Annotated in this window: 54 protein-coding genes and 1 CRISPR repeat array (1 of these 55 running past the window's edge); of the genes, 39 read left to right on the plus strand and 15 right to left on the minus strand. The window is 40.7% G+C overall.

From position 1 onward, the window contains the following. Positions 1–156: 156 nt before the first annotated feature. Positions 157–2,400: a zinc-dependent metalloprotease gene (locus POV26_RS12100; RefSeq protein ID WP_272856734.1), complete on the minus strand. Its 2,244-nt coding sequence runs from the start codon at positions 2,398–2,400 to the stop codon at positions 157–159. 181 nt (positions 2,401–2,581) lie between these two features. Here POV26_RS12100 and lipB point away from each other — a divergent pair, with 181 nt between their 5' ends. After that, positions 2,582–3,307: a lipoyl(octanoyl) transferase LipB gene (lipB, locus tag POV26_RS12105; RefSeq protein ID WP_272856735.1), complete on the plus strand. Its 726-nt coding sequence runs from the start codon at positions 2,582–2,584 to the stop codon at positions 3,305–3,307. Positions 3,308–3,405: 98 nt separating this feature from the next. Here the strand turns inward: lipB and POV26_RS12110 are convergent, their stop codons facing one another. Next, positions 3,406–4,116: a hypothetical protein gene (locus tag POV26_RS12110; RefSeq protein WP_272856736.1), complete on the minus strand. Its 711-nt coding sequence runs from the start codon at positions 4,114–4,116 to the stop codon at positions 3,406–3,408. A gap of 359 nt (positions 4,117–4,475) precedes the next feature. On the opposite strand from POV26_RS12110, the gene POV26_RS12115 reads away from it, so the two are divergent. From POV26_RS12115 to cas2, 9 genes are all read left to right on the plus strand, one after another. Continuing rightward, on the plus strand, positions 4,476–4,637 hold the full coding sequence (locus tag POV26_RS12115) for a hypothetical protein (protein WP_272856737.1): 162 nt from the start codon (positions 4,476–4,478) through the stop codon (positions 4,635–4,637). A 31-nt stretch (positions 4,638–4,668) separates the two neighbouring features. Continuing rightward, positions 4,669–6,321, plus strand: coding sequence for a tetratricopeptide repeat-containing sensor histidine kinase (locus tag POV26_RS12120; protein WP_272856738.1), 1,653 nt, complete (start codon positions 4,669–4,671; stop codon positions 6,319–6,321). 3 nt (positions 6,322–6,324) lie between these two features. Continuing rightward, positions 6,325–6,990 carry a response regulator transcription factor gene (locus POV26_RS12125; RefSeq protein ID WP_272856739.1) on the plus strand — a complete coding sequence of 222 codons (666 nt, stop codon included), beginning with the start codon at positions 6,325–6,327 and terminating at the stop codon, positions 6,988–6,990. Positions 6,991–7,476: 486 nt separating this feature from the next. Then, entirely contained in the window at positions 7,477–7,710 is a 234-nt protein-coding gene (locus tag POV26_RS12130) for a hypothetical protein (RefSeq protein ID WP_272856740.1), read from the plus strand. Next, on the plus strand, positions 7,707–7,985 hold the full coding sequence (gene yidD / locus POV26_RS12135; RefSeq protein ID WP_272856741.1) for a membrane protein insertion efficiency factor YidD: 279 nt from the start codon (positions 7,707–7,709) through the stop codon (positions 7,983–7,985). Before POV26_RS12130 ends, yidD begins: the two co-directional genes overlap by 4 nt. Before the next feature lie 90 nt (positions 7,986–8,075). Continuing rightward, complete coding sequence (locus POV26_RS12140) at positions 8,076–9,125, plus strand: type I restriction endonuclease (protein WP_272856742.1); 1,050 nt, start codon at positions 8,076–8,078, stop codon at positions 9,123–9,125. 74 nt (positions 9,126–9,199) lie between these two features. Continuing rightward, positions 9,200–9,574, plus strand: coding sequence for a hypothetical protein (locus POV26_RS12145; protein ID WP_272856743.1), 375 nt, complete (start codon positions 9,200–9,202; stop codon positions 9,572–9,574). A gap of 365 nt (positions 9,575–9,939) precedes the next feature. After that, positions 9,940–10,824, plus strand: coding sequence for a type II CRISPR-associated endonuclease Cas1 (gene cas1 / locus POV26_RS12150; RefSeq protein ID WP_272856744.1), 885 nt, complete (start codon positions 9,940–9,942; stop codon positions 10,822–10,824). Positions 10,825–10,838: 14 nt separating this feature from the next. Continuing rightward, positions 10,839–11,144 carry a CRISPR-associated endonuclease Cas2 gene (gene cas2 / locus POV26_RS12155; RefSeq protein WP_272856745.1) on the plus strand — a complete coding sequence of 102 codons (306 nt, stop codon included), beginning with the start codon at positions 10,839–10,841 and terminating at the stop codon, positions 11,142–11,144. 105 nt (positions 11,145–11,249) lie between these two features. After that, positions 11,250–14,115: direct repeats of the CRISPR family, unit length 36 nt; unit sequence AATATCGTGAATCCTAATCTTTAATCAAACCACAAC. 339 nt (positions 14,116–14,454) lie between these two features. Here cas2 and POV26_RS12160 read toward each other — a convergent pair. The 6 genes from POV26_RS12160 to POV26_RS12185 all read right to left on the minus strand — a co-directional run bounded on the left by POV26_RS12160 (position 14,455) and on the right by POV26_RS12185 (position 23,354). Continuing rightward, complete coding sequence (locus tag POV26_RS12160) at positions 14,455–14,778, minus strand: GIY-YIG nuclease family protein (protein WP_272856746.1); 324 nt, start codon at positions 14,776–14,778, stop codon at positions 14,455–14,457. Positions 14,779–14,854: 76 nt separating this feature from the next. Next, positions 14,855–18,238, minus strand: coding sequence for a type II CRISPR RNA-guided endonuclease Cas9 (cas9, locus tag POV26_RS12165; protein ID WP_272856747.1), 3,384 nt, complete (start codon positions 18,236–18,238; stop codon positions 14,855–14,857). Between the two features lie 222 nt (positions 18,239–18,460). After that, on the minus strand, positions 18,461–19,297 hold the full coding sequence (locus tag POV26_RS12170; RefSeq protein ID WP_272856748.1) for a hypothetical protein: 837 nt from the start codon (positions 19,295–19,297) through the stop codon (positions 18,461–18,463). 42 nt (positions 19,298–19,339) lie between these two features. Next, positions 19,340–21,832, minus strand: coding sequence for a DUF5686 family protein (locus POV26_RS12175; RefSeq protein ID WP_272856749.1), 2,493 nt, complete (start codon positions 21,830–21,832; stop codon positions 19,340–19,342). A gap of 99 nt (positions 21,833–21,931) precedes the next feature. Beyond that, complete coding sequence (locus POV26_RS12180) at positions 21,932–22,246, minus strand: four helix bundle protein (RefSeq protein ID WP_272856750.1); 315 nt, start codon at positions 22,244–22,246, stop codon at positions 21,932–21,934. 130 nt (positions 22,247–22,376) lie between these two features. Continuing rightward, positions 22,377–23,354, minus strand: coding sequence for a pyruvate dehydrogenase complex E1 component subunit beta (locus POV26_RS12185; RefSeq protein WP_272856751.1), 978 nt, complete (start codon positions 23,352–23,354; stop codon positions 22,377–22,379). 395 nt (positions 23,355–23,749) lie between these two features. Between POV26_RS12185 and POV26_RS12190 the strand changes: the two genes are divergently transcribed. The 20 genes from POV26_RS12190 (at position 23,750) to POV26_RS12285 (ending at position 45,505) form a co-directional block, all read left to right on the plus strand. Then, a complete protein-coding gene (locus POV26_RS12190) occupies positions 23,750–25,753 on the plus strand; it encodes a tetratricopeptide repeat-containing sensor histidine kinase (RefSeq protein WP_272856752.1) in 2,004 nt (667 codons plus the stop codon). A gap of 1 nt (position 25,754) precedes the next feature. Next, complete coding sequence (locus POV26_RS12195) at positions 25,755–26,420, plus strand: helix-turn-helix domain-containing protein (protein ID WP_272856753.1); 666 nt, start codon at positions 25,755–25,757, stop codon at positions 26,418–26,420. A 202-nt stretch (positions 26,421–26,622) separates the two neighbouring features. Then, positions 26,623–26,766, plus strand: a complete 144-nt coding sequence (locus POV26_RS12200; protein ID WP_272856754.1) for a hypothetical protein — start codon at positions 26,623–26,625, stop codon at positions 26,764–26,766. 61 nt (positions 26,767–26,827) lie between these two features. Then, positions 26,828–28,690, plus strand: a complete 1,863-nt coding sequence (locus POV26_RS12205) for a tetratricopeptide repeat-containing sensor histidine kinase (RefSeq protein WP_272856755.1) — start codon at positions 26,828–26,830, stop codon at positions 28,688–28,690. Positions 28,691–28,833: 143 nt separating this feature from the next. Then, positions 28,834–29,670, plus strand: coding sequence for a response regulator transcription factor (locus POV26_RS12210; RefSeq protein ID WP_272856756.1), 837 nt, complete (start codon positions 28,834–28,836; stop codon positions 29,668–29,670). Positions 29,671–29,793: 123 nt separating this feature from the next. Then, positions 29,794–30,423, plus strand: coding sequence for a hypothetical protein (locus POV26_RS12215; RefSeq protein ID WP_272856757.1), 630 nt, complete (start codon positions 29,794–29,796; stop codon positions 30,421–30,423). 99 nt (positions 30,424–30,522) lie between these two features. Continuing rightward, complete coding sequence (locus POV26_RS12220; RefSeq protein ID WP_272856758.1) at positions 30,523–31,083, plus strand: hypothetical protein; 561 nt, start codon at positions 30,523–30,525, stop codon at positions 31,081–31,083. A 47-nt stretch (positions 31,084–31,130) separates the two neighbouring features. Continuing rightward, positions 31,131–33,068 (plus strand): T9SS type A sorting domain-containing protein, encoded by a 1,938-nt coding sequence (locus tag POV26_RS12225; protein WP_272856759.1) that lies wholly within the window; start codon positions 31,131–31,133, stop codon positions 33,066–33,068. A 28-nt stretch (positions 33,069–33,096) separates the two neighbouring features. After that, the gene (locus POV26_RS12230) at positions 33,097–34,101 is read left to right on the plus strand and encodes a T9SS type A sorting domain-containing protein (protein ID WP_272856760.1); all 1,005 of its coding nucleotides are present in this window, start codon (positions 33,097–33,099) and stop codon (positions 34,099–34,101) included. Between the two features lie 18 nt (positions 34,102–34,119). After that, positions 34,120–35,130: a T9SS type A sorting domain-containing protein gene (locus POV26_RS12235; protein ID WP_272856761.1), complete on the plus strand. Its 1,011-nt coding sequence runs from the start codon at positions 34,120–34,122 to the stop codon at positions 35,128–35,130. A 17-nt stretch (positions 35,131–35,147) separates the two neighbouring features. Then, on the plus strand, positions 35,148–36,677 hold the full coding sequence (locus tag POV26_RS12240; RefSeq protein WP_272856762.1) for a T9SS type A sorting domain-containing protein: 1,530 nt from the start codon (positions 35,148–35,150) through the stop codon (positions 36,675–36,677). Positions 36,678–36,890: 213 nt separating this feature from the next. Then, complete coding sequence (locus tag POV26_RS12245) at positions 36,891–37,631, plus strand: electron transfer flavoprotein subunit beta/FixA family protein (protein WP_272856763.1); 741 nt, start codon at positions 36,891–36,893, stop codon at positions 37,629–37,631. Positions 37,632–37,754: 123 nt separating this feature from the next. Continuing rightward, positions 37,755–38,723 carry an electron transfer flavoprotein subunit alpha/FixB family protein gene (locus tag POV26_RS12250; RefSeq protein ID WP_272856764.1) on the plus strand — a complete coding sequence of 323 codons (969 nt, stop codon included), beginning with the start codon at positions 37,755–37,757 and terminating at the stop codon, positions 38,721–38,723. A gap of 154 nt (positions 38,724–38,877) precedes the next feature. After that, the gene (locus tag POV26_RS12255) at positions 38,878–39,501 is read left to right on the plus strand and encodes a bifunctional nuclease family protein (protein ID WP_272856765.1); all 624 of its coding nucleotides are present in this window, start codon (positions 38,878–38,880) and stop codon (positions 39,499–39,501) included. A 74-nt stretch (positions 39,502–39,575) separates the two neighbouring features. After that, entirely contained in the window at positions 39,576–41,330 is a 1,755-nt protein-coding gene (locus POV26_RS12260) for a NupC/NupG family nucleoside CNT transporter (protein ID WP_272856766.1), read from the plus strand. 101 nt (positions 41,331–41,431) lie between these two features. Then, positions 41,432–42,283 (plus strand): thymidylate synthase, encoded by an 852-nt coding sequence (locus tag POV26_RS12265; protein WP_272856767.1) that lies wholly within the window; start codon positions 41,432–41,434, stop codon positions 42,281–42,283. Positions 42,284–42,304: 21 nt separating this feature from the next. Continuing rightward, positions 42,305–42,739, plus strand: a complete 435-nt coding sequence (locus POV26_RS12270; protein WP_272856768.1) for an energy transducer TonB — start codon at positions 42,305–42,307, stop codon at positions 42,737–42,739. Then, entirely contained in the window at positions 42,736–43,242 is a 507-nt protein-coding gene (locus tag POV26_RS12275) for an energy transducer TonB (RefSeq protein WP_272856769.1), read from the plus strand. Before POV26_RS12270 ends, POV26_RS12275 begins: the two co-directional genes overlap by 4 nt. A 114-nt stretch (positions 43,243–43,356) precedes the next feature. Then, positions 43,357–44,520: an ergothioneine biosynthesis protein EgtB gene (gene egtB / locus POV26_RS12280; protein WP_272856770.1), complete on the plus strand. Its 1,164-nt coding sequence runs from the start codon at positions 43,357–43,359 to the stop codon at positions 44,518–44,520. A gap of 16 nt (positions 44,521–44,536) precedes the next feature. Beyond that, complete coding sequence (locus tag POV26_RS12285) at positions 44,537–45,505, plus strand: L-histidine N(alpha)-methyltransferase (RefSeq protein WP_272856771.1); 969 nt, start codon at positions 44,537–44,539, stop codon at positions 45,503–45,505. 59 nt (positions 45,506–45,564) lie between these two features. Here POV26_RS12285 and POV26_RS12290 read toward each other — a convergent pair whose 3' ends face one another. After that, positions 45,565–46,653 carry an aminotransferase class V-fold PLP-dependent enzyme gene (locus POV26_RS12290; RefSeq protein WP_272856772.1) on the minus strand — a complete coding sequence of 363 codons (1,089 nt, stop codon included), beginning with the start codon at positions 46,651–46,653 and terminating at the stop codon, positions 45,565–45,567. A gap of 75 nt (positions 46,654–46,728) precedes the next feature. Here POV26_RS12290 and POV26_RS12295 point away from each other — a divergent pair, with 75 nt between their 5' ends. From POV26_RS12295 to fabD, 4 genes are all read left to right on the plus strand, one after another. Then, positions 46,729–47,166: a 2TM domain-containing protein gene (locus POV26_RS12295; protein WP_272856773.1), complete on the plus strand. Its 438-nt coding sequence runs from the start codon at positions 46,729–46,731 to the stop codon at positions 47,164–47,166. After that, positions 47,163–47,648 (plus strand): dihydrofolate reductase, encoded by a 486-nt coding sequence (locus POV26_RS12300; RefSeq protein WP_272856774.1) that lies wholly within the window; start codon positions 47,163–47,165, stop codon positions 47,646–47,648. The genes POV26_RS12295 and POV26_RS12300 overlap by 4 nt, the downstream gene beginning before the upstream one ends. Before the next feature lie 61 nt (positions 47,649–47,709). Further along, positions 47,710–48,555 carry a fructosamine kinase family protein gene (locus POV26_RS12305; protein ID WP_272856775.1) on the plus strand — a complete coding sequence of 282 codons (846 nt, stop codon included), beginning with the start codon at positions 47,710–47,712 and terminating at the stop codon, positions 48,553–48,555. A gap of 37 nt (positions 48,556–48,592) precedes the next feature. Next, positions 48,593–49,474 (plus strand): ACP S-malonyltransferase, encoded by an 882-nt coding sequence (gene fabD / locus POV26_RS12310; protein ID WP_272856776.1) that lies wholly within the window; start codon positions 48,593–48,595, stop codon positions 49,472–49,474. Positions 49,475–49,576: 102 nt separating this feature from the next. Here the strand turns inward: fabD and POV26_RS12315 are convergent, their stop codons facing one another. Together POV26_RS12315 and POV26_RS12320 are read right to left on the minus strand one after the other, a co-directional pair. Next, the gene (locus POV26_RS12315; protein ID WP_272856777.1) at positions 49,577–50,905 is read right to left on the minus strand and encodes a D-serine ammonia-lyase; all 1,329 of its coding nucleotides are present in this window, start codon (positions 50,903–50,905) and stop codon (positions 49,577–49,579) included. 77 nt (positions 50,906–50,982) lie between these two features. Continuing rightward, entirely contained in the window at positions 50,983–51,327 is a 345-nt protein-coding gene (locus tag POV26_RS12320; protein ID WP_272856778.1) for a cupin domain-containing protein, read from the minus strand. A 173-nt stretch (positions 51,328–51,500) separates the two neighbouring features. Here POV26_RS12320 and POV26_RS12325 point away from each other — a divergent pair, with 173 nt between their 5' ends. Then, the gene (locus POV26_RS12325) at positions 51,501–51,977 is read left to right on the plus strand and encodes a hemerythrin domain-containing protein (protein WP_272856779.1); all 477 of its coding nucleotides are present in this window, start codon (positions 51,501–51,503) and stop codon (positions 51,975–51,977) included. An 86-nt stretch (positions 51,978–52,063) separates the two neighbouring features. Here POV26_RS12325 and POV26_RS12330 read toward each other — a convergent pair whose 3' ends face one another. The 3 genes from POV26_RS12330 to POV26_RS12340 form a co-directional block, all read right to left on the minus strand. Then, the gene (locus POV26_RS12330; protein ID WP_045081214.1) at positions 52,064–52,255 is read right to left on the minus strand and encodes a hypothetical protein; all 192 of its coding nucleotides are present in this window, start codon (positions 52,253–52,255) and stop codon (positions 52,064–52,066) included. Between the two features lie 103 nt (positions 52,256–52,358). Continuing rightward, positions 52,359–53,378: a UDP-glucose 4-epimerase GalE gene (galE, locus tag POV26_RS12335; protein WP_272856780.1), complete on the minus strand. Its 1,020-nt coding sequence runs from the start codon at positions 53,376–53,378 to the stop codon at positions 52,359–52,361. Positions 53,379–53,410: 32 nt separating this feature from the next. Next, the gene (locus POV26_RS12340; protein ID WP_272856781.1) at positions 53,411–54,571 is read right to left on the minus strand and encodes a DegT/DnrJ/EryC1/StrS family aminotransferase; all 1,161 of its coding nucleotides are present in this window, start codon (positions 54,569–54,571) and stop codon (positions 53,411–53,413) included. 189 nt (positions 54,572–54,760) lie between these two features. On the opposite strand from POV26_RS12340, the gene POV26_RS12345 reads away from it, so the two are divergent. From POV26_RS12345 to POV26_RS12355, 3 genes are all read left to right on the plus strand, one after another. Then, the gene (locus tag POV26_RS12345) at positions 54,761–55,996 is read left to right on the plus strand and encodes a 3-deoxy-D-manno-octulosonic acid transferase (RefSeq protein WP_272856782.1); all 1,236 of its coding nucleotides are present in this window, start codon (positions 54,761–54,763) and stop codon (positions 55,994–55,996) included. 148 nt (positions 55,997–56,144) lie between these two features. After that, a complete protein-coding gene (locus tag POV26_RS12350) occupies positions 56,145–56,360 on the plus strand; it encodes a hypothetical protein (RefSeq protein WP_272856783.1) in 216 nt (71 codons plus the stop codon). Positions 56,361–56,394: 34 nt separating this feature from the next. After that, entirely contained in the window at positions 56,395–56,631 is a 237-nt protein-coding gene (locus POV26_RS12355) for a hypothetical protein (protein WP_272856784.1), read from the plus strand. Between the two features lie 53 nt (positions 56,632–56,684). On the opposite strand, the gene POV26_RS12360 is transcribed toward POV26_RS12355, so the two are convergent. Continuing rightward, the gene (locus POV26_RS12360; RefSeq protein ID WP_272856785.1) at positions 56,685–57,452 is read right to left on the minus strand and encodes a LexA family transcriptional regulator; all 768 of its coding nucleotides are present in this window, start codon (positions 57,450–57,452) and stop codon (positions 56,685–56,687) included. A 158-nt stretch (positions 57,453–57,610) separates the two neighbouring features. Between POV26_RS12360 and POV26_RS12365 the strand changes: the two genes are divergently transcribed. Next, positions 57,611–57,671 carry the 5' end (the start) of a hypothetical protein gene (locus POV26_RS12365; RefSeq protein WP_272856786.1) on the plus strand. Its footprint extends 200 nt past the window's final position, so the window shows 61 of its 261 coding nt (coding positions 1–61); it begins with the start codon at positions 57,611–57,613; its stop codon lies beyond the right edge, outside the window.

Raw genomic sequence — 57,671 nt, forward strand, 5'->3', positions numbered from 1 at the left:
TGTTGGTTGTAGGATTGAAAATTGGTATTCATATCTTTGATTGTCAGTACTTAAAGATAAAAAATAACCAATTTTTAAGCAAGCTTTTTAATAGAAAAAGCCGCCCCAGGTTTTGAGACGGCTTCCTCTTTTCTTATAAGCAATTGTTATTAAAACTTAATTCTTAACAACCTTTTTGGTAGTTACTTTATTGCCGTTTTTCACAACAAGGAAGTACATTCCGCTTTCCACATAATTGTAATCCAATTGTTTGCTGAAGGTGTTTGATGCAGAAATATCGTCAAAAATAGATTGACCGATAATTCTTCCCCTTAAGTCGTATAGTGAAACCTCAACGTTATCGTCGGTAGCTGGCTTAAAAGTAAGGTTGAAAGTTCCATTTGAAGGGTTTGGATAAACCGCAAAATTTTCAAAGCTGAATTCTTCCACGCCCACAGTACCTGTTACGGTAATAACGGCATCATTTAGATCATAGAATATGTTGTTTGACGAAATAACCATCAACCTACCCGTTGTAGTGTTAAGGTTTGGTACGTTCACAACGGCACTTCCGTTGTTTGGCACGTTCAAGGCAACTGTTACCGGATACGTTAGTCCACCATCGGTAGAGAACATAATATCTACTTCAGGGCTATTCACTGGAGCTACGTCTGTTCCTGCAACATCCCAAGTAACGGTTTCCGTAGTTTGGGTAGTCCAAGTAGTGGGCGTGTTTTGTGAAGTAACTACAAAGGGGCCTGATGCACCATCAAATGTCAAAATCATATTGTCACTGTCAGAGGATCCTCCACCGGCTACGTTATCACGGACCGTCAGTCTAAAGTTCATATTTCTAGCTACAGAAGGCACAACTTCCCACGTGCTCTGAGTATTTCCTGCCAATACAGTTGCCAATGCTGGCATATATCTGTCTGGCGATGGCATTGGATCAATAGACCTAAATGCTGGACCTATGGTTGAAGTATTTTGTGGAGGCATGGGCGCCGGGTTATTGTTCTGTTGTTCCCAGCAATAGCTTAAAACATCTCCTCCATTGGGATCTACTGCAGATCCTCTAAGTATAAAAGGTGTTGATTTCGGAATAGTATAATCAGGTCCCGCATCTGCATCGGGCGGAAGATTGTTGGTTGGAGTTTGAACAGAGCATTGTCCTCCGCCAAACTTTACAAAGTTCCACATTTCATTAATACTGAAACCATGGAAATAATCGTCACTAGCATTTTGTACGTTAGGGGGGCAAATTCCCGCATAGCCCATAATGGTAGAGGCGCTTCCGGGCTCGTATGATGCACTCGATCTTTGGCAATTGTTGTTTTGGGTATGGTTGCCTCCGTATTGGTGCCCCATCTCATGGGATACATAATCTACATAAAAAGGATCGCCAATTGGGTTAGGCAAACCTGTTACACCTCGCGCCTTATTGGGGCCACAAGGAGATTGCAGTTGGGCAATACCGCCGCCTCCAGTAGTAAATACGTGACCTATGTCATAATTTGCGGCACCTATAATACCATCTATTTTAGCCTGTATTTGGTTGATTACATTTGAGGTATTATCCAAACCATCCGTAGCGGGATCTAAAAATATAATATCCTCATTGTTTGGTATAATTACCATAGTTATGGCAACATCTCTTTCATAAATTCCATTTACCCGCGTCATTGCAACGTTCTGTGCGGATAAAACCGCTGCCTTTTTAACGGCATCTGGAGCACCTGGATCAATACCCTGGTTGTTTAGGTGCCATTGGGAGTATTCACCATTAGCGGCCAAGGCCAATCTAAAAGTTCTTAGCATCCCATCATCGGCACCTCTGTGGTATTCCGAGTTTCCGTCATCGGCTGGTCTTGGGCCAATTGCATCTTCCACAAGGCAAACAAAAGGTTCAAGGGGAGCGGGCAAATCCTTTCTTGAATAGTTAATGTAGTATTGCTTGTCCTTTGTGTAAGGATCAATATAAACAGTTGGATAGTTTGGCGAAGAGATCATCACATGTACCCCAATATCCGAAACGCTAAAACGCGCCACAGCCGAGGCGTCCTCAATTCCCTGTGCCGCATAGGAGCGAATGTTGGGGTGCTGCGCTTGAAGTTCCGGTGCAAAAACAGAAGCTTCATACACACGGAAGCGCTGTATTTCGCCGTTGTTTGTGGGCAACTCTATTATTACATTGGAAGTGCCGCTAAATCTTTCGGGCGCATTTGCCAAAAGACTTTTAAAGGCAGGTGAGTTCAGTTTAAAAAGATTAAAATCTTGTGGCATACTGTTTCTGTATGCTTTTTGTCGGGTTTGCGTTTCAGATGGCGAAGCTTTCGTCCATAACGCACTCTGTGCGTGCAGCCCAAAGCTCAAAAGCAAAAGGAATGCGAACAGAAATGGTTTAAAGGTACTTTTTTTCATTTTAGTTGTAATTTATATGAATGTTTAGAACTGTAAAGATAAGAGTCTTATAGGAATTTAAGGAATTTTTAAGATGCTAAGTTTCAGCTTTTAGGCAAAAAAAAGCATAAAATCCGGAAAATGAATCCGAAAAAAGTAATTTATCAATAGTTTTACCCTCAATTTTAAAAAAACCTTTGCATTGAATAAATCCTTGGAAATAATAGATTTAGGATTAAAGGACTACCAAGAAACTTGGGATTACCAGGAATCGCTTTTTCAAAATATCCTTCAAATAAAAAGCAGCAACCGAAAGGAAAATCCACAACGGGACACGCCAAACTATTTCCTATTTGTGGAGCACCCACACGTTTATACCCTTGGCAAGAGCGGCCATATTGAAAATCTGCTCATTTCCGAAGAGAAGCTGAAAGCAATAAACGCAAAATTCTACAAAATAAACCGCGGTGGCGATATAACCTACCATGGCCCGGGACAGCTTGTAGGCTACCCCATCTTGGATTTGGAAAATTTTTTTACGGATATCCATAAATACCTCCGTTTTCTGGAAGAAATGATCATTCTCACCTTGGCGGAATATGGCCTAAAAGCGGAGCGGAGCAAAGGCGAAACGGGCGTTTGGCTGGATGTGGGCACCCCCTTTGCAAGAAAGATATGTGCCATGGGCATCCGGGCCAGCCGCTGGGTGACCATGCACGGTTTTGCCCTAAATGTAAATACCGATTTGGGGTATTTTGACCATATGATTCCCTGCGGAATAAAAGGCAAGGCAGTAACTTCCTTGAATGTGGAATTGGGCAAAGCCACTGTTTCTATGGAAGAAGTGAAAGAAAAACTGTTGAAACACTTCCTTGTTCTTTTTAAGGCGGAAGTGACACGGGAAGAAAAGCATCCCATTTCGTTCTGATAAACTCGCAACCCGCCATCCTGAGCAGCCTGTCCTTGGTGTAGCCAAAGAACAGTAGAAGAGTTGGGATTTGGAATTTGGAATTTGGAATTTGGAATTTAAAAATTGCCATTCCCACATATATACTTCCCAATCATATACCGCGTAATTGGTTTTAAGGTCTTCTCCGTTAGTGGATGCAGGCCATAACTTGTATAATATTCAAGGTTGCCGTCCTTGTTTTTGCCATACCAAATCCGAACGCTGCCATCCTCATTAAAAAACCGTGTTTCGCAGTTGGGAGTTACTTTTTCAAAATCGGTTATCCGTTCTTCCTTATACGCTTTAAGAGTTCCATGCTTCAGTTTTTCGGCATCAAAGGAAACTTCTACGTAATGTGTCCCTTCCCATTCCATCCAACGTTGCTTATTAAAATAATGATACCCAAAAAAGCCTATAATTGTTGCGAAGAAAAGGGCGATTGCAATAAACAACAATTGGTTTGTTTTCTTAGAAACTTTTCTATCCGCTATGGTTGTCATCCCTTCATCCTTACTATTCCTAACCACAAAAGTCCTGTAATCTTCATATCCTAAATAGTGCGCCAATGCGGTTAAAACTTCCGGGCGCGGAATTTGTATATCGGCCTGGGGATTTGTGATGGCCTTTTTGTACAGTTTTCTAAAACTCTTCTCCCCATACGGAAATACTTCCGAAACAATTTCAGAAATTCTATTCGCACATTTTGAATCTGAAGGTTCGCTATACCCTTCTTGGACCAATTCCCGGCGTGCTTTTTCAAAAGCTTTTAAAAGTAATTCCCTGTGCATTTCGGCTGCTTTTCAAGAGTTTAAAACTACAAATTTAGACGGAAAATACCCGGAAATTCTTTTCCACGACCTTTCCATTCGCTTTCCGGGGTTTCCAAACCATTCTTGCTTCATTTGTCCCAAGTATTGCAATGCCGCCCTGGGTGTAACAGGGTTTACAAAACATTTCAATACAACCACTGGAGTCGCAGCGTAAAGTGATCGGCCATAATGAGAAGTAACCTCTTGCTTTACTTCTGCACTCCACACTTCTCAAACCTGAAAGGGAAAACCCTTTTCAACACAAACGTGTTGCCGCTTAAAAATTCTGGAGAATCATCCGGACGGCCATACCAGTATCAACTTTTAAAATATATAAAATGAAAAAAACAGTTTTAATTTTATTTGGGATTTTCCTCAATCTGGGCATTTTTTCCTGTACCCCGCAAGCAATTTCAGGGGAAGGAAAGAGCACGCAAGCCTGTTGTGGCGATTATGGGCATATTCCGCCCCCGCCCCCATCGGGCAATGGTGGTGGATAAATATTTGCCAATTTGTTAGTACTTTAGAGGAATGAAAAACCTACCGCTTTCATTCCTCTTTTTTTGTTTGTGTTTGGCCTTCCCCGGGAATGCAGCCAAAGCCCAAGTTAAAACCGATAGCATCCCCTATTATTACAATCTCATCTTAAACCCACACCACAGTTCCGACATTCCCAATGGCCTTAAATTTTACCAACATTTAAAGGAAAAACATTTAAAGGAAGGCAAAACCTACCAGGCAATCCAAGATTTGAGAATGATTGCCATTGGCCAAAATACCATTGGCAATCTTTATGAAAGCGAAGTTTCATTGGTAGCGGCACTGGCCTTAATTGACAAATCTTCCCATCGCGATACCTTGACCCATTCGCAGTTGGGGCTGTACAATCAATTGGGCAATATTTATAGGCTTCAATTTAACTACACCAAAGCCATTGAAGCATTCAACGACGCCCTGCGGTTTTCAAAAAAACAAAGCGATAGCATTACCATTATCAACAACAAAGCGAATATTTTCAAGGATAGGCACGATTATAAAAACGCATTGGAGCAGTTAATGATAGCCTACAACAAAAAAAATATTGCCAAGGACCCACTTACCTTGGCTCTGGTGCTGGACAACCTGGGCAGCGTACAGGCAAAGCTCAATGATGCGGAGGCCCTGAACAACCTCCATGCAGCTTTGGATATCAGGAAGCGCAAGGATAATCTTACGGGAATGTATTCCAGCTACAAAAACCTGGCCCTGTATTATTTTGACAGAGCCAACAAAACACAAGCGTTGTACTATGCAGACAAAGCCTATGAAACGGCAAAAACCATCAACACGCCCAGCTTCGTTCAGGATGCCCTTTCGCTCTTTATAATTATTGAGGAAAATGAAAAAATGATTGCTTACCAAACAATTTCGGATAGTATTGAAAAAGAAAAACAACTGGCCCAAAACAAAAATGCCTTTATTAAATACAACCTTGGCAATGAAAAAAAGAAAACCGCCGATGCATTATTGGCAAGGGAAAAGGAAAAAAACCAAAAACTTGTTTTCATCATCCTTGGGGTAGTCATCGCCCTTACCGCTATTTTCATTTACCTTATGCAAAGGATAAAACATAAAAAGGAGAAAATAGTACAAGTCCACAATACGGAAACCCGCATTTCGAAAAAGGTGCATGACGAAGTGGCCAATGATGTGTACCATCTTATGGCGAAAATTCAGGGAAATGCCACAGATAGCGAAGAACTATTGGACGATCTTGAAAAGATATACAACAAAACGCGCGATATTTCAAAAGAAAACAGCGCCATTGAAATTCAGGAAAATTTTAGTGGCCAACTCAGCGACCTGCTGTTGAGCTATCAAACCGAAAAGGTAAAAATAGCGACGCGCAACATCTCAAAAGTGGATTGGAATACCATTTCAGAAATAAAAAAGACAACCATTTACAGAGTGCTGCAGGAATTGATGACCAATATGAAAAAACACAGCAACGCCACCGCAGTAGTGCTTTCTTTTCAGAAAAACAATAAAAAAATAAACATTGAATATACCGATAACGGCACCGGTTGCGAACTAAAAAACAAAAATGGGCTCCAAAATGCGGAAAACCGTATTAAAACGTTAAACGGAACTATTATTTTTGAATCAAAACCCAACAAAGGGTTCAAAGCAAAAATCAGTTTGTAAGCTATGTTCAAAAAAGTTTTGGTTTCGGAAGACCTTGGCAGCATCAGCAATGGTATAATTTCCGTTCTGGAAATGCTCCGTATAGACAATCATAAACAAGTGCAGTATTGCGATGATGCCTACTTGAAGATTAAAAAAGCAAATCTTGATGGCCGACCCTTTGATCTGCTGATTACCGATCTTTCCTTCAAGGCGGACCATCGCCAACAACAATTCCCTTCCGGCGAAAAACTCATAAAAGTGCTTAAGCAAGAATACCCCACGCTGAAAATAATAGCCTATTCCGTGGAAGACCGCCCCCAAAAAATACGGGCCGTAATGCTGGACGGCAAGGCAGATGCCTACGTTTGCAAAGGCCGAAACGGGCTAAGGGAACTGGACGAGGCCATTACTGCGGTATTAAACGGCAAAACCTATCTTTCACCCCAAATTAGCAACGCATTGCGGGAAACCTCCACTTCCGAAATAGAGGATTATGATATTAAAATTATGCAACTCCTTGCCCAGGGCCAGTCGCAAGAGGAAATTAGCCAAAATTTCAAGGAAAAAAACATAACCCCAAGCAGCCTGAGCGCAATCGAAAAAAAGATAGTTAAGCTTAAAAATCAGTTTAATGCCAAGAACTCCGTTCAGCTTATTTCTATTGCCAAGGACCTGGGGCTTATTTAAGGCAAGGGATGTTTTAAGCAGCTTCCGGAGAAAAAAAGTTCCTAATAATTTAGTCGTGTCCGATTAAGATGTAGGACCGCTTACTTCGACACGCCCAGCACAGGTCGCTGAAAGACATAAGACGTAAGACTTGCTTCGTAATAGGTTGATAATTAATTAAAATGGAATAGGCTTACTTTTAAATTGTCAAATTCCAATAGCAAATTAATCAGCAAGCTGTCACTCAATAAAAATTTTTTGAATGCCCGTTATCATTAGCTCAACAGAGTTTTGTAATATTTTAACCGGAAACTAATGATTCCTAATAATTTTTTGAAAAAAACCATCTCTTTACGGTTTTCCGTAAAATAAGTCCATCCACACTTTATAATTTAGCACAGGTGCGGCCATAAAATATTCTGGGGAGAATACGACAGCCGGACACAATCCCTTACAACAAACTGTAGGGGATTTTTTTCAGAGAACCCACGCCAAAATATATACCCTATGGAATATAAAGTAGTCCCTTTCAATACACACATAGATCATAAAACAGGTTTTGCCAAACACGTTGCGCTGCAGTTGGAACAGCTGATAAATAAATATTCAGAACAAGGCTGGACCTATTTACGGATGGAAACCGTAACCAATGCGGTAAGCGGAGATACTGGCTGCTTTGGCTTTAGCGCAAAACCTAGTTATACCTTGGTGGGGAATATGTTGGTATTTCAGAAGCAATGAAAATCCTTTTACTTTTTTTTATAAGATGTTACTGGTTTTTTATGCCAAGGAATAGGCGAAGAAAGTGCCTATTCAAAACTTCCTGCTCCCACTACGTTTATGAACAAACCAAGAAAAAGGACCTACAGGCAGGATTGCGGGCGCTCTATTTTAGAATCAAGAACTGCAACAGCCAGTACCAGATTATCGAGGTTGGCGGCGAAAAAATACTGATAACCAAAACCAATAAAATATTCCGGGAAAAGGAACTGAGCGAATATATTTTAAAAAAATAGGGGGCTTTACGGTTTTCCGTAAAGAAGTGTGGGGTGGGTGTCGTAGGTTTGGTTAGGAAATAATTTTGAAAACGGACAAAACAAATAACTATGGAACTACACAACCAACTAAAAGCCTTGGCCGATAAAATCCATCAGCTAAAAGACAAAATAGAAACCGAGGAATCTACCAAGCATGCCTTTGTATTGCCCTTCATTAATATTTTAGGTTATGACACTTTCAACCCAACCGAGGTAGTTCCCGAATTTACGGCCGACTTAGGTCTTAAAAAGGGCGAAAAGGTAGATTATGCCATTTTTCAAAATGACAACCCTATCCTTATAGTAGAATGTAAAAACTGGAAGGAAAACCTTAACGTGCACAATTCGCAACTGTTCCGATATTTTCACGTAACAAAAACACGGTTTTCGCTGTTAACAAACGGAATAGAATACCGTTTTTATACAGATCTGGAAGAACCCAACAAAATGGACGAAAAACCATTTTTGGAGTTTGACATTACCACAGTCAAAGAAAATATTGTCAATGAAATTTCAAAATTCCACAAATCAAATTTTGATGTGGCCTCAATTGTGGACAATGCCAGTTCCCTTAAATATACAAGGGAAATCAAAAGATTAATCTCCGAAGAACTCACCGCGCCTTCCCACGATTTTGTGCGTCTTTTCGCCAATAAAACATATTCCGGAAGACTTACGGAACGTGTAATGGAAGAATTCACGGAACTCGTCCAAAAAGCTTTTAACCAAACCATAAGCGAAAAAGTAAATGACCGTCTCAATGCCGCCATAAACAAAGAAGCCGAAAAACAACAGGAAGACAACATAGAAACCCAGGAAGAAGAAAGTAAAATTATAACTACCGAAGAAGAAATGGAAGGTTTTCGGATTGTGGTTGCAATCCTGAGAAGAAAACTGGCCATAGAAAGAATAGTACACCGCGACACCCAATCCTATTTTGGGATTTTGCTTGACGACAATAACCGTAAACCATTGTGCAGGCTCCATCTGAATGGAGGCAATAAATATTTAGGAATTATTGACGAACAAAAAAATGAAATCCGAGAACCAATCCAAAATATAGATGATATTTATAAATATGAAGAAGCCCTTTTAAAGACGGTGGATAATTATTTGTAAAAACTAATTATATTTAGTCCAATGATTCCTTTTAACATTTTTAGTGTTTCGACGGGAGTCTTAGAGTAAAAAAGATGCGGATTCTGCAATTTCTAATTTTCACGATTATATTAGGCTGCACCTCAAACAGCCCCGCCCAAACCGTCTATACCACAAAAACAGGCGAAAAATACCATACGGCAACTTGTCGCTATTTAAAATATTCCAAAAAGGAAATTACCTTGGAGCAGGCCATTGACCTTGGTTATCAAGCATGTTCGGTTTGTAAGCCAAGCTCAGGCCCCGGACAAGTGCAAAGCTTCGTGTCACGGCCAAGCCAAGGCACAACCCCTCAAGAAACCTCATCCCACAAAACCACGGCATCCCAATGCACCGGAAAGACAAAAGCTGGCAACCGCTGCAAACGCATGACCAAAGATGCCAGCGGAAGGTGTTATCAGCATTCGTAACTTCACTTTGTCATTCCGACGAAGAAGAAAACCAAAGGTTCACTCTATTCAATCACACCAATCCAAACCGGATACTTTGTCATTCCGACGCAGGAGGAATCGCATACCATTGATCCGCAAACCTTTATCCAACAGCCGGAAAGCTCACTCTTATGCGATTTCTCCCGCTGGTCGAAATGACAACACGACCCCCCTTCTTGTCATTCCGACAAAGGAGGAAATCGAAGATTCAATGGAGTTAAATCCCATAACCGTGAGCAAAGCAAATCTTCAATTATTTTAAAAAACCTGCCCGTTTACGGTTTTCCGTAAAGCAAAACCCCAGATATAACTTACTTTGAAAGCCAAAACATAAAAACTTTGGCATGCTAAAACGAACCCTCTTCTTCGCCAACAAAACGTCCATTACCACCAAATGGGAACAATTGGTGGTCAAAACCGAATCGGGAGAAAAAACCGTCCCCATTGAGGACATCGGTTTTATCGTAATTGAAAACCAGGAAATCTACGTTTCCATTCCCGCATTGAACAAACTCATAGACAATAATGTGGCCGTGATTTTCTGCGATGCCAAGCACATGCCCTCCAGCATGCTTTTAAACCTGAACGGCCACCATACCCAGCAGGAACTGTTCAGCAACCAAATAAAAGCCTCCGAACCCTTAAAAAAACAATTGTGGAGACAGATCATAAAAAAGAAAATAAAGCACCAAGCCCAACATTTGGAAAAAACGGCCAAACCTTTTGAGGTACTGAAATTCCACGAATCAAAAGTCTTGAGCGGCGACACCGATAACCGCGAAGGCGCAGCAGCAGCACATTATTGGAAACATCTGTTCGATTTCGAGTTTAAAAGGGAGCGTTATGGCGACTATCCTAATCCATTTCTCAATTATGGCTACATAGTATTAAGGGCGGCTGTGGCCAGATCGCTTGCGGCAAGCGGACTTCTCTGCACCTTGGGAATCCACCATCACAACAAATACAATGCCTTCTGTTTGGCAGATGATGTTATGGAACCCTACCGCCCCCTTGTAGATGCCAAAGTATTGCAGATAATGAACGATTATAAGGAAAATGAACTCACCACGGACATTAAACTGGCCTTGCTCTCCGTACTCACGGAAACCGTATATTTCAAAACGACCAAAAGCCCATTAATGGTCGCTCTTTCCCGTACCGCCAGTTCCCTACAGCAATGTTATAACGGAACGGCAAAGAAAATCAGCTATCCAAGGTTATGGAACTAAACGGGTATCGGATTATGTGGCTATTTGTATTTTTTGACCTACCAACGGAAACAAAAAAAGATCGGCGCAATGCGGGACTTTTTAGAAAAAACCTCATCAAGGACGGTTATACGATGATGCAATATTCCGTTTATATCAGGCACTGTGCCAGCAGCGAAAGTGCAGACGTACACGAAAAAAGGGTTCATAGATTATTGCCGCCCTTGGGCAAAGTGAGCGTTTTGCGGATTACCGATAAACAGTTCGGCAACATCATGAACTTTTGGGGCAAGGCCGAAGTGCCCAAAGAGCCACCGCCCGCTCAATTGGAGTTGTTTTAAAACAAAAAAACGCCCCAATCTTGCCTTATCACAACAAAAAAGGGGCGTTTAAATCCGCGATATTTTACGATAATCTTTTGATACTTAGAAGCTAACAGCGCAACCAATATCGTGAATCCTAATCTTTAATCAAACCACAACGGTCTGCCATTAGAGAAGATTATGATGAAGAATATCGTGAATCCTAATCTTTAATCAAACCACAACTTTATTTATAGACGACCCTAATTGTGATATAATATCGTGAATCCTAATCTTTAATCAAACCACAACTTGTTGTTTGTTGTAATTGTTTTACAAATGAATATCGTGAATCCTAATCTTTAATCAAACCACAACCGGATGGATTGGGTTCGTTTCTTCGGGGCTAATATCGTGAATCCTAATCTTTAATCAAACCACAACCAAGGTAGTGTTGTTTGTAACGCTGCGTATAATATCGTGAATCCTAATCTTTAATCAAACCACAACTGAATTGAACGCATTTACAAAATTAATAGCAATATCGTGAATCCTAATCTTTAATCAAACCACAACTGGTTAGGTAGTTTTATCGTAACCTGCGGCAATATCGTGAATCCTAATCTTTAATCAAACCACAACTGCCCAAGGATTTAATTTCTGTATTTCAATAATATCGTGAATCCTAATCTTTAATCAAACCACAACTGTACCGTTACAACTCTGATTTAGCAACAAAATATCGTGAATCCTAATCTTTAATCAAACCACAACATAAACAATTTTTATAACAATGAACAAAGCAATATCGTGAATCCTAATCTTTAATCAAACCACAACACAAAATCTTTAATTCCTAAATCACAACCTAATATCGTGAATCCTAATCTTTAATCAAACCACAACAAAATCGGCAAGTTCTTTCCATAAAGGAGCAATATCGTGAATCCTAATCTTTAATCAAACCACAACGAGGCATGGGAGCGTATCAAATCCTGCCCGAATATCGTGAATCCTAATCTTTAATCAAACCACAACACCCTCTTGTTTTTTATTTTCAGGGAGAGGAATATCGTGAATCCTAATCTTTAATCAAACCACAACACAACGGCTCTGGGTTAGGTGATAACTGGGAATATCGTGAATCCTAATCTTTAATCAAACCACAACGATCCCGATTTGCTTATTGATGATTTTCTAATATCGTGAATCCTAATCTTTAATCAAACCACAACACCAGTTAAAGTATAACCACCCCCATCTTAATATCGTGAATCCTAATCTTTAATCAAACCACAACAAATAGGCACCCCCAATAATAGAAAATACTAATATCGTGAATCCTAATCTTTAATCAAACCACAACACCACCCAATAAAGACTGCCCCGAGTAGATAATATCGTGAATCCTAATCTTTAATCAAACCACAACTTAGTAATAATTGTGATGCTCCGCAATTTAATATCGTGAATCCTAATCTTTAATCAAACCACAACGTAGAAGTGGAAACACTGTAGTTGAAACAAAATATCGTGAATCCTAATCTTTAATCAAACCACAACGAAGCGAAAGTTCTTCAGGAATAAAGATTTAATATCGTGAATCCTAATCTTTAATCAAACCACAACGGCTTGCTCGGTATATATCAAGCGCAACCAATATCGTGAATCCTAATCTTTAATCAAACCACAACTATGATGAGCATCATTGCAATTCCGCATTCAATATCGTGAATCCTAATCTTTAATCAAACCACAACTTGAGATGTCGAGCCTTATATAAACCAATAATATCGTGAATCCTAATCTTTAATCAAACCACAACAGGCTCTCCGCTTGGGTCTCTTGTTAAGGCAATATCGTGAATCCTAATCTTTAATCAAACCACAACATTTATCTCGTGCGTTCCTATTCTCTTTTTAATATCGTGAATCCTAATCTTTAATCAAACCACAACAGGTTTGAATCTGTACCCGCACTAACTAAAAATATCGTGAATCCTAATCTTTAATCAAACCACAACTTTTTAGTTACTCTGGAGTAAATTCGGCATAATATCGTGAATCCTAATCTTTAATCAAACCACAACAGATGAAAGTGAACATAAAAACGAAGTTTGAATATCGTGAATCCTAATCTTTAATCAAACCACAACGGATTGAACGAAAAGATTTTAAGCATTAAAAATATCGTGAATCCTAATCTTTAATCAAACCACAACATGATTGACGGGGACTACGAACTTACGCTAATATCGTGAATCCTAATCTTTAATCAAACCACAACATCAGCAGTAGCGTATAAAACATCCTTTGCAATATCGTGAATCCTAATCTTTAATCAAACCACAACGATTCCACGTTGTAAATAACTGGAAGCGCAAATATCGTGAATCCTAATCTTTAATCAAACCACAACGGCATAGTTATATGGGCTTTGTTAAATTGGAATATCGTGAATCCTAATCTTTAATCAAACCACAACAATATCTATAAAATTTAGTCCTACATCCAAAATATCGTGAATCCTAATCTTTAATCAAACCACAACACCAACTAAAAAAGACTGCCCCGAGTAGATAATATCGTGAATCCTAATCTTTAATCAAACCACAACGAATAAGGCGTAGGGATTATCGTCATACTCAATATCGTGAATCCTAATCTTTAATCAAACCACAACCTTTTGATCGTAGGTAGTCTGAATATGATTAATATCGTGAATCCTAATCTTTAATCAAACCACAACGCAGCCGCTCTTGTTTTTGCAGCCGCCACGAATATCGTGAATCCTAATCTTTAATCAAACCACAACAGTATGAAGAAATACTATTGAACGATAATAATATCGTGAATCCTAATCTTTAATCAAACCACAACACAAATATAGATAATAATAGAGGATCAATAATATCGTGAATCCTAATCTTTAATCAAACCACAACACCTTAATACTTAATAAATGAATTATTTCAAATATCGTGAATCCTAATCTTTAATCAAACCACAACGGAAAACCGTCGCGACAAAAACCAAAAGGTCGGTTTTCCGTTGTGGTTTGGTGGTTTAAGATAAAGGCTTTATGTCAATGAACATCGTTTTGTCATTCCGACGCAGGAGGAATCGCATCCCGCCGAGCCGCTAACCCTTATTCAACAGCCCGGAATCTCACTCTTATGTGATTTCTCCCGTTGGTCGAAATGACAAGTTCAGCATTTTTTTGTCATTCCGACGAAGGAGGAATCACATCCCGCTGGGCCTCCATCCCTTATTCAATAACCAGAAAGCTCACTCTTATGCCATTTAACTGCGTTGAACCTTCGGTTTCTCCCGTTAGTCGAAATGACAAGTTAATTGCCCAAAAACCGATCCTCCAAAAACTCAAAAGTTTCATTGAATGAGCGAATCAAAGCTAATTTCTTATCCCTGCGCCAGCCCTTGAGTTCCTTTTCTCTGGCAATGGCTAGCTGCACCCAAGAAAACGCTTCATAATAAACCAAATGCTGTATTTGATATCTGGATGCAAACGTTTTAATCCCTTTTTCAATATTTTCTTGGTGTTGCCGCAATCGTTTTCCAAGATTATTGGTCATCCCAATATAATAGGTGGAACGATACTTATTCGTAATGATGTAAACGTAATAGGTATGGCTGCCTTCGTTAAATTCAATCATAGTATTTCCTTCTTACTCTTATGACATTAATTCCATTGAATCTACGATTTCCTCCTGCGTCGGAATGACAACTAATTCATATTCTTTCTATTTTTCCGGAAACCGAAACTTTTACTTTTATTGGATTATGTGTTATCCAACCTGTTTTACCTTGTCCAAAACTTTGTATTCTTCTAAAGACATTTGAATTTGTATCTTTATTTTGAGTGGCATCATAATTTAACCTAAATTCATAAAAGCCAGAAGATAAAGTTTGTACTTTAAACAAATGATTACACAAATTTGCATTATCAGGATTTTCCCAATCAATTTCCCCCTCATCAATCCCCAATAAAAACATATCATTAATCTGCATAGTGGTTACAATTTCTGAACCGTCCGGCGGCAATTGGTAAACTGGAAACCCTTTCCGCTTGCGCTCCACAACCGTCCAAAATGTGACCACATCTTCCTTGAGATTACCTTTGGCATCCTTGTAAATAAGAACGTGATGGTTGTTTCGAGGATTTACCCATTGATTGACATCATCCTTCAACTGCTCGGCACCGCCAATATTTTCTTTCATCCTAACCTTTAAAACAGGGACGGGGTTTCCATTTTTATTGGGAAGGAATATCTGTGGATGGCTCACACCATTTTCATCGATCTCAAAAAAAGTATTGGGTGGAATTTTTCCCTTTACATAACCTCCCAAAAAATGAATTCGTTTAAATATCAAATGCTTTATGGTTTTATCTACTACTTTTTCCAATTGCTTTTCAGTTATCAGGCTCTCAATAGGTTTTCTTACATGAAAAGCTTCTTCCCCAAAAGGTGCTTTGCGCTTTCCAAAAACAGTTTCCTTATGCAACTGCCCCCGCGCAGCAACACCTAAATTCTTATGGACTTTGTCATTTTTTTCAGTTTTATGGGTACGTACGGTAATAATGTTATTCTGCTTTTTATGTGAAACCAAAATACCGTCCACGGCTTGTTCGGCATCGTAACGAAAAGAATCCCACGGCAACGGAAAACTTGAACTCTCAGCCTGCCTATCATATCGGTTCCATTTTGAAAGCTCTTGCAGATATCGGGTTTTGCCACAGGCCATTACCAATGCATCTATGGCATGATGTCGGTGGTCTTCCCTTGTTTTTTCATTTTCATCATTTAAGACTGAATTCAATCCCCAAAAGTGCCGAAGGGTCGCCGTCATTTGTCCCGGCGCCACTGTTACCTTTTCACAAATCTGCTTTAAATAGTTCTTTGCTTCTTTGCTGATATAGCGGGTATCATTCAACTGACGGGTTGTAAAATCATCATCAAACTTTTGCTGTACGAAGCGTTTGAATTTTTGATATGCCTTGGGATATTCCTTGGTGTCCGAAAACAATTTTAATGCGCGCTCCTTTATTGTTAACCAATTGGCTTCATCGCTGCCATAAAATTCAAATGGGGTACGGTCGCCTTTTTTTCTGTTTTCATCTGCCCAACACAAAGTCTTGTTCATAAAACTATCATTAAGCGAACGGCTCCAAGGGTGAATGTGCTCAATCTGCACCTCGCCAGTAAAGAGTTTGTGAACAGGAATGGTCACTCCTGTGTAAGGGCAAGTCTTTTTGCATTCTTCCCAAAGTTTGTATTTAAGCATGTTGTCGTGTGTAATCCGCTCTCCCAGTCGGTTCAATTCATCTTTAATGCGGTCGTTTTCCCGTTCCAAACGTTGTTGTTCCCTTCTTATCTCGTTTCTTCGTGTTTTTGAAATCTTTAGGTCGCGTGCCATTTCCACCTTTATTTCGTCAAACTTTCCGTATTCCTCAATCAGTTCATTGACTAATCTGCGCACCTCAAAAAGGGCAGTAATCACAATTGGATTTCTAATGGCCTGTATTTCGTTATCGGCTTCCTTTCCCACCGGTAACTTATCCAAAATTTCTTCAACATTGATAGCTGTGGAATGGTGATACAGCTTGGCGAGCTGTTTATCGGTCAGATTGTAATCTTTTTTCAGTAGCGTTTTAAGGGTTTCAATATAACCTCCGGAAATTTTGGACCGTACAATTTCGGGCACATTGTCTAAAAGGAAATTCTTTTTTTCCTCTTCCAATGTTTCCCAATCCTTGCCAAAGGCATTTTTAATTCCTCCCAATGCAACTGAAACATCATACGTGAAGCCTAACTTCAGAAAAGGAAGGATGTTATTGATGGCCTTTCGGCTTAAGTTGGCATAACCATCCTTTAAATTAAATTTTGAAATCGCATCGGCTTTTTCGTCATCAAAACCCCAATGCGCAATTGCATATTCCTTTACCTTATCCTTACTGTCAAAAAAGTAAAGTATATGCCAAATATCTTCCTGTTCCTTTTCCGAAAAATCAAACCACTGCTTCCCAAAGAATTTTTTGTGGGATAAATTTGAAATGGTATGCGTTCCCACAATTTTATCTTCATCTTTATAGTTGAATTTATAATTGGCATCAACTTTACCAATCGCTTTCTTCAAATCTTTAAAGGAAGGTTTTTCCTTGCTCAATAATATAGCAATCATCTTTTCACGTTCCTCCTGTGAAATCTTTTTCCCATTGCATTCCACAGTATTTACCCATTCGTAAATACGCCGCATTTCATTGGAAATGGCACTTATGGGAGATTTTGTTTTTGAAGGCTCAAAAGAGCAGTTGCCAACCAAATGTTTTTGCGAACGTAATGGCCGTTGATGAAACAAAACACCGTCCTCATCATAACCATCCTGTTTTCTACCACCAATGATGGTTTTTAAATTATCGGTAAGTTCTGAATGGTATTGCTTTTGGTGTTCCCAAATAGTCTCAAACTCATCCACATACATCTTTCGGGTAGTGTAGCGGTTTCGAATGCGCTCTAAACCTTTTACAAAAGGTTGCTTTTCTTTTGGGTATATTTCATATAAATAAGCACCCAATGTTTTATCTTGAATACTTTCGCGGGTCTCGTCAATCCCTATTTTACCTTCCTTGGGGTTGCCTTTAAAAATGGCTCCGTCGTCTTTGCCACCTTTACGGCTATTGCTCAAAAATCCTCGTCTTTGGATTAAATGATAGAATATCCTGCCTAATTCCTCAAGTGATATTTCTTCGGTCAAAGCCTTATTCCGAAGTTCGTATGGATTGAGCGCGAACCAAGTTGCAAGTTTTTGGGATGGGAATTTCTTGGTCTGCTTCCAATTTTTGAAATCATCTTTATTCAAAGGACACATCCCATATTCGGAAAGCGTTTTCAATAAAATTTTCTTTCGCAAACGTCTTCTAAAAAACTGTCGGCGCACACCTCTTGCCCCAGTTCTACTTGCATTTTTGGACATTTCATTTGTGCCGTCGCCCAAATTATCCACTCCCATTGGGAATATCCTACTCCCCATTCCCAAAATATCCTGCTCCTCGTCATCAACAATCGCCCACCCAATAGAGTTCGTCCCTAAATCCAATCCTAATATCCTTGCCATATCGTATAAATTTTATTTATTCTTCTAAACTAATAAAAAACATTTTACTCCCTTTACGGTTTTCCTCATTTGGATAAAGAAAATTTTTAATTATATTTGTCTTAGATTAAATTTTCCTAATCTTTAATCTTATCACAATAAGGCTATATGCCGTAGATGAAAATCTTTAGTCCCGCTTCGGTGGGACTTTTTTTGTTGCAATCTGGATATAAGGGAATAGGATTAAGAAGTTTTACCAAAAAAATCCTCGAAACAGTCGTTCCTTTTTGCCATTTCCTGAAATTCACGATATTTCCCCAAATGAAGCTCCCTAACTATTGCCTGAAACTCATCTATGCGTTGCCACGTTTGTGGAAGGTTGTCAAAAAGGATGTCATAGGTAATCATGCATGGCATTTCATCTCCCATTGTGTTCGGTACCAGAAGAACGTCGTATTTGGCCAAAAAACAGTTATGGTTGGTCAATAGTTTTGCAATTCTCGGTTTAGCGCCATTATCGCCAATTTTCATGACATTGCCATATCCAAATTCCGGAAAATCATAATTGGTCATTTGGATGAGCTTTTCAAAATAGGCACACAATATGTCCTCATCGAGATTTTTCCCTTCGATTTGTTCCTTGTACATACGTGGGCCAAAACAATTTCCCCTATGAGGCCCAAAAGATTGTATATCTTTCCCATTTTTCATCAAGAGCGTAAGTATGTGTATGTCACGGCAAAAGCTATCATAAATCCATTGTGTGTCAGAAAACAATTCCACATTTACAGCCTTCTTTTCCCAATCGATAATCTTGGCATCGTCCAAAAGAAGCATCGCCTGCGAAAAAAAGGAATCCATGATTTCAAAATCGGCCTTATTCGCCAAAGCGACCTTGCGCACTTCGAACCCTTTCTTTTCAGGGCCAAAATCCACACCGCGGGTGGACCGTCCTTCCACAAAGGCATAAAAACGATCATTCCCGTAGTCCCGGATAATAATTCCCTCGCGTTCCAGGTTCTGTTTGATATTCCGCAACGGAATTTGCTTTTTGGTCTTTAAATAATAGCTATCGCTCATGTAATGGTTTGAAAAAAAATATATAACCTCTTTCTGATTTCATCAAAAGCTAAACCCAAAAACCCCAGTAACCCCAAAGCTGCGGGCCCCGGGATTATCCAGATAATTTCCACGGAAATTGAAGTCGAGCCTAAAGACACGGAAGATGTTGCCCACGCCCACGCTCCATTCCCAATAAATGTCCTCGGGGGCGCGGTAAACAATATTGGAGGCATTTAAATCCTTATTCTCTTGTGATATGGAACCGTAAACGGCCCTAAAACCAACAACCTCACGCAGATCCAACTTTCTAAGCAACGGTATCCTGGAGAAAATTCTCCCTCCAAAATTGTGCTGCAAATGGAGTGAAGTATAGGTGTCGCTCACAAATTCGTAATAATCCAATTGCGTAAAACTATTATAAATACTAAAATACGTCTGGTTTCCCGGGATAGGATTCAGCAAACTAAGCGGAACCGCACCAATGGTCGTCCCAACCTCAACAGTCGAGAGCAAACGCCCCAAACCTCCAATATTCCATGGCTGCGTGTATAGCGCCTGTAGCTTCTTGTATTCAAAATCGCCACCCATAATGCCTTTTAAACCATAACTATAACCAGCATAGAACGACGGAAAATCACCGTCATTTATAACAGTGCGCTCAACACCATAGCCAGAGGTTTTCCTTCCGGGAGCGTACAAAAAACCGAGTTGTATTTCAGCTTGTTTCAGTTCGCTTTTTGTTTCGCCCGTAAAAACGCCGTTCTCCATTACCTTATAATCAATACTGAACGTTTCGGTAGCAGATTCCAAGGTTCTATAAGAGCCCGTAAGGCGCAGGATAAAGTTCTTCCATGGCTCAATATCAAACCCCACGGTAGTGAGGTTTATTCGCGAGAGCCTATCGTTAGAACCAACAGACAATAAGGAGGAAGAGGCAAGACTTCTGCCCAAAACATCGGTACTATTGGTAAGGCTGGCACCTGTTTGCTCCACATCGCGCCGGTTGCCGCCAAAAACGGTAAGCCGCGATTTTCTGTCCAAGAGCCACTTGGCGCTAATTCCGTATTTAAACCTATCATCCTTAAAACCATACGCCCCAAAGCCTTCCAGGCGCCAGGGATCATTTTGACTGAAATACGTTCGGCCGCCCAAGCGTATTCGCATTCCTTCCGCTTCATTGAAACCGAAAATGGAAAATACCGGGCCAATGTCAAAATTATTTACCTCGTAATAACCGCTCGCCAAGGTGGCGCCTATATTGTACAAAGCCTTGAAACGCCGAACGGTTTTAAGGGTGTCCAACATTTTGTAAACGCCCTTTTCATCCTTGCTCAGCTTTTCCATCCGGTTCTTTTCCCAAAAATCATCCGGTCGGTTATACACTTCATAATTATACGGATCTACCTGCTGCGCATAAAACTTTTTATCTTTTGGAATGTTGAAAACATAATTGTCGTATAACGTGGTCCGCTTGCCATAAACACCTTTTGCCTCTTCCTTTTTCTGAAAGCTGAAGTCGCTCATAAAATAATCCCGTGTAATCAAAAAGATGGAATCGTTCAGCACGTCAAATTCCTGTTCAATATACACATCGCGCACCCAGTTTAGGTTGGCGCTTTTTGAGGCCTGCAAGTTAATTTCCTTGATAGCCCAAGTAGTGTCGTTTACCCAAAAATCACCTTTAAAAGTAAGTTCGTTTTTTCGGCGTGGGTAATACACAATATTGTAGCACCATTTATTGTCGCGATAGGCACTGTCGCGCAGCACATAGTTATAAACATCTATCCCGGTGCGGGAAAGCGGACTGGTAAAGGCCTTATCAAAAAACTTTAAATAATTGTCATAAACATCGTATTCGCTGTAAAGATCTTTTACGAAAGCAATGAGGGTTTGGTTATTCTCAAAACCGGAGTTTTTGTTTCCCTGCAACACTTCCTTTTCTTCATTAATCGAATTATCGCCATACACCTTTGAAGCAGCTTCGTTGATAAAAATAGGCAGATAGGTATTCCCCGTAACTTTTGAAGTATCGGTCTGCTCAAAAACAAATTCCATTCCTTTGAAAATCCTACTTTTCATAAGGGCACTGTCAATAGTGTTCAGGTCGAACTCCAGTTTTTCGTATTTGTCGTACTGATATTGTTTGAATTTTTTTACGCCGTTCTCCCTTCTATTCTCCCAAATCTTCCGAAGAATATCAATAGCGGGATTGTTCTTTTTTGAAGTCTTTCCGCTGTAAACCACCACCTCGTCCAGGACATCGGCACTTTCTTCCATGACCACTTCCATATTGTAGGTAGTCCGCGATGTGAGCTCCACCTCTTTGGTAGTATAGCCTATAAATGAAAAAAGAACGGTTTTGTAGGTTTTGTCGCTTTCCAAATAAAAACGACCGTTTTCGTCGGAAATAGTCCCTTCCTGCGAATCCTTAAAAAGCACATTGGCAAAGGCCACCGGATAGCCCGTTTCGTCCTTTATAACACCGCTGACCTTGGTTTGGGAATATACCGAAGCACTTAAAATAAAAAATAAAAAATAAAAAATATGCTTCATATATAAGTTGGGGCTAAGCGATAAAATGAAATTCCAAATCACAAAAAACAAATTCCAAATAAATTACAATTTTTAAAAAACAAAATTCAAAAAGCACAATTAGGATTTATCAATAATAGCCGAAAAGATCTTTTTTAATTCTGTGGCTTCTTGAATCAAATCTTTGGCTTGTTTTTCATTTGGCAAATCATTTGTTTCAGCAATTAATCTAAGCCAATAAACACTTTCCTTTGCTTCTTTTCTACTTATTTTAACACGAAATTTGAAGTCTTTTTTGCTCAACGCCTCATTCGCTTCAATATAATTTGCCCCGATGGAGCCGGAAGACCTTACCAATTGTTTTGAATCTTCAACATTGGCAATTGTCATTTTTAAATTCTTAATGAAAATACGAATGTCTTTCGCAAATAACAAAGTCCGTTCTTCCAGGTCATAAGGTTTATTATTTGAAGATTCCGACATTATTAATTAACGTTTGATTTTTGTTTTTTGGAATTTGCTTTTTGAAATTTATTTGTTATTTGGTGCTTGGTGCTTGGAATTTTCATTTATAAAGAACCTTCTTAACCGCCTTAACAACATCTTCGCTATTTGGCAACCATTCCTCCAATAAAACAGGGGAAAATGGAGCAGGAGTATCAGCAGTATTAATCTTTACAATTGGAGCATCCAAATAGTCAAAAACCTGGTTTTGGACTTGGTAGGTTATTTCAGTAGCAACATTTCCAAAAGGCCAGGCCTCTTCCAAAATCACTAAACGGTTGGTTTTCTTTACCGATTCAAAAATGGTTTGGTAATCCAAAGGACGAACGGTACGCAGGTCGATGATTTCACACTCGATGCCGTCCTCGGCAAGTGTTTCGGCAGCTTTGTAGGCTTCCTTTATTATTTTTCCGAAGGAAACAACGGTTACATCGCTCCCTTTTCGCTTTATATCTGCCACGCCAAGGGGGATTAGATATTCGCCTTCGGGCACCTCGTCCTTGTCGCCGTACATCTGCTCACTCTCCATAAAAATTACGGGGTCGTCATCGCGGATGGCACTTTTCAACAAACCTTTTGCATCGGCGGGGTTGCTGGGCACCACTACTTTTAGGCCCGGACAGTTGGCATACCAGCTCTCAAAAGCCTGGCTGTGCGTGGCGGCAAGTTGCCCTGCGGAAGCAGTTGGCCCCCGGAAAACGATAGGGATATTGAACTGCCCACCGCTCATCTGGCGCATTTTGGCGGCGTTGTTAATTATTTGGTCAATCGCTACCAGCGAAAAGTTAAAGGTCATATATTCAACAATGGGCCGGTTGCCGTTCATGGCAGAGCCGATGGCAATTCCCGAAAAACCATTTTCTGAAATGGGCGTATCAATTACCCGTTTAGGGCCAAACTCGTCGAGCATGCCCTTACTGGCCTTATAGGCGCCATTGTACTCGGCCACTTCCTCGCCCATTAGATATATGGATTCGTCGCGACGCATCTCTTCGCTCATCGCCTCGGCTATTGCCTCTCTGAATTGTAGTGTTTTCAAAATATTACTTATTAATTATTTCTATTTTTTATTCCCAATAAATTCCAAACCCGCTAAATACGCAACCGAGTTCCCTTCCCTCTCACCTCAAACCTCTCACGTCTCACGTCTAACGTCTAACGTCTAACGTCTAACAAACGGACAACAAAAATAAAACTAATTATTGGTTTGTGCTTAAAATTTGGTTAAATGGTGGTTTTTGTTCTGTTTAGACCGAAAATTTAAAATCCCTAAAAAGAGAAATTTCGACTGTGGGTCAATTTCTTAATGAAAAAGTAGCCATTCCTGCTGAAAATTGTACGTTTTTGGATGAAAATATGCGTTTTTGAATTCCTTGAAAATTATTTGATTAACAGAATTTTAACTTTTATTTTTATACACTGACCCTTCAGCCTATGAAAAGAATTTTACTCCTCACTTCTTTTTTTATTGTTTCCTCATTTTCCTTTTCGCAGCAGGGGAGGATTGATAGTTTGAAGGCGGTTTTACATGCAACACATAACACAACCGCACGGCTTAAAATTCTAAAGAAACTTTGCGAAAAATCTTCTGAAATTAATGCGCTGGAAGAAACCCAAATTTATTATGATGAACTTTTAAAAATTGCCAACGAGACCAAAGATGAAAAAAACTTGGTTTATGGGTATCAACTTTTGCTTAAGGAATTTGAAAAAAAGAGAGATTCTATTAAAGCGTTGGAATATTTTCATAAGTCACATAAAATCAATTTAAAAAACAAAGATTATTTAAATCTTGCTAAGGATTACAACGGATTGGGAGGAATTTACAACAAATTTCAACTTTATGAAAAAGCCGAGGATGCTTACACAAAGGCCTTGGATATCTGCTCCCAGAATAACTTAGATTATATAGGCAAGGTTTATATAAACTTGGCTATAGTCAATCAAAACCAAAATGATTATACCATATCGACCCAATATGCATTAAAAGCAAGAGATTTTGCTGAAAAGAAAAATAACCTAAAAGAAGAATCGGATGCTTTGGGAATTATCGCGGGCAATTATATGTGGTTGAACAATAATGAAAAAGCTGAAGAATTTTATAAAGAAGCATTATTAATATCGGAAGGAAAGGACTTCTTTCTTACCAACTTAAACCACTACAGAGGTCTGGCCACAACCTATTCACGAATGAGAATTCCTGACAAAGCCCTGGAATACAACTTTAAGGCTTTAAAAATGTTAGAAAATTATGGAGACAGAATATATATCCTTGACGTAATGATAAGCATAGCTGGTACTTACAATAGAACAGGAAACACTAAAAAGGCCTATGAATATTATTATAAAGCCTTAAAAATCGCTAACGAATTAGATAGTAAGGCCGGTAGGAATGCTATTGAAGTCAATCTTACTTTTCTGAAAGTAAACGAGGGAAAATACAATGAAGCAGAAAAAATAATTTTAAAAACCTTGAATGATACCATTGATAGAGTGGCTTTGCCAGAAACATCTGAAAGAAGTGCCTATATTTTGCTATCAATGATTTATGAAGGCAAAAAGGATTTTGAAAAATCACTGCATTATCACAAAAAATATTTTCGCTTGGCCTATGATATTTTATCCAAAAGCCAATCAGAAAGTGTGGCTGAACTCGATACAAAATACCAAACCGAAAAAAAGGAAAAAGAAAACCTCGCCCTAAAAAAACAGAACGCCGAAAAAGAACTTGCGGTGCAACGCGCCACAAACCTTAATTTAACTTATGGTATCCTGGCAGGCACCGCCATACTCGGCCTCATCGGCTTTTTTTATTATTCCAAAACCCGCCGGCGCAAATTGCGGGACGAGCACATTATAAGCCTGGCCCGCGCCAAACAAAAAGAACACGAAAAAATAGGTGCCGACCTGCACAGCACCAAGGCCAAGGAACTTGAAAAAATTGCGGGCGCACTGGAAGAAAAAGGTGAAATGGAACTCGCCCGGCGAACCCGCGACATTAAGGAAAACATCCGTTTGCTTTCGCACGAGCTTTTTCAGATTCCATTTTCACAGGAAGAGTTTGACGACCAGATCATAAACCTATTGTACGACTATAACAGCAGCGCCCTCAAGATTACCCACGACGGCATAAGCTCAATAAAATGGGCCGAAGTGGACGACACCATCAAACGAAACCTGTACCTAATTATCAGCGAGGCTATTTCAAATATTAAGAACCATTCAAAGGCGACGCAGGCTTCCGTCAAATTCCAAAAACGAAATAAAAAGATTGACGTAACCATAACCGACAACGGCATTGGCTTTACGGACGAAGACCTTAAAAAAGGCCACGGCATCGGCAACATGCGCATGCGGGCGAACGAGATAAAGGGAACCATCAGGTTTGATGCGGTAAAAAACCAAGGCAGCGAAATAGGAATTTTTATAACCCTATAATATGGAACACATTTTAATAGTTGAAGATGAACAGGACACGCTCGAAAATCTCGCAAAGCGGATTGCGGCCGCCTTTCCGGATTTGCGGATTTCCACGGCCTTTGATTGCGACGAAGGTTTCCGGATTTTGAATGCCTCAAAAGTGGAATTTCCGGTAAATCTTTTAATTACCGACCTCACCTTCAGAAGACAGCCAGCGTCGCGCATATTGAAAGACGGCAGCGCGCTGCTTCAGAAAATAAAAACCCTAAATTACGGTTTGCCGCGCATTGTCTATTCTTCGCACGACGAGCCACAGTTTATCCATCCCGTACTGAAAAACTTCGAGCCCGAAGGCTATGTGCTAAAGGCCCGGGACAGCACGGACGAATTGATACTCGCCATTTCAAAAATAATGAACGGCAATACCTATTACAGCCAGGAAGTGCACCACAGCCAAAAACAAAGGTTCTTATTTGCCGAACAATTGGACCATATTGATGAAAAAATCATAGCATTTCTTCCCGATATAAATGCAATAACCGATTGGGACACGCTTTACGAAACGGGCAAAATGCCCATTAAATACAAATCGGTCAACAAACGCCTTCACACTATATTTGAAAAGATGGACGTGGCCAATGAAAAGCAACTTTTGTTGAAACTTCAGAAAATGGCCATTATTTAAACCAAAAGTTCCAAAATTTCCACCCCGAGGTTCCAAAATTGGAACCTTTTCTCTTTTCCCCCAACTTAATTTTACCATGTACAAAAGGAAGCGGACCAGCAACGTTGTGGGAACGTTGAAAAAAAATCCGATGGTCCCCTTCCACCCACTTTAAAGCCGCGCGGCACAAGGATACTTTGTTTAACCTCTAAATAAAAGAGCGATGAAAAAAACAGTATTTTTTTGTGCCATGGTACTACTGCTTGGCATAAACCTGGGCTCCTGTACGCCGCAACCCCTGTTGGAACAAACCGATGTGCAAACAGACACGGGCGAAAACACTACGGGAGCATCAAATCCTATTTAAATCTTAAAATTTATGTAAATTGTGGGGAAGAATTATTCAGTTATAATGCTTCCCCGTTTTTATGGACAAAATGGTACTCCTCGTCATTATGTTTATGCTTCTTTTGTTTGGAAGTGAAGTGGCGCATTCCCAGGAACGGAGCGCAAAAACCCGATTATCGGGAAAAGAGGTAATTGCCCTGAACCAATTGACCAACAAAATTAGAGCGGCGTTCGGAAAAAACCAGTTGGATAGCGCCCTTATCTTTTCAGAAAAAATGATTGCGCTATGCGCCTCAAAAAAAGATACCGCTTGTCTTGTTGACGGATATTATAAAAAAGCGTTTCTTCAGAATAAATCATCACAACGGGGGGCGGCACTACAAACTTATATTATCGGAATCGAGCTGGCCCTTATGTCCAACGATTCGCTAAAAGCCGCAAACATGCTTTTGAACCTCTCTACCCTTCAATATGAAATGGGCGACTACACAGGAGCACAGCTTTCTGCCACAAAAGGACTTAGCGCGCACGATAAAAGTAGTGATTCCGTCCTGACCGCAAACCTGTACCGCGCCCTGGGCAATACGTTTCAGGATTTAATGGATTATGACAATGCCATAAAATCGTTCCAAACGGCGCTTTCCTATACACAGGAAACCGACCTTAAAGCCGGCATTTTGAACAATATTGCCAATACATACAGAAAAGCAGCTAATGGGCAGGAAGCTTTGCAGACCTATGAAACCGCCCTTACCGACTCGCTTGCCATGACCCCGAAAACCCGTGCTTTTCTTTTTGACAACTACGGGTTTACCCTATCCAAAAATAATCCGCTAAAAGGGCTGAGGTATTTGGAAATGGGATTGCAGATCCGGGAAAGCCAGGACGACAAAATGGGCTTGCTCACCTCATACCTTCATTTGGCAACGTGGCACGCCAAAACGCAACCCAAAACAGCACTGGATTTTGCCAAAAAAGCGCATGCCTTAAGTCTTCAAATAAAAGCGGTAGATGCCCAGACCGAAGCCCTTTCGCTTTTGTGCAGATTAAAGGAAAACCCAAAGGAAGAGGCCCTACGTTTGGTTACCCTTAACGATAGTATAGCCGCAGCAAACAAAAGAAACCTACATCAAGCAGTAGGCATCCGTTTCCGGACCGAGGAAACTGAAAGGGAAAACCTGCAGCTCAAACAAAAAAACGATGCGCAGATTTTGCTTACCGAAAAGGAAAAGGCAAACAAATGGGCCCTCGGCGGCGGTCTTGCCGTTTCCTTGGCAGCACTCGGCATTTTCCTTGTTTTCTATCGAAAAAACAAAAAACAAAAAAAGGAAATAGAAAAACAGAAAGACAAGGTAGAGCACTTGCAACGTGAGCTGCACCACCGCCTAAAGAACAACCTCTCCTTTATCGACTTCTTTATCACGCTCGCAAAGGGAAAATTCCCCGAACCCGAATATGCGGCAAAGCTGGACGAACTGCAGAACCGCATAAACAGTATGTTTGAAGTGCATCGGCAGCTTTACAAAAAAGAAGACGTTACCAGCGTAAATGCACGGACCTACATTTCCACCTTGGTGGAAAATGTGAAAAGAGCCTACGACAACCCAAATATTGCCTTGGAAGAAAAAGTGGCCGACACCCACCTGCGGGCAGACACCTCCTTCCCCATCGGGCTCATCGTGAATGAATTTGTTACCAATAGTTATAAATATGCCTTCCCCAATAACGAAAAAGGCACAATTTTTATACATTTGAAGGAAACGCCAAATGCCTATCACTTGCACTTGGCCGACAACGGCAAGGGGCTCCCTGCCGATTTTGATATTGACAGTTTAAACTCCTTCGGGATGGAAACCATAAAACTCTTGACCGAAGAATACAAAGGCACTTTTAAACTGGATGGAAGCGATGGAACGAGAATGGACATCACCTTTCCCAAATGAAGTCGAAATTGAGAAACGAAATCGATCCCGATTGCTATCGGGACAAAACCGAAATCGATAATAATTGCAAATACCATTAGTCTTATGTCCTATGTCCTTCAGTCTTAAGTCAAAAAAAAAATAAATATTTAACATCTCCTCACATGAAACCCAAAGCCCACATCCTAATCGTAGAAGACAAAGCCATCCTTTACAAGCGCCTCTCCATGGCCTTGACCGAAGAAAACTACAGCGTTGATGGCTATACGCCAAGCGTGGAAAAGGCATTGGAGCGCATCCAGAACAAATTGCCGGACATTGCACTGCTCGATATTGATCTGGAAGACGAGGCAACGGGTATAGATTTGGGTAAAATCTTGTCCTCCACCTATAAAATTCCCTTTATTTACGTAACCGATTACGACGATAGCGAAACCTTTTTTGAAGGCTTAAAAACACAACACGACAACTTCCTGGTAAAGACCAAGCCCCATTTGGACACCAAACAAGTGGTGAGGGCCATACAGACCGCCCTGGCAAGAAATAGCAAGCAGCCCACACCGGCCGCCGATGCCATCCTGTGCTTTACCGATTATCTGGAAAACACCAAGGACCACGGACGGCAACAGGTATCGCAAGTACCGCTTCCTTATGAAAAAATAGCGATAATTACCACCAATTCCAATAAACTCAACGAGTCAAAGACCAAGTTAAAAGGCCGCCCCTGCTATATAAAACTACGCACCAATTACCTTCGTCTTGAAACTTGGGATGGGCAGTCGTACTATCTTCCCACTTCCCTTGCCGACATTGCCGGAAAACTGCCGCTGACCTTTATCCGGATCAACGAAAGTGAAATCGTAAACCTCTCCCCTGCCGTCCTCCAAGGCAGGATTAATGGCAACCGATTAAAAATAGGCGAACACGTTTGCCATATCTCCAAAACCTACAAGCCGGAAGTGGAAAAACGTTTTGAACTGCTCTACCGAAAGTTTAAGTAGCAGATTTTCATTTGGTTTGGGTGGATTTTCATTTTTAGTTTTTTAAAAGGACTGATTATTTCATTTTAGCATAGTCAAACTCCTCGGGTTTGTTTGCATACCAAACAATTAAATATACTAAAAATGAAAAAGCTCCTCCCAATTTTATTATTCTTCACAGCTATTACCTTTTCTTTTGCACAGTCGAAAAAGGCAACTACAACCGATGGCGAAAAAGTCCTTTTAAAAACTGATGGAACCTGGACTTATGTAAACAAAGAAACCAATAGCGAAAGCCTTACTCCAGAATATGCCCAAAAGCCTTATTATCCAGCCAATGGAGTGTTAGTTGATTTTGAAAAAGCAAAGGCTGAGATAGTTTCAAAGGTGGAAGGTTTTGGTTTAGGTGGGACAAAGACATTTTTAACCATTCTTAGTGGAAAAAGCGACATCCGATTTGATAAGGATGAAGTTCCCAAAATAATAGTAAAATTTGAAGGAAAAGAAGACCCCGAAGATTATTTTATTGTTATGAAGGCAATGAAATATACCGATGTGCGTAAATTTTTATTGTCTAGCAGATCTATGACCGGTGGCGCTAGAAAAGCAGATGAAAATGAAGTTTCATTTGAAATGAAAAAAATAAAGGACAATATCTATGAAATCACTTTGGACAAAATAGGCAAAGGCGAGTATGCCCTTATCCCACACGAAGATATAGAATATACCCCTGGAGCTTCGGTAAAGGTTTATTGTTTTGGGGTGGATGAATAAGTTTAGTAAAAAGTCTTTAAAAAATAAAAAATGTTGGGTCAAAGCCGAAACACCAACTAAAACATTGGAGTAGGTCATAATTTAAAACACATGATTAATATGAAAAAAATATTATTAATTACAGTTCTATTATTTATATCTCCATTCATATATGCTCAAAAATGTGAGGCCTATAGAACAAAAACCGATCCCATCACTGAGGTTACCGAAGAAGCTTGGGGATGGAAAATTGGATCCCTTATGACCAATGAAAGGGATAAAGAATGTAACATTAAATTGTTGGTAACTAAGGATTCTGAGAACGACAACAAACTATATGCAGCATTAGAAGTGATTCATCAGGTAGCCACTTCAAGGATGGTCAATTTTGATCCAATTTTTGAAAATAATGGGTCTTTTGTTTTAAAAACCGAAAACAGTATCATTAAAGTACCAATAACCATTATTAATAAAGGGAATAGTAATCATTTAGGAATATATTCCGTCACGAATCAATTAATTGGAGAACTCACAAAAGATGATATTCAAAAACTGGCAACTGAAACCCTTTTAATGTATCAGGCAAAAAGCTCCAACGGATATTCTGTCGAAGGGAAAGTAAGTAAAAAACGTAGTAGAAACTTTAAGGAACAGATGAACTGTTTCCTTAAAGAAATTTGAATATCAACTACACAATACTTTATCATTAAATTTTAATATTTATATCTATGAAAAAAATTACCCTCCTCCTATTACTCATTGGTTCCTGCGCCTTCGCACAATATACTGTCATTCCGGATCCAAACTTTGAACAGGCCCTTATAGACCTGGGCTATGACACCGTGCTCGATGGACAGGTACTTACCGATAATATTGATGGGGTCCTGGAACTGGATGTGTTCGATAAAAACATTAACGATATGACCGGGATTCAAGACTTTTCAGCTTTGGAATCATTGTGGGCGGGTTATAATAACTACACATCAATTGACCTGAGCCAGAATATGAATTTGGAATTCTTAAACCTTTTACCATCGCAACCCTTGACTGCTTTGGATATTTCTGCAAATGTGAATTTGGAGGTATTACAATTCGGGTGCCCTTCAATAAGTTATGTTGATGTGACCAACAATTCCAACCTCAAGGAATTCTATTGTTTAGACGCCAATCTTACCCAAGTAGATGTTTCTCAGAATCCACTTTTAGAATCCCTTAGAATACGGAACAATCAAATAACAGGTATTTTAGATTTAAGTAATAATCCTTTATTGACTGTTTTGGAATGCAGCGCCAATTTGATAACTGCCATAGATGTTACAAATTGCCCCAATTTGGAGTATCTAATTTGTTGGCAAAACCTCTTATCCTCTTTGGATATTTCCCAAAACTTGGCACTGGATTGGTTATCCTGCTCAAACAACCAGTTAACACAATTGGAATTCACCGCTAACCAAGCCATAACGCAACTGAGCTGCAAAGACAATCAATTGACCGACCTCGATATTAGCCCACTGCAGTCGCTAATCTCCGTGGATTGCAGTGGAAACCCACTAACCGATTTAGATCTGACCAGTAGCCCTACTTTAAGCGACATAACCTGCAACAATACCACGCTACAGACCATTGATACACGCAATGGGAACAATGGCCCAAACGGGTTACAGGCAATAGACAATCCTAATCTTACCTGTGTACTTGTGGAGGATATCAACAACATCCCATTTGAGTGGGACGTGGATCCACGGGCAAGTTTTGGTGAAGATGAAACTCAATGCAATACCTTAATGGATTACACCTTAATTCCCGACATGAATTTTGAACAGGCACTTATAGATTTGGGTTATGATACAGCTATTGACGGGAAGGTATTAACAGCCAATATAGAAACCGTAACCCAACTGGATGTGAGTGAAAAAGGAATTGCCCATCTTAATGGAATACAGGATTTTACAACCTTGCAAAACTTGGATTGCGGCACCAATGATATTATTGGCACCTTAAACATTTCCCATAATATAAATCTAAAGGAAGTTAAGTGCTGGGAAAACGATATTTCAAATATAAATACCTCAAACAATCCTCAAATGGAAACATTTTTATGTGGTTGGAACCCAAATTTAAATTCTCTGGATCTCTCCAATTATCCTTCCTTAACTGCTTTAAATGTAACGGATACAAATATTTTCTATTTGGACCTCTCGAACAATCCATCTTTGGAAATTTTTTACGGCCTAGGTTGTAATTTATATTATCTCGACCTAAGAAATGGGAATAACAATAACATTACCACACTGGATGTAACCCAAAACCCTTCTTTGACTTGTATTTATGTTGATGATGTCAACAATATTCCCTCAACTTGGTTAAAGGACAATACCGCAACTTACGTAGAAACCGAAGCGGAATGCTCTGCCCTGGATGTTACAGACTCCGAGAAACCTTTATCATTTGCACTTTATCCCAATCCTACAGATCACTTTCTGAACATTAAAGGAGACCTTGGGGAAATTGTTAATGATATTAAAATTTACAATATCTCAGGACAAGAATTATTGCGAAGTAAAGCATCTGACCAACTGAACGTTTCTCAACTTTCTGCTGGGGTATATTTAATAATTATAGAAACAGATGAAGGAGTAGTGAGAAAAAGATTCGTAAAAAAATAATCTTCAATTAAAATATAAACAAAATACCATGAAAAAATATTTGATTCCCTGTCTTGCCCTTTTAGGTGGCATCTTGACAAACGCCCAAGTACCTCAAATAGAGCGCGATGCCCTTATGACACTCTACAACAGTACCGACGGCGCAAACTGGGTGGACAATACCAATTGGGGGAGCGGGAATCCTGTCTCTACATGGTACGGCATAACGGTTGAAAATGTGAACGGAACAGATCATGTTATTTGGGTAAATTTACCAAGTAACAATCTTTCAGGCGCAATACCTTCAGAGCTAGCCAACTTAACTGAATTAACTCTTTTGGGGTTTTATGACAATCAATTATCCGGGAATTTGCCCGTTTTTCTTTCCAATTGCACCAAACTTACCGTATTGGCACTCGACTACAATAATTTTGACGGCACTATTCCTATAGAATATGCCAGTCTCACGGCAATGGAAAGTTTGTATTTTAGTGGAAATAATCTTACAGGCAGCGCAACAAATATTTATGCTTCTATGCCAAATTTAGAAAGGTTATATTTAGATGGGAATACTTTTGTGGGCACTTTGAATTTAAGTGCGAATGAAAACCTAAGGTTGGTATTTCTTATGGATAACAACCTTTCAAGTTTAGATCTGAGAAATGGCAACAATCCAGGAATAGAGACTCTGCGGGTTCAAAATAATTCAAATTTAACCTGCATTTTCGTTGACGATAAAAATAATATTCCCGGCAACTGGCAAAAAGACCCATCGGCAACCTATGTAGAAACCCAGGCAGAATGTGATGCGCTAAGCATTAAAGAATTCAGCGCCTCAAACTTTGAACTCTACCCCAATCCCACAAATAAATCATTTTTTATCGACAGCAGGATTTCAATTGAAAAAATTTCCATTTACAACACCTTTGGAAAATTGGTAAAATCCTATCCTTCGCAAAATGGGTATGATGTTTCAGGCCTTTCCCAAGGGATGTACATTATCAATATTGAAAACAAAAAAGGAACAACGACCCAAAAATTAATAATCGAATAACCATTTAAAAATAAAATTATGAAAAATTATATCCTGATCGGCCTTGCCCTTTTATGCGGCACAATGACAAACGCCCAAGTGCCCCAAATAGAACGCGATGCGCTTATGGCGCTCTACAACAGCACCGATGGGGCAAACTGGGTGGACAACACTAATTGGGGGAGCGGGAATCCTGTTTCCACTTGGTTTGGGGTTGTGGTTGAAAATATTGGAGGAACAGACCATGTAACGGAACTTAATATGGAATTCAATAATTTGGTTGGAACCATCCCTTCTGAGATTGGTGACCTGTCTGAGATCAATAGATTGGTTTTTTGGTCAAATGAATTAACTGGAACCATTCCCCCTGAACTCGGCAATTGTTTAAAAATGAAACTAATATCCCTGGAAGAGAACAGTCTTTCTGGTTCTATACCCTTATCATTTGCCAATTGGAGCGAGTTGGAAGCACTATGGTTAAACGATAATTATTTATCGGGTGATATTACCAATATTTATGAATCCTTTCCCAACCTAAACTATTTGGGTATTTACAACCTCCCACAAATCACGGGCGAGTTGGACCTTAGTGCCTGCTCAAATTTTTTGCGTCTTTTCGGCTGGAATACTGGACTAAGCACCGTAGATGTACGCAACGGCAACAATGCGAACGAGTTCAGTCTTATTAATGTTACGGACAGTCCAAATTTGACCTGCATTTTTGTTGACGACAAAAACAACATCCCTGCAAACTGGCAAAAAGACCCAACAGCTACTTATGTAGAGACACAAGCGGAATGTGATGCGCTAAGCATAGAGGAATTCAATTCCTCAAACTTTAACCTCTACCCAAACCCCACAAACAAATCGTTTTTTATAGACAGCAGGATATTGATTGAAAAAGTTTCCATTTACGACATTTTTGGGAAGTTGGTAAGGATCTTTCCTTCGCAAAATGGGTATGATGTGACGGGGCTTTCTTACGGGATGTACCTCGTAAACATCCAGAGTGAAGGTGGAATAGCTATCCAAAAATTAATGATAGAATAATTATTTAAAAATAGACTATGAAAAACTATATCCTCATTGGACTTATACTTTTCTACGGCATAGCCACCTATGCCCAATCAGATATTCAATGGCAGAAATCAATCGGAGGTTCGGATCGAGATAATGCCTTTTCCATCCAGCAAACAAATGATGGTGGTTACATTATTGCAGGATCATCAAAATCAAATGATGGGGATGTAACCAATAACCATGGAGATTATGATGTTTGGATTGTAAAATTAAATGACATTGGAGAAATACAGTGGGAACATTCCTATGGTGGTTCAGGATACGATTCTGGCCGTTCAGTGAAGCAAACATCTGATGGGGGTTATATAATTTTAGCAGATTCTGAATCAAACGACGGTGATGTAGATGGAAACCAGGGAGATAAGGATGCTTGGATTTTTAAATTAGATCCAAATGGAAATATTCAATGGCAAAAGTCATATGGAGGATCAAATACTGATGGTGCCAGTTCAGTTCAACAAACTGCTGACGGAGGTTTCATAGTTGCAGCATATGCATATTCTATTGATGGGGATATTATTCAAAATTTGGGATATTGTGATTATTGGATACTTAAGTTAGATATAAATGGAGCTATCCAATGGCAGAAATCGTATGGTGGAACAGACGTTGACATTCCCACTTCAATTCAACAAACTACTGATGGAGGATATATAGTTGGAGGTGAAACTTTCTCTAACGACGGAAACATTAGTGGATTTCATGGTGAATCTGATTATTGGGTTATTAAGTTAAATTCCAACGGCGATTTTGTTTGGCAAAAAACCCTTGGTGGTAGTGATATAGAGTATGCCGATAAAATACAGCAAACAAATGAGGGAGGCTATATAGTTTCTGGATACGCCTTTTCTTTCGATGGTGATATTTCTGAAAATCATGGAGCAAGTGACTATTGGGTTGTAAAACTAAATTCAACAGGAAATATAGAATGGCAAAAGGCGCTTGGCGGTTCAAGTAACGAATACAATGGTTCAATTCAACAAACAACCGATACAGGATACATAGTTACCTCTTACACATATTCCAATGATGGGGATGTTTCTGGAAATCACGGAAATACTGATGCTTGGGTAGTAAAATTAGATAATGATGGAAATATTCAATGGCAAAAATCAATGGGTGGAACTGATACAGATGGAGCTTGGACAATCTGTCAAACCACAGATGGAGGATTCATAACTGCAGGATGGTCAAATTCTAATGATGGAGATGTAACACAAAATCATGGACAAAGTGATTATTGGATCGTGAAGTTGACAAATGACGGATTAGGGTTCGCTGATTTAAATACTGATACCAGCAATTTTAATCTCTACCCCAATCCCACTAAAAAATCCTTCTTTATCGACAGCAGGATTTCAATTGAAAAAATTTCCATTTACAACAGCTTCGGGAAATTGGTAAAAAGCTATCCTTTGCAAAATGGGTATGATATTTCTGAACTTTCCGCTGGGGTCTACATTATATATATTGAAACCAACAAAGGCACAATAACCAAAAAATCCATAAAAGAATAACTTCTTAAAACACCCTTTTTACCTAAAACCACACCACCAACTATCTGGGGAGAAGTTGGCCGGTGTGGTTTTTTCTTTAGCATCTCCATAAATTTCCTATGCGCGCATAACAAAAAAAGCCAAAATTATCCGTAACTTCGCACACGAGCAATTTCAAACTTATTTCAAAGCTTAATTTGCCTATATTTTACAATCCAAAAAACACTTCAAAAGATGAAAATATTAGTCTGTATAAGTCACGTACCGGACACCACCTCCAAAATTAATTTTACCGATGGCGATACCAAGTTTGACACAAACGGGGTGCAATTCGTAATCAACCCAAACGACGAGTTTGGCCTTACCCGAGCCATGTGGTTTAAGGAAAAACAGGGCGCAACCGTACATGTGGTAAACGTTGGTGGCCCCGAAACCGAGCCCACTCTGCGCAAGGCCTTAGCCATTGGCGCCGATGAGGCCATACGCATAAACACTGCCGCAACCGACGGTTTTTCTGTGGCAAAACAACTTGCAAATGTTGCAAAAGAAGGCAATTACGATTTAATAATCGGCGGTCGTGAATCCATTGATTACAACGGCGGGATGGTTCCCGGCATGCTCGCAAAATTAATTGGGGCAAATTTCGTAAACACCTGCATCGGCCTGGAAGTGGAAGGCGATAAAGCCACCGCAATCCGCGAGATTGACGGCGGAAAGGAAACCCTTAAAACATCACTCCCATTGGTAATTGGCGGCCAAAAAGGTTTGGTTGAGGAAAGCGATCTTCGCATCCCCAACATGCGCGGCATCATGCAGGCCCGCACCAAACCGCTGAACGTAAAGGAACCCGTTGATGCAAATGCCGAAACAAATACGGTATCATTCCAAAAACCGGCTCCAAAAGGCGCCGTAAAATTGGTCGACAATGTTGACGAATTGGTAAACTTGCTTCACAATGAAGCAAAGGTAATTTAAGAATCCAAACAATTTCCCCTTCGAAGGGGGCTAGGGGATGTTTTCTATTTCGAATTTCATTTCAAAAACACCTCCCTAAATCCCTCCTCAAGGAGGGGCTTTTAAGAACTCAAAATCAAAATTATGTCAGTTTTAGTATATACCGAATCAGAAGAAGGAAAAATAAAGAAAATCGCCCTGGAAGCAGTTTCTTATGCAAAGGGTATCGCAGACCAAATGGGAACTTCCGTTACTGCCGTTGCCGTCAACGCAAATGATACTTCCGAATTGGGCAAATACGGCGCCTCAAAAGTACTGGAGGTTTCCAACGATAAATTAAAAAAGTTCAACGCCGAAGCCTATGCCGATGCCATTGCGCAGGCTGCCAAAAAGGAAGATGCCAAGGTAATCGTACTCTCTACCAGCGCCAACGACAAATTCCTCGCCCCCTTATTGGCGGTAAACCTCAATGCAGGCTATGTGCCCAATGTAGTGGCACTGCCCGAAAGCACCTCGCCATTTAAGGTAAAACACAGCGTTTTCACAAATAAGGCATTTGCAAGCACCGAAATTAAAACCGATATTAAATTAATCGGTTTAGGTAAAAATAGTTATGGTTTAAAGGAAAACGAGACTTCTGCTTCCACCGAAGCCTTTTCGCCAAACCTCGATGCCCACGATTTTGATATGGAAATCGTTTCCGTAGATAAAGCGACCGACAAAGTAACCATCGCCGATGCCGAAATAGTGGTTTCCGGCGGCCGTGGCCTAAAAGGCCCTGAAAACTGGGGAATGATTGAAGATTTGGCCAAGGTTCTGGGCGCGGCCACAGCTTGCTCCAAGCCCGTGAGCGACATGGGCTGGAGACCGCATAGCGAGCACGTGGGGCAAACGGGAAAACCCGTGGCTTCAAATCTTTACATCGCCATAGGTATTTCGGGAGCGATCCAGCATTTGGCCGGGATAAATGCTTCAAAAGTGAAAGTGGTCATCAACAACGACCCCGAGGCCCCTTTCTTTAAGGCCGCAGACTACGGCATAGTGGGCGATGCTTTTGAAATAGTGCCAAAACTCACCGAAAAATTAAAGGAATTTAAAGCGCAAAACGCATAATTTTTTATTAATTTGTGCCTCGAAAAAGGGCTGTTTAGATACGGAAACATCCAAATTTAAACAGCCTTTTTTATTGTTTTTTTATTCGTTACTTTTATAATCAATTGTTTAACTGAACACAGCGTATTAAATAACGACTCCTGATTTTTGAAGAATGAGTTTAGTAAAACTTACCATAAAAGGAATATCCTACAGCCAAACACAAAATGGCGCCTATGCCCTTATCCTCAACGAAGTGGATGGAGAGCGCAAACTGCCAATAGTGATCGGCGCTTTTGAGGCACAGTCCATCGCCATTGCGCTTGAAAAGGAAATAACCCCCCCACGCCCATTGACGCACGACCTTTTTAAAAACTTTGCGGATCGTTTCGATATTGTGGTGAAACAGGTAATTATCCACAAATTGGTGGACGGCGTTTTCTATTCAAGCATCATTTGCGAACGCGACAAAATTGAAGAAATAATAGACGCCCGTACCAGTGATGCCATTGCGTTGGCACTTCGGTTTAAGGCCCCTATTTTTACCTATAAAAATATTCTTGACAAAGCTGGAATTTATCTGAAAACGTCAACTTCCAAAAAAACGCTTTCAAAAAAAGAAGAAGCGGTTATTGAAAATTTGATCTTAGGCGAAGACAAGGAATCGGTAAAACCGGCCGGTGAGGATTACAGCAAGCTAAGCCTGAATGAATTGAACAAAATGCTGGAAGAAGCCGTAAAAAACGAAAACTACGAGAAAGCTGCAAGTGTACGTGATGAAATATCCAAACGTCAGTAAATCAGTACGCAGTAGTCAGTAGTCAATTTGGAGTAATCGCCCTGAGCGCAGTCGAAGGGTGGGATTTATAATTTATGCAGAAATTTATACTTGTAGCCTTCACACTGTTTTTCTTCGGAAACCTTTTGGGGCAGAGCATTGAAAAAACCTGGCAATTTTCAGAAATGAAAGACGAAAACGGCCTTGCTGTTCTCAACATCAATCCAGAAAAAGATTATCTAAAACTCCATAACGGCGCCTTCGAATACCAACTCGCGCCAATCGATAGCCTAAAATCCAGCGGCGATTATATTTTTCAGAATAATTTGTTGGTGCTTTTCTTCAACAATCCCAAGGACGGCATTAGAAGATTCCGTGTTGAACAGCTAACCGACAGCACGCTTTCCCTTTCAGAAAACAATTATAAATACCAACTAAAAACGCCCAATCCGCAACATGTCTCGGCACTGGAAACAGTTGCAAAATCTTCAGAAATAATACCGAGCCAAGGTTTTTCAGCCCAAAGTTTTTGGCGCGGAATTTTAGGAATGGTTTCACTTTTGGTGATTGCCTTTCTTTTTAGCTCAAACAGAAAAGCAATCCGCTGGAAAACCGTGGGTATCGGCCTTGCCTTTCAACTGTTGATCGCCATTGGAGTTTTAAAAGTTGGTTTCATAAAAAATGGTTTTGAAGCAGTAGGTCAGCTTTTTGTAAATGTTTTGGAATATACCAGAGCGGGGAGCGAGTTCCTGTTTGGCGGAATGCTGGACATCAACTCCTTCGGTTTTATCTTCGCCTTTCAGGTTTTACCGACGATTATCTTTTTTTCCGCATTAACCTCGGTCCTTTTTTACTTCGGAATTATCCAAGTGGTCGTAAAAGGAATGGGCTGGTTGCTCACCAAGCTTTTGAACATTTCCGGGGCTGAAAGTTTAAGCGTTGCCGGAAACATCTTTTTGGGCCAAACGGAAGCGCCACTTCTCATTAAGGCCTATTTGGAAAAAATGAACAAGAGCGAAATGCTTTTGGTAATGATTGGCGGAATGGCAACCGTTGCGGGAGCTGTGCTTGCGGCCTATATCGGCTTTTTGGGCGGCGATGACCCAGCGCTGCGTTTAACTTTTGCAAAACACCTTTTGGCAGCTTCGGTAATGGCAGCGCCGGGCGCAATCGTTATTTCAAAAATATTGTACCCACAGACCGAACCGATTAATACCGATGTAAAGGTTTCTTCAGAAAAAATTGGGTCTAATTTCTTGGATGCCATTGCCAATGGTACTACCGAAGGTTTAAAACTTGCCGTAAACGTGGGTGCAATGCTTTTGGTTTTTGTGGCATTTATAGCAATGTTTAATGGAATACTCGGGGCATTGGCCAGTTTTGACGGCTTTACAATTGAAGCCTTAAACATCCACTGGCATTTTATGTCGCTTAATGAGCTTATCGCCGAAAAAACAGCATACGATGGATTATCCCTCGAATTTATTTTAGGAACAATATTAGCCCCTTTAATGTGGTTGATGGGCGTGGCCAAGGAAGATATGACCATGATGGGGCAATTGCTGGGGATAAAACTCGTTGCCAGTGAATTTGTGGGGTACATTCAGTTGGCAGACCTTAAAAACGTTCAGAATGAGCTGCATCTCAATTATGAAAAGAGCATCATTATGGCAACCTACATGCTTTGCGGTTTTGCGAATTTCGCCTCCATCGGCATTCAGATTGGCGGCATTGGTTCATTGGCGCCGGGACAGCGCAAAACCCTTTCTAAATTTGGAATGAAAGCTTTGATTGGCGGAACCATTGCCTCGCTTATTTCGGCTACTATTGCCGGAATGATTATTGGGTAACCTCCAATTATGGTTAATAACTTTTCAAATAATATAGCATTCCCATTCGTTCCCTTAAGGCGATTTCTCTATTTTAGAAAACTTAAAAAAAGCGAAGGAAAATGAAGCAATACCACGACCTCCTAAAACACGTACTCGAAAACGGGACGGAAAAACAAGACCGCACGGGCACGGGCACCAAAAGTGTTTTTGGCTATCAAATGCGGTTTGATCTCAGCGAAGGTTTCCCCATGGTCACCACCAAAAAACTTCACCTGAAATCAATTGTTTATGAACTTTTATGGTTTTTGAATGGCGATACAAATGTGAAATACCTGCAGGAAAACGGCGTGCGCATTTGGAACGAATGGGCCGATGAAAATGGCGACCTTGGCCCCGTTTACGGCCACCAATGGCGAAATTGGAACAGTGAGGAAATCGATCAGATTTCAGAAATAATAAAAACCCTAAAAACCAATCCGGACAGCCGCCGTATGCTCGTTAGCGCCTGGAACCCCAGCGTTTTGCCAGACACCTCAAAACCTTTTGCCGAAAACGTGGCCAATGGCAAAGCGGCGCTTCCGCCCTGCCATGCCTTCTTCCAGTTTTATGTAAGCCCCCCAGCCCCCAAAGGGGGAGAAAATACGCGAAAATTATCTTGCCAACTGTATCAACGCAGTGCCGATATTTTCCTGGGCGTGCCTTTCAATATTGCTTCCTACGCCCTGTTGACGATGATGGTGGCGCAGGTGTGCGGCTACCAACCGGGCGATTTTGTCCACACCTTTGGCGACGCCCATATTTACAGCAACCATTTTGAGCAGGTGGAACTCCAGCTATCGCGCGAGCCCCGCCCGTTGCCAAAAATGTTGCTCAATCCAGAAGTAAAGGATATATTTGGCTTCACTTTTGATGACTTTACACTTGTGGACTACAATCCACATCCGCACATTAAAGGCGCTGTTGCCATTTAACCTAAATCTTAAATCCTCAAAATGAAAAACCTATTTATTGCAATTTGCATGCTATGCACCACAGCCATTTTTGCCCAAGAAGAATGGGGAAATGTAGTAGCCAACAAAGTAACCCTTAAAGAAATTCCACCCGTTTGGCCCGGGTGTGAAGCTGGAGATGTAGCACAGCGCGACAAATGTTTTGACGAAAAGCTAACAGCGCATATTATCAAAAACTTTAAATATCCTCCCAATGCATACAAAAACAACGAGCAAGGGAAAGTTATTGTTGAATTCATTATCAACGAACAAGGTTTGGTTGAAATAAAAAAAGTCAGTGGCGGAACCAAGGAATTACAGGAAGAGGCAAAGAGAAATATTATGTCAATCCCAAAAATGTCGAAACCCGGAATGTTAGCAGGCAAACCGCGGGCTATTAATTTCACGGTTCCGTTTAATTTTAAAACTGGAAAATGATATTTAAAAAATTCCTATTCCTATACTTTTTAAGCTGTGTTTCAATTTCTTTCGCCCAGAAAGTAACAGAGGTCTCAGAATCTGAAATGGGAAAAACAGACGTACCCTATGCCGTAATCGAAAATGTTCCTGTATATCCAGGCTGTGATGGCAATGGCAACCAGGAATTGAAACAGTGCATGTCCACCAAAATTTCCGAATTTGTGAGCCTGCATTTCAATATGAAGAAAATTGAGGCCTTAGATTTACCTCCCAGGATTTATAGAACTGCGGTTCAATTCAAAATAAATAAAGAAGGCAAGGTGGTTGACGTTCGCGCTCGTGCGGAACATCCCGAGATTGAAAATGAAGCCGTTCGCGTTGTGAGCAACCTTCCCCAAATGCAACCGGGAAAACAAAGAGGCGAAGCAGTGGGCGTGCTGTATTCGCTTCCTATAATTTTTAAAGTTGAACCTCCCAAAAAGGTCGATAAAAAAGGCAAAAAGCGCAAAAGAAAAAATTAGCCAAAACGAGTTTAACAACTGTTTAACGCCAGTTGGATAGTCTTCAACAATTTTAATATTTATATTTAAAGTGTCGTCAAAATCCCGATAATTATCGGGAACAACACTTTTTTTATGATTGCTACCGATACTTTGGTTTCGTTCTTTCTCGAAACCCGCCAACATACAGAAGCTATTTGCAAACCGCTGGAGATTGAGGACTACGTGGTCCAACCCATTGTGGACGTTTCCCCTCCCAAATGGCACCTGGGCCATACCTCATGGTTTTTCGAGGAGTTTATTCTGAAACCACATAAACCAAATTACAAGCTATTTCACGAAGATTTCGCCTTTGTTTTCAACAGTTATTATGAAAATGTGGGCAAACGCGTAATCAGAAATGATCGCGGCAACCTCTCGCGGCCCGGCGTGGCAAAGGTTTACGATTACAGGCATTATGTCACCAATGAAATGAAGGATTTTCTTTCAGGGGAAATTTCCGCAGAGATTGAGGAAATCCTTTTAATAGGAATCCATCACGAAAAGCAGCATCAGGAGCTCCTAATTACCGATATAAAATATATCCTCGGCAACAATCCGCTATTGCCGAAATACAACGATTCATTTTCAGAAAATCCGCACCAGAAATTTCAACGGGAGTGGATTGAAATGGACGAAGGTATTTATGAGATAGGCCATACAAATTCCGACGAATTCTGCTATGACAATGAATTGGGAAGGCACAAAGTGTATCTGCACGATTATAAAATTTCAAACAAACTCGTTACCAATGCCGAATATCTGGAATTTATAAATGCCGGAGGCTACAAAGATTTTAACCTGTGGCACGCCGAAGGTCTGGACTGGGTAAAACAAAACCAGATTGAAGCCCCAATGTTCTGGCACAATATTGACGGGGAATGGCACCAATATACTTTGCAGGGCCTTCAAAAAATTGATATTGACGCGCCGCTTTCGCACATTTCATATTTTGAGGCATTCGCCTTTGCCCAATGGAAAGAATGCCGCCTGCCCACAGAATTTGAATGGGAGGCCGCCCAACAAAGCTTTGAATGGGGAAGCCGTTGGGAATGGACCGAAAGCGCCTACCTACCGTATCCCGGTTACAAAAAAGCCCCCGGCGCCATCGGCGAATACAACGGGAAATTTATGGTTAACCAAAAAGTGTTGCGCGGCGGTTCCGTGGCAACACCCAATAAACACACGCGACCAACTTATAGAAATTTTTTCCAGACCAATCTGCGGTGGCAATTCACGGGATTAAGGTTGGCACAATAAAAACGACTACCCACCTATGGCAACTACCGCAACACTATTGGACACTCCTTTTAAAAAAGAAGTTTTTGAAGGTCTGAGTGCATTTCCCAAATATCTATCGTCCAAATATTTTTATGATAAAAAAGGCGACAGGCTTTTTCAGGACATCATGGCCATGCCCGAATATTACCTTACCGGTTGTGAATTTCAGATACTTTCTACCTATACGGAAGCGATTGGGGAACTTTTCCGCGACCGCGAAAATGGCTTGGATTTGATTGAACTGGGTCCGGGCGACGGAAAAAAAACCAAGGTTTTGCTGAAGTATATGGCGGAAAACAACTTCAATTTCGTGTACAAACCCATCGACATCAGTGAAAATGCGGTGGAAATGCTTTCGGAAAATCTCGCGAACGAAATGCCCGCCCTAACCGTGGATGCCGAAGTGGGCGAATATTTTGAAGTCCTCGAAAGGCTAAAAGGTTTCAACAAACGCAAAAAGGTAATTATGGTATTGGGAAGCAATATCGGCAACCTAAAACACCCAAAGGCAATCGAATTTCTCACAAAATTGAAAGACGCCATGTTGCCCGATGACTTGCTTTTTATGGGTTTCGACCAAAAGAAGAACCCGCAGACCATCCTCGATGCCTATAACGATAAGGCCGGAATTACAGCGGCTTTCAACAAGAATGTTTTAATCCGAATAAATCGTGAATTGGGCGGAAACTTTCAAGTTGAAAAATTCAAGCACTGGGAAATGTACAATCCCGAGACGGGCACGGCCAAAAGTTTTTTGGTGGCAACCGAAGCGATGCAGGTAAGCATCGAAAAGTTGGGGTTAACGGTAAATTTTGAACAATGGGAAACCGTTCACACGGAAATTTCGCAGAAATACGACGATAAGATAGTGCAATGGCTCGCGGAACAATCGGGACTCGAAATTGAAACCTCCTTTACGGACGAAAAGGGGTATTATAAAAATTATGCCTTTCGGAAGGTTTGATGGCTGCTGGGTGCGGGGTGCGGGACGACAGAAATTTTCCTCTCTACATTTTCAATTCATCAACTTAAAATTTCAACAAGTTTTTCCAATTCATCTTCGGTATTGTAATAGTGAAAACTCACGCGAATCCCGCTACCCCGAAGCGAACTGATAACATTATTATGCTGCAATTTCTGAAAAAGCGCTTTATCGCCTTTCAAATTATAAATGGAAGCATGCTTTTCGCGGAGCAGCGTATCATTTCCCAATAAATCCATTTCGGCGAAACGTTCCTTCGCTTTTGCTGAAAGGGAAGCAATTTTTTGGTATAAATCCTCCCTTCCCAAGTTTTCCTGAAACAACAGCGCCTGCTCCAAACTGCCGTAATTCAAGGTGTCTTGGTGGCCCGGTTCAAAATGCTTCATAAAAGCCGTTTCCGTTGCCAAACTTTCAAACCGTTCAGCGGAATTGAACCCGATGGTCTTTGGAAAAATCCTTTCACGCGCCGCTTCCTTCACCATAAAAAGACCGTTGCCATAGCCCGCCGTTAGCCATTTATAGGCACTCGCCCCCAAAACATCAATCGCGCTTTCGGCAAAACTGAAATTCTCCGTACCCAAATATTGCGTGCCATCAGCAATTAAAAGTAGGTTGGGATGATAGCTTTTTAACTGTTTCAAAAATTCAAAATCTATTTTTATGCCATTGAGCCACTGCACGATGCTGAACATAAAAATATCGGGGCGGTGTCTCGCCACGGCTTCTTCTATATTCCGTTCCAAATTCTCATCAATTTTAGCATAGCAAACATCAAAATCGCGGGTCTCCACGGGCCAGTTTACCGAGGGGTAATCGTTCTTTAAAAGTAGAATTTTCTGGCCTTCGGGAAGTCCGTCCAAGACTGTATTTATACCAAAGGAAAAATTGGGGACCAAAGCCGTTTCCTCGGCCGAAGCATCAAAAAACCCGGCCACCGTTTTTCTAATCTGTTCAATATGGGTTTTATGCTTATCGCGAAAAACACTGGCATGGTGCATCAAATCGAGGTCATGCTGGCGGCGCCATTCAATAACAGGCTTGGGAATCACGCCATTGGAGGCGGTGTTTAAATAGATACTGGATGTTAGGGCGGGAAAGTGTTTTCTTAAATCTTCCATAAGTAATGGCAAAACGATGAATTTTCGGTATTTTTACAAGACTGATTTTAGCAGCGCTTGTTGCATTTACAACGAAAGTAACCAACTATGTTTTCAAAAACTAAAAAATCCGAAAGAATTGATGCCGAACAACGCGAGCAGTACGAGTACGCCCGCCGCCGCATCAAACAGAAAAAAAACCTAATGCGCCATTTCATATTGTTTTTGGTGGGCTCGGTGCTGTTAATAATCATCAATCCTTTGCTGGGCTATGGGAATGATTTCTTTATAAAGGATTGGTTTATTTGGGCCATTTTAATTTGGACGTTTATCTTTCTCGTACACCTTTTCAACGTTTTTGTGATGAACAAATTCATGGACAAGGAATGGGAAGACCGACAACTCGAAAAACTGAAGGCCCGCCAAGCCGAACGCATGGCCGAACTGCAGAAAAAAGTGGACGCGGAACTGCAACTGCCCACGACCCCGCCGGACACTTCAAAAAAAAACGAACTGAACAACCCGCTACCCCCAGACGTACAATGATTACCATGATTGCCGCCGCTGGCGAGAACAACGAATTGGGAAAGGACAACGACCTGCTTTGGCATTTGCCGGATGATTTTAAACGCTTTAAAAAACTGACCACCGGCCATTATATCATTATGGGGCGGAAGACTTTTGAGTCGTTTCCGAAACCGCTTCCCAACAGGACCCATCTGGTCATCACCCGAAACAAGGACTATAAAAAAGAAGGCGCCGTGGTAGTCCACGATTTGGAGGAGGCCCTGAAAATTTCAAAAGAAGATGCGCAACCGTATATAATTGGCGGTGGCGAAATTTATAAATTGGGACTTCCCTTTGCCGATAAAATTGAACTTACCCGCGTACACGGCACCTTTGCCGATGCCGATACTTATTTTCCCGAATTTTCAGAGGAGAAATGGAAGCTTATTTCCAAAGAAGAACACCCCAAGGACGAAAGGCATAACTATTCCTTTACGTATGAAACTTGGGTGCGAAAATAATGAACTCCAAACCCTAAAGTTTTAAAAAACCTTTGGGGTTTTGCTTCCAAAAAAAGCTCTTTTGAAAACTATCTTAAAACATATTGCTTCCCAAAATAACTTCAACTGTCACGATAGCAAACCCCTTTCAGGCGGCGACATCAACGAAGTATTTCTGCTAAATTGTTCCGAAGGAAATTTTGTCGTCAAGATTAACAGTGCCTCGCAATTTCCCACGATGTTTGATACCGAAGCAAAGGGATTGCAATTGCTGAAAGAGAACAGTAATTTTAAAATTCCAATGGTGATTGCCAAAGGAACCTATCAAGACACGGCCTATTTGATATTGGAATACATTTCCTCGGGCAAACCATCAAAAAACTTTTCGGAAAAATTTGCCGAGGCGCTTGCGAGCCTGCACAAAACAACTGCCGAGGATTTTGGATTGGACCACCACAATTATATTGGCAGTCTTCCGCAGCAAAACGGTTTTTGTGCTTCGGCTTCGGAATTTTATATTTCACAACGTTTGGAGCCACAGTTCAAAATGGCGGCGGATAACGGTTTTAGCTTTAAAAATTTAGAGGGATTTTTTAAGAATATTTCCGAAGCAATCCCGAAGGAGCCCCCGGCTTTAGTCCACGGCGATCTTTGGAACGGCAACCATATGGTTTCCGAAACTGGCGAACCGGTTTTGATAGATCCAGCCGTAGCCTTTGCGCTGCGCGAAATGGATATTGCCATGATGAAATTGTTTGGCGGGTTTTCAGAAGAAATTTTTTCAAACTACAATACTATTTTTGCTTTAGGCGAAGGCTGGAAAGAGAGGCTTCCCCTTTGGCAATTATACTATTTGCTGGTACACCTCAACCTTTTCGGAAGTGGTTATTTGTCGCAGGTCAATTCAGCAATAAAAAAATATTCATAGAATTAATCCTATTTTTGTATTTCTAAACCAATCGACAATGAAAGCATATATATTTCCCGGACAGGGTGCCCAATTTACGGGAATGGGCAAAGATTTATACGATAATTCTTCAAAAGCAAAAGCACTTTTTGAGCAAGCCAATGAAATTTTGGGCTTCAACATTACCAAAATAATGTTTGAGGGTACCGCCGACGAACTGAAGGAAACCAAAGTAACGCAGCCAGCAATATTTCTCCACTCTACCATTTTGGCGGAAGTAATGGGCAGCAAGTTCCAGCCAGATATGGTTGCCGGACATTCCTTGGGTGAAATTTCGGCCTTGGTGGCCAACAGAACGCTTGCCTTTAGCGATGGCCTGCAATTGGTTTACAAACGCGCCCTGGCAATGCAAAAGGCTTGTGAGCAAACGCCTTCAACCATGGCAGCAGTTTTGGGACTGGACGATCATTTGGTTGAGGAAATATGCGCAAACACGCCGGGCATTGTGGTTGCCGCAAATTATAACTGTCCCGGCCAATTGGTAATCTCAGGTGATGTGGATGCCGTGGGAAAAGCCTGTGAAAGTTTAAAGGAAGCCGGCGCACGCAGAGCTTTGATTTTGCCCGTTGGCGGCGCTTTCCACAGTCCGTTGATGGAACCTGCTCGGGAAGAACTGGCGGCCGCCATTGAAGCTACCCAATTCACCGCACCTGCTTGCCCAATTTATCAGAATGTTTCAACTTTTGCGGTTACGGATCCTTCCCAAATAAAAGAAAACCTAATCTTCCAACTTACCGCTCCGGTGAAGTGGACGCAGAGTGTTCAAAATATGATAAAGGATGGCGCAACGAAATTTATAGAAGTTGGGCCCGGAAATGTTTTACAGGGATTGGTTAAAAAAATTGATGGTTCTGTAGAGACCGAAAAAGCGGAGGTGTGAATTCGTTGATTCGTTGATTCGTTGATTCGTTGATTCGAAAAATAAAAAGTTCTGGATAAAATTAATTATTCAGAACTTTTTTATTTAAAAAACTGTTTCATCTCAATTGATCAAATTATCCGTTCCCCTATCGTAGAACAACTTCCGCTCCTCCTTGGGAACTAAATCTCCTCCGGTAGCCCAAACAATATGGGTCGCGTTTTCCATATTTATTTTGTGTTTTGCTGCGTAATCGGTTTGTGCAACCATCTGTGGGCCGATCAAGCCAGCGGTTGCCGAAGGTTCCAGGAAAATTTTTTCGCTGTCCATCAGTTGTGCCAATAAGGTAAAAAGACGGTTGTCTTCAATGGTATAAATTCCACTTACAATATGGTTGCTGATGTTTGTGGCAAAATTGGACGGGCGTCCAACCGCCAACCCATCGGCTTCGGTCTTATTGTCTATCCCGATATCGTGGACGCTTATATTGCTCATTTCACCCGTAACCAAACCTGTTAAAACCGCGGGGGAATGTGTTGGTTCCACATAAAAACAATGCACATGGTCCCCATAAATTTGTTTCAGGCCAAAAGCCGTTCCGCCCGGGGAGCCGCCAACGCCGCAAGGAGAATATACAAATAAGGGATTATCGGCATCAACCCGGATATTGGCTTCCTCCAATTGTTTTGCCAACCTGAGCGCCCCCACAGTATATCCAAGAAATAATTCGTTTGAATTTTCGTCATCAACAAAATATGCCATTGGGTCGGCGTTTGTTTTTTGTCTTCCCGCAAGAATGGCCTCGCTGAAATCGCCAGTAAACTCAACTACTTTCACGCCCTTGGAACGCAACAAATCCTTTTTCCATGTTTTGGCATCAGCAGACACATAAACGATGGCCTGAAAGCCAAGTTGGGCACTAATAATGCCAATGCTCAACCCGAGATTTCCGGTAGAACCGACCCCGATTTTATATTTACTGAAAAATTGTTTGAATTTATCTGAAGTGAAAATGCCATAGTCATCTCCCCTACTTAGAATTCCTGCGTTTATTGCCAATTCCTCGGCATAATGAAGTACTTCAAAAAAGCCGCCTCGCGCTTTTATGGAACCTGCGATGGGAAGGGCATTGTCGCATTTTAAAAATAGACGCCCCTGTATTTTTGTGCTTTCTTGATTTAAAAGTTCCTTCATATTGTGAATTTCCTTCAACGGAGATTCAAGAAAACCGTTAGTCTCGGCAGTTTCGGGAAAAGCTTTTACAAAAAATGGCGCAAATCGTTCCCATAATTGGGCGGCGGCTTCCATATCTCCCTTTTTAATTGAAAAAGTGGGCATTTCCACTTTCAATTTTTTGTTGGGATTAAGCCAGACCACAGGTTTTAAATCCATAATCTCCTTTAAAATCGGCGACTCTTTTATTAATGAATCTATTTTATTTTTTGGATACATCCTATTATAGTTTACAAATGAAAACGCATATTACAAAATGTAACAATTAATTAAATCCCAACATATTTTTTTGCAGATTAGGAATTGCATGCAACATCTTCCACCCGTTTTGTGGAATCCGCCTTATTGAGGCTCAATCGTACCGTACTGGTCTCCAATGCCTTTAAATCGTGGGGCACACCGCCTTCAAGCGCGACCAAATCTCCTTTTTTCAAATGGCAAATAGTTCCGTTTACGCCAAAATCGATTGCGCCTTCAAAAATTTCCACTACAATGGGAAATGGCGTTTTGTGCTCTTTCATAACTTGGCCTTTTTGAAATGCGATCCTAATTTCCTTGCTACTTTCGGTTTCCATCAACACTTGAATGGTAGGTCTGGATTCGTGATATTGAACGTCATTGCTCAGCGATGCTATTTTCATTTTTTTATATTTAGATTTTTCTTATTTAGAATGATTCAAAATTACTTAATTTTTTTGTCATAACCTTAATTCCCGTTGGATGTTTTTCTATACATAAGGCCATAATTTTAAATTTTGCAATTGCTACAACTTTTATTTGTTAAGTTTGAAAAGAAATCTCGATAAAAAAGATAGTGAAGAAAAAGAACCACAAAGCAAATCTGAAATTGACTCCGCTTATCGAGGAGCATGACGAGGTCGTTCTCTTCTGCGAGCGCATCAGGGAAGGGTTGCGCCACCAAGTGGACGACCAACGGATAAAGGCTTATGTGGATTGGTTCAAAACGACATATTTAAACCCCCATTTCGAAATGGAGCAAACCCTTGTATTTCCTATTTTGGGGGATCAAAATGTCCGCGTGAGAAGGGCAATGGCCAACCACAGGAGGTTGGAGCGGTTATTCGCAAAGGATACTGACATCCATAAAACGCTGCATAAAATTGAGGAGGAACTCACCAGCTATATTGGGTTTGAGGAGCGGATCCTCTATAATGAAATCCGTGGCCTTGCCAGCCCCGGGCAATGGCAGGAGATTGAAAACGGCCATCACCAACTGCCGTTTAACGACGCCGAATGGAAGGATAGGTTTTGGGAGGATTTGGACCCATAAAAAACACCGAATGAAACTAATCATCCGGTATTTTAATTTTTCTTTATTAGTCCAATCTTTAATATTGAACCTTGAATTTTGAATATCTAAGCGCTAATCCTGCAGTCTTCGCAGTCCTTTACCTCGCCATAATAGGTTTCGCGGTATTTGTGAAGGGTTTTAAATGGCACTTTCAAAAAGGTTTTTTTAATGTAGATCACACTGGTGGTGAACATTCCCATCTTTTCTGTAAATCGTTTTTCTGTTTTTGTTTGTCGTTTCACTGAAACTAACTTCATAACTTTTGTTTATCGGTTTTGGGCAAAGAAACAAAGGCTTGTGGCCAATTCCAAAGAAATAGCGTTAAAGCTGGGTTAAACCGACCGGTGGATCAAACCGGTTTTAGAGACCGCGTATTTTTTTTTCCCACTTCCAAGCAGATTCCAAAGCATCCTCCATGGTTTTTTCGGCTTTCCAGCCCAATTCCTTATTTGCTTTTTGGGTATCGGCATACACGGCGATTACGTCTCCGGGGCGGCGATCCACAATTTTATAGTTCAGTTTTATACCAGTTGTGTTTTCAAAGGAATTTACCACCTCCAAAACAGAACTTCCTCTGCCCGTTCCCAGATTGAAAACTTCATAATTTGACTGATTCTTCTTTGAAAGCAATCGCTGCAATGCGATAACGTGCGCCTTTGCCAAATCTACCACGTGTATGTAATCGCGGATGCAACTGCCGTCTTCGGTAGGGTAGTCATCACCAAATACGGAAAGTTGCTCCCGAACTCCCGCAGCCGTTTGCGTAATGAAGGGAACAAGATTTTGGGGTACTCCCGCGGGAAGCTCGCCTATCTCTGCCGTTTCATGAGCTCCAATAGGGTTGAAATATCGCAGTGCAATTGATTTTAAGGCTGAAATGGAACACGTATCCTTCAATATTTCCTCACTAATTTGTTTGGTATTTCCGTAAGGCGAAGTCGCTGTTTTTACGGGTGCGTCTTCTGTAATGGGAAGCGAGTCGGGCTCGCCGTAAACCGTACAGGACGAACTGAAGATGAAGTTTTCAATACCGCGGGCATTGCATTCCTGCAACAGGTAAATTAAGGTGTTGAGGTTGTTTTCATAATAGAGCAACGGATTTTCCACACTTTCGCCCACTGCCTTACTGGCCGCGAAATGTATTATTCCCTCAATGTCCTGATTCCGTTTAAAAAAATCCGCAACATCCGCTTTTAGGCGCAAGTCGAGCCTTTCAAAGGCCGGAGGGGTTTTGGTTATGTTGGTAATGCCCTCCAAAACATCCAAGGAAGCGTTGGAAAGGTTATCAATTATTATAACCTGATAACCTGAATTCTGAAGTTCTACAACGGTATGGGACCCTATATAGCCCAAGCCGCCTGTTACGAGTATTTTTTTCATTATCATGCCCGCGCAGGCGGGTATCTCTTTAATTAGTATTTCTGAATAAAATCAATAACGGTTTTGGTAATATAATCTATCTGCTCATCATCAAGCTCGGTGTGCATGGGCAGTGAAATCACCTCTTTCACCAACTGATTGGTAACCGCAAAATCTTCTTCCTTATAGCGCTCATCTTTATACGCCTTTTGAAGGTGCAGGGGAATTGGATAATATACGCCGCAAGGAATTCCCTTTTCGTTTAAGTGGTTTACCAAAGCATCCCGATCTGCATTTAAAATTTTTAAGGTGTACTGGTGAAAAACGTGGCAGTCGCAAACATCGCAAATGGTTTGGGTGTTGTCGCAAAAGCCGGTGGGCGTGACTATATTTGTTATTCCGGCGAAAGCTTCACTATACTTTCTGGCTGCATTTCGGCGCGCCGCATTGTATTCGTCCAAATGGGGCAATTTTGCCCGAAGCACCGCCGCTTGAATGGAATCCAGCCTGCTGTTTACCCCCACCACGTCGTGATGGTAGCGAACGTACATACCGTGGTTTACAATCCCGCGAATGATGTGCGCCAGATCATCGTCATTGGTAAATATGGCGCCTCCGTCTCCGTAGCAGCCTAAATTTTTCGAAGGAAAAAAGGAGGTTGAGGCCACGTGGCCAATGGTGCCCGTCTTTTGTTTTGTGCCGTCCGGCCAGGTATAATCAGCACCAATTCCTTGGGCATTATCCTCAATTACATATAGGTCGTGTTCTTTGGCAATGGCCATAATTTCGTCCATATTCGCCGCAAGGCCAAAAAGATGCACGGGGACAATCGCTCTGGTTTTTGGGGTAATCGCCTTTTTTATGGCTTCTACATCTATGTTGAAATTGATAGGATCCACATCTACCAACACAGGCGTTAACTGCAAAAGCGCAATGACCTCCACGGTGGCGGCAAAAGTGAAATCGGCCGTTATTACCTCGTCGCCCGGTTTTAGGCCAAGCCCCATCATTGCAATCTGGAGGGCATCGGTGCCGTTTGCACAGGGAATTACGTGTTTTGCTCCCAAATATTCCTCAAGTTCCTTTTGAAATTCGTGGACCTCGGGGCCGTTCACAAAAGCGGTGGTTTCAATTACGTTCATAATGGAACTGTCCACGCGCTCCTTTATCTTTTCATATTGCCCTTTCAGGTCGACCATTTGTATTTTCTTCATAACATGCCCGCGCAGGCGGGTATCTTTTAAATTGAACTTTTAATTTCTCGAATGCGGTAAAATTACGAAAATGATATTTGATATGTAGGGATTCGTCAATTTGGAATTTGGTCCCGATAGTTATCGGGATTGGAATTTGGAATTTCATATTTAGGATTTGGTACTTGAAATTTGGTATTTTTACCACCTATGCACACAATCTATAATTTATCGATTCATTTGGTCTCCTTCGGTTTGCGGATTGTGGCGCTATTCAACAAGAAAATGAAACTTTTTGTGAACGGCAGAAAGGATGTTTTTGAAATGCTTCAGCAAAAAATTTCTTCAGAAGATAAAACCATTTGGTTCCATTGTGCCTCGTTGGGGGAATTTGAACAGGGCGTTCCCATTATGGAAGCCATTAAAAAACAAAGGCCGGACCATAAAATAGTGGTCAGTTTTTTTTCGCCATCGGGTTTTGAGGTGAAAAAAAATACGCCTTTGGCAGATGCCGTGGTTTATTTGCCAATGGATACGCGGGAAAACGCGAAAAAGTTTGTTGCGGCAGTACGTCCCACAATGGCGCTTTTCGTGAAATATGAATTTTGGCCCAACTATCTTTTCGAACTTCAAAAGAAGAAGGTGCCGACCTATTTGGTTTCCGGTATTTTTAGGAAGGATCAGATCTTTTTTAAGAGCTACGGCGGGTTTATGCGAAAGGCGCTACAGAGTTTTGACCACTTTTTTCTCCAAGATGAAAATTCTGAAGAACTTCTGAAAAACATCGGCTTCAGCAATGTAACTGTGAGCGGTGATACACGTTTTGACCGGGTCTCGCATCAAATTGAAATGGACAACACCCTGAAATTTGCCGAGGATTTTAAAGGAAATTCACTCTGTATTGTCTGCGGAAGTACGTGGCCGGAAGATGAAGCCGTACTTTTAGACTATATCAATGCTGCACCCGAAAATGTAAAATTCATCATTGCTCCCCATAAAATTGAAGTCGATAAAATATCCGACTTTACCCATAAAATCGTCAAAAAAACAGTGCTCCATTCCAATAAGGACGAAGTGAATATTTCAGATTATGACGTTTTGATCATCGACTGCATCGGGTTGCTGAGCAAACTGTACAGTTATGCGGACATTGCCTATGTGGGCGGGGCGATGGGCAGCACCGGACTCCACAATATCTTGGAACCCGCTACATTTGGCGTTCCCATCGTGATTGGAAAAAATTATGGTGAATTTCCCGAGGCCATCCGTCTGCGGGACTTGGCAGGTTTGTTCACGGTAAAAAATTCTTTGGAATGCAATGAAATTCTAAGCAAATTAGTAAACAATATCAATTTCAGAAATAAAACCGGAATGATTGCGGGTCACTTCGTAAATAAAAACACTGGGGCCACGCAAAAAATAGTCAATTACCTCTCCACTATTTGAAATTATTTTTTTTACTTCCTAAAAAAAGAGGGATTTTTACAAAAAAACAACGCAGAATTAATGTTTTCTTTACATTTTTTAGGATATAATTATTAATTCTTCATTTTTTAAAACTTAGATTTGTTCAAACCCCTAAAACAATCTAATTATGAAAAAGATATTTATACTGATTTCCATTGCTTCCTTAGCATTGGGTTCGTGCCGTGAAAAAAAGACGGAAACCAAAGAAGTGATCCGCGAAGTGAAAGTTGAAGCTCCCGAAACTGATGAAAAAGAAGGTATCTTGGAACGTGCAGCCAAAGAAGTGGATAAGGAAGTAAACGAGGAAATCGATAAAAAAATTGACGAAATCGGGAATGACTAATAATTAATAAACACTAACGCAAAACTTAAAAACTATGAAAAAGTTAACAATGATAGCCCTATTTGCAGGGTTCTTAGCAGTTTCCCTTTCTTCTTGCAGAGATCAAAAAACCCAAAAAGAAGAGGTTATTGAAGAAATGCAGGACAAAGGCGCCGATATTAAGATAAAAGACGACGGCGACAAAATAAAAATGGAAACCGAAGACGAAAAGGCCAAAATAAAAACTGACGATGACGGGAACGTTAAAATAAAAGTAAAAGATAAAGAGTAAACTCTTGGTCTTTTAAAAACAAAGAGGGATGTTTCGGAAGAAGCATCTCTCTTTTATTTCAGACTGCTTATTTGTCCCTTCAATTCGTCCATAGATTGCTGCAGTTGACGCAGCAAATTACTTTCAGAAGGCTCGTCCACCCCAAAACTCAGTTTGCTGTTTACCATCCAAAGCTCTTGGATATCCTTCACTTTTACATCAATAGGCAAATATTCATCATTAAGGGAAATAAGCCTAATGGTTTGTGGATTGTTCGGAACTTTTTGAAGTTTTTTCACCAAAACCGAATCTCTTAAAACTACAATATAAATCTTGCTGTCAGTGGCTTCGTTAATACTCGGCACGGCACGGCCCAAAACCCACTCATTTGGTTTAATATTCGGCAGCATACTATCACCTTCAACTTGAAAACCTCGATAGGAGGCGTTTCTGTATTCAGGTAAAGGGATATTGAATGCAGGCAAGCTTTGATACCATCCCAAATCGTGTATATTGTTTGGATAGCCTGCAGCCGCTTTTTGGTTTACCAATAAAATACTGTCATTGCCCGAAGTATCCAAGGTTATGACTTTTGGACTTACATCGCCGCGGGAAGTATCTATATGTTTTTCAAAACTTTTACCATAAAGCCACAAAGGATTAATATTGAATTGTGCCATAAGCTCCATCACAATTTTCCCTGAGATTTTGGTCTTACCCCTTTCAATATCAGCAGTTGTGGCTCCAATATCCAGCAGCGCCGCAAACGATTGTTGGGTGTGGTGCAGCTCTTCGCGGAGCGTTTTAAACCGTGTAGCCTCTATAGAGATCGTATTTTTCATGCTTTAAATTTAAGCTTTTTTGGAAATATTCCAAAAAAATCATGGATAATTTCCTGAAAAAAATATTTGCAATTTCATTAAAAAAAAATCTTATAAATGATACACAATCAAAATTTTAATTACTTTTGCACACTATTAATCACTAATCTATTTCTACAATGAAAAAAATCTTTTTATCACTTGCCGCTCTTGCATTGGTTGCTTCTGTTTACTCTTGCA

Source organism: Aequorivita todarodis, from assembly GCF_028561335.1.
GTDB classification, from domain to species: domain Bacteria; phylum Bacteroidota; class Bacteroidia; order Flavobacteriales; family Flavobacteriaceae; genus Aequorivita; species Aequorivita todarodis.

Coding starts and splice junctions, on each gene's coding strand:
- yidD (WP_272856741.1), top strand. CDS start 7,707: ATGAAAATCCTTTTACTTTTTTTTATAAGATGTTACTGGTTTTTTATG.
- POV26_RS12270 (WP_272856768.1), top strand. CDS start 42,305: ATGAAAAACCTATTTATTGCAATTTGCATGCTATGCACCACAGCCATT.
- POV26_RS12320 (WP_272856778.1), bottom strand. CDS start 51,327: ATGAAAATAGCATCGCTGAGCAATGACGTTCAATATCACGAATCCAGA.
- POV26_RS12140 (WP_272856742.1), top strand. CDS start 8,076: ATGGAACTACACAACCAACTAAAAGCCTTGGCCGATAAAATCCATCAG.
- POV26_RS12120 (WP_272856738.1), top strand. CDS start 4,669: ATGAAAAACCTACCGCTTTCATTCCTCTTTTTTTGTTTGTGTTTGGCC.
- POV26_RS12235 (WP_272856761.1), top strand. CDS start 34,120: ATGAAAAATTATATCCTGATCGGCCTTGCCCTTTTATGCGGCACAATG.
- POV26_RS12285 (WP_272856771.1), top strand. CDS start 44,537: ATGGCAACTACCGCAACACTATTGGACACTCCTTTTAAAAAAGAAGTT.
- POV26_RS12255 (WP_272856765.1), top strand. CDS start 38,878: ATGAGTTTAGTAAAACTTACCATAAAAGGAATATCCTACAGCCAAACA.
- egtB (WP_272856770.1), top strand. CDS start 43,357: ATGATTGCTACCGATACTTTGGTTTCGTTCTTTCTCGAAACCCGCCAA.
- POV26_RS12260 (WP_272856766.1), top strand. CDS start 39,576: ATGCAGAAATTTATACTTGTAGCCTTCACACTGTTTTTCTTCGGAAAC.
- POV26_RS12330 (WP_045081214.1), bottom strand. CDS start 52,255: ATGAAGTTAGTTTCAGTGAAACGACAAACAAAAACAGAAAAACGATTT.
- POV26_RS12145 (WP_272856743.1), top strand. CDS start 9,200: ATGCGGATTCTGCAATTTCTAATTTTCACGATTATATTAGGCTGCACC.
- cas2 (WP_272856745.1), top strand. CDS start 10,839: ATGTGGCTATTTGTATTTTTTGACCTACCAACGGAAACAAAAAAAGAT.
- POV26_RS12110 (WP_272856736.1), bottom strand. CDS start 4,116: ATGCACAGGGAATTACTTTTAAAAGCTTTTGAAAAAGCACGCCGGGAA.
- POV26_RS12345 (WP_272856782.1), top strand. CDS start 54,761: ATGCACACAATCTATAATTTATCGATTCATTTGGTCTCCTTCGGTTTG.
- cas9 (WP_272856747.1), bottom strand. CDS start 18,238: ATGGCAAGGATATTAGGATTGGATTTAGGGACGAACTCTATTGGGTGG.
- POV26_RS12360 (WP_272856785.1), bottom strand. CDS start 57,452: ATGAAAAATACGATCTCTATAGAGGCTACACGGTTTAAAACGCTCCGC.
- POV26_RS12220 (WP_272856758.1), top strand. CDS start 30,523: ATGAAAAAAATATTATTAATTACAGTTCTATTATTTATATCTCCATTC.
- POV26_RS12350 (WP_272856783.1), top strand. CDS start 56,145: ATGAAAAAGATATTTATACTGATTTCCATTGCTTCCTTAGCATTGGGT.
- POV26_RS12175 (WP_272856749.1), bottom strand. CDS start 21,832: ATGAAGCATATTTTTTATTTTTTATTTTTTATTTTAAGTGCTTCGGTA.
- POV26_RS12275 (WP_272856769.1), top strand. CDS start 42,736: ATGATATTTAAAAAATTCCTATTCCTATACTTTTTAAGCTGTGTTTCA.
- POV26_RS12340 (WP_272856781.1), bottom strand. CDS start 54,571: ATGAAGAAAATACAAATGGTCGACCTGAAAGGGCAATATGAAAAGATA.
- POV26_RS12250 (WP_272856764.1), top strand. CDS start 37,755: ATGTCAGTTTTAGTATATACCGAATCAGAAGAAGGAAAAATAAAGAAA.
- POV26_RS12240 (WP_272856762.1), top strand. CDS start 35,148: ATGAAAAACTATATCCTCATTGGACTTATACTTTTCTACGGCATAGCC.
- POV26_RS12205 (WP_272856755.1), top strand. CDS start 26,828: ATGGACAAAATGGTACTCCTCGTCATTATGTTTATGCTTCTTTTGTTT.
- POV26_RS12265 (WP_272856767.1), top strand. CDS start 41,432: ATGAAGCAATACCACGACCTCCTAAAACACGTACTCGAAAACGGGACG.
- POV26_RS12125 (WP_272856739.1), top strand. CDS start 6,325: ATGTTCAAAAAAGTTTTGGTTTCGGAAGACCTTGGCAGCATCAGCAAT.
- POV26_RS12100 (WP_272856734.1), bottom strand. CDS start 2,400: ATGAAAAAAAGTACCTTTAAACCATTTCTGTTCGCATTCCTTTTGCTT.
- POV26_RS12230 (WP_272856760.1), top strand. CDS start 33,097: ATGAAAAAATATTTGATTCCCTGTCTTGCCCTTTTAGGTGGCATCTTG.
- galE (WP_272856780.1), bottom strand. CDS start 53,378: ATGAAAAAAATACTCGTAACAGGCGGCTTGGGCTATATAGGGTCCCAT.
- POV26_RS12210 (WP_272856756.1), top strand. CDS start 28,834: ATGAAACCCAAAGCCCACATCCTAATCGTAGAAGACAAAGCCATCCTT.
- POV26_RS12190 (WP_272856752.1), top strand. CDS start 23,750: ATGAAAAGAATTTTACTCCTCACTTCTTTTTTTATTGTTTCCTCATTT.
- POV26_RS12315 (WP_272856777.1), bottom strand. CDS start 50,905: ATGTATCCAAAAAATAAAATAGATTCATTAATAAAAGAGTCGCCGATT.
- POV26_RS12195 (WP_272856753.1), top strand. CDS start 25,755: ATGGAACACATTTTAATAGTTGAAGATGAACAGGACACGCTCGAAAAT.
- POV26_RS12200 (WP_272856754.1), top strand. CDS start 26,623: ATGAAAAAAACAGTATTTTTTTGTGCCATGGTACTACTGCTTGGCATA.
- POV26_RS12160 (WP_272856746.1), bottom strand. CDS start 14,778: ATGATTGAATTTAACGAAGGCAGCCATACCTATTACGTTTACATCATT.
- POV26_RS12355 (WP_272856784.1), top strand. CDS start 56,395: ATGAAAAAGTTAACAATGATAGCCCTATTTGCAGGGTTCTTAGCAGTT.
- POV26_RS12215 (WP_272856757.1), top strand. CDS start 29,794: ATGAAAAAGCTCCTCCCAATTTTATTATTCTTCACAGCTATTACCTTT.
- POV26_RS12225 (WP_272856759.1), top strand. CDS start 31,131: ATGAAAAAAATTACCCTCCTCCTATTACTCATTGGTTCCTGCGCCTTC.
- POV26_RS12170 (WP_272856748.1), bottom strand. CDS start 19,297: ATGAGCGATAGCTATTATTTAAAGACCAAAAAGCAAATTCCGTTGCGG.
- POV26_RS12295 (WP_272856773.1), top strand. CDS start 46,729: ATGTTTTCAAAAACTAAAAAATCCGAAAGAATTGATGCCGAACAACGC.
- POV26_RS12115 (WP_272856737.1), top strand. CDS start 4,476: ATGAAAAAAACAGTTTTAATTTTATTTGGGATTTTCCTCAATCTGGGC.
- POV26_RS12245 (WP_272856763.1), top strand. CDS start 36,891: ATGAAAATATTAGTCTGTATAAGTCACGTACCGGACACCACCTCCAAA.
- fabD (WP_272856776.1), top strand. CDS start 48,593: ATGAAAGCATATATATTTCCCGGACAGGGTGCCCAATTTACGGGAATG.
- POV26_RS12300 (WP_272856774.1), top strand. CDS start 47,163: ATGATTACCATGATTGCCGCCGCTGGCGAGAACAACGAATTGGGAAAG.
- POV26_RS12130 (WP_272856740.1), top strand. CDS start 7,477: ATGGAATATAAAGTAGTCCCTTTCAATACACACATAGATCATAAAACA.
- cas1 (WP_272856744.1), top strand. CDS start 9,940: ATGCTAAAACGAACCCTCTTCTTCGCCAACAAAACGTCCATTACCACC.